Origin of the sequence: Marinitenerispora sediminis, assembly GCF_003336425.1 — a bacterium.
GTDB classification, from domain to species: Bacteria; Actinomycetota; Actinomycetes; order Streptosporangiales; family Streptosporangiaceae; genus Marinitenerispora; species Marinitenerispora sediminis.
The window spans coordinates 1-48,508 of record NZ_QEIO01000089.1 but is presented as its reverse complement, the minus strand read 5'-3'; the positions used below and the strand labels follow the sequence as shown (position 1 = coordinate 48,508).

The following is a 48,508-nucleotide window of genomic DNA, read 5'->3' as shown; positions in this document are numbered from 1 at the left end:
CCCATGCCGTCCCTTCCCCCGGCCCCCGCTCGGCCCGTCCGCCTCGCCGCCCTTGCCGCAGCGGCGCTGCTAGCGCTCACCGCCTGCGGAGGTGAACCCGCGACCGGGGACTCCGCCGGTTCCCGCGAGGCCGAGGGGTTCGCCATCAACACCAGTCCCGAGCAGGACCGGGTCCGCGCGCAGGCCGTGCCGGAGATCGCGGAACTGGTGCCCGAGGAGATCCGGGAGTCCGGCGAGCTGGTGGTCGGGGTGTCCGGCACCGGCGGGGTGCCGCTCGCGTTCTTCGCCGACGACGACGAGACCATCATCGGCAGCGAGCCCGACATCGCGCAGCTCGTCGCCGACGTGCTGGACCTCGACCTCCGGCTGGAGGTCACCTCGTGGGACAACCTGCTGCTGTCGGTGGAGAGCGGGCAGTACGACGTCGGCATCTCCAACATCACGGTGACCGAGGAGCGCAAGGAGATCTTCGACTTCGCCACCTACCGCGTGGACTCGCTGTCCTTCGAGGCCCGTGCGGACAGCGACATCACGGTCCGGGACCGCACGGACGTCGCCGGGCTCTCGATCGCGGTGGACGCGGGCACCAACCAGGAGGAGATCCTGGTCGGCTGGGACGAGGAGAACCAGGCGGACGGCCTGGAGCCGGTCGACTTCCAGTACTACACCAACCCGTCGGACTACTACCTCGCCCTGCGGTCCGGCCGCATCGACCTGCACTTCGGGCCCACGCCGATGGTGTCCTACCACGTGGCCGCCGCCCAGGAGAGCACGATCGTGGGCGAGGTGCCCGGTGGCGGCGACCTGCCCGCCGAGATCGCCGCGACCACCCAGAAGGGCAACGGCCTGGTCGAGCCGCTCAGCCAGGCGCTGAACACCGTCATCGAGAACGGCCGGTACGCCGAGGTGCTGGCGCGGTGGGGCATCGAGGCCGACACCATCCCGGAGTCGGAGATCAACCCGCCGGGGCTGCCCGCGCGGGAGGACTGACAGGCACCGCGGGAAGGGCGCGCGGCACCCGGGTCACCGGCGGCGCGGCGCTCCCCGCTTGACGAGGTCGACCTTCCGGCCGGACGCCGGGCCGGCCGTCGCCGGCCCCGCCCCCGTGCGGCCGGTCACGGCGGCGGCGACCCCCTGCGCCGGAAGGTCCGCGGCCGCCCGCGCCGCCCGCGGGGCGGTGTCCGCCGCCGCGGCCGCGGCCGCGGTGCCGCGCCCCCTGGCGGCGGCCGCGGCGGCCGCGGTGGCCGTGCGCGGGGCCTCCCGGGGCGCGGCCACCCGCTCGGGCGTCTGCGCGCGAGCCGGGCGCGGAGCGCGGCGGCGCTCGGCGCGGCGGTCGGTGATCCGGTCCTTCACCCGGAAGAACTGCTTCGCACCGTAGGCCCACCCGTAGACGCCGCCGAGCGTCGCCGCGATCGCGCCCACGGTCGCGAGCGGCTGGGTGGTGAACGCCTGGGGGAGCAACCCCACGCTCTCGATGAGGGCGAGCACGACGGGGATCCCGAACAGCCCCATGAAGGCGCCGAGCTTGACGACCCCCCTTGCGGGCGTAGGCGCGCCCCGCCCGGTCGATCGCCGCCTGGCGCTCCTCCTCGGTCGGTAGTCTCCGCGCGGCGTCCAGCGCCCTGCGCAGTACCTCATCGTCCTCGTCCGCCACGCGCGTCCCTCCGCCACCCTCGTCACCGCCGTCGCCGCCAACGATGGTAGTTCCACGCCAGATGCCCGGTAGATGGGCAACTGTTCGCATTCATGTTCGCCTCCCCTGGCATGATGGTGCCGGCGTCGGCAGGCGCCGGTCATCCGAGCGCGGCCCGACCCCCGGGGGGCTTTCCATGGCACCGACCCCGCCCGCAGGGACGCCCGACCAGGTCCGCACCTGGTGGGCGGGACTCGGCGACGAGGAGCGCAGGCACTACGTCGAGGACATGCCAGCCGCCATCGGCGGCCTCGACGGCGTCCCCTCGCTGGCCCGGCACTACGCCAACACCCGCCTGCTCGACGCCTACATCGAGCGCACGGGCGACCTCGACGCCGTCCGGCTGCGCGAGGAGTTCCGCGCCAGCGGCGGCCTGCTGCTGCTCTTCGTCCCGCCGAGCACGGTCGGCGGGACCGACACCCGTGTCGCCATCTCCTACAACGACCCCGACCACGCTGTCGCCACCTCCGTGCTCGTGCCGGGCACGGCGACCAACACCCGCAGCCCGAAGTACCTGAACCACGCGCTCGACTTCGTCCGGCGGCTGCGGGACCGGGCGGACTCCTACACGGACCTCGGCGACAACGCGGCCGTCTTCTGGCTCGGTTACAAGAGCCCCGACCTGCTGGTCCCGGACGCGATGTCGGCCCGCTACGCGCGCGATGGCCACGCCGCCCTCACCAGCTTCTTGGGGGGGCTCAGGGCGGCCAACGTCCGGGGAGAGCAGCGCGGTCCGACGACGCTCATCGGATACAGCTACGGCTCCACCGTGGTCGGCCACGCCGCCGCGGCAGCCGACCTGACCAAGGTCGTCGACACCGTCCTCATCGCCGGGAGCCCGGGGCTCGGTCGGCACATCCGCAGCGTCGAGGACCTCGGATTCACCCCCGACCGGTTCCTCGTCGCGGCATCACCGATCGACCCGGTCGTCCGCACTCCCTCGTTCGTGCACGGGACGAACCCGGCGCACCCCTCCTTCCGCGCCACCCTGGTCGAGACCGGGACCATCGGCCATCTCGGGTACGGGACGGAGGGGACCCCCGCGTTCCTCAACGCCGTCTACATCGTCACCGGCGACCTGGACCGGGTGACGAAGGTCCCGGCCGCGCGGGCCGCCGGCACCCAGGTGGCGCGGCTCGGCGACTGGTTCGGCAGCAGGGTCGGCCGCCGTTCGGACCCGGAGCAGGCAACCGCCGCCGACGCCGGGGCGCGGCCCCGCCCACCGGGACGCGGCGCGCACCGCCCGCGCGGGCGGTCGGGGCGGCCGCGACTATAGAAGCCGGGCGAGGAGGGGACGGAAGGAGTCCGATGGAGACCAGGGAGAAGGCCGCGGCGGCCCGGCAGGCCATGGAACGGGGGGCCGCCCTCGGCGGGCTGCTGCCCGCCCCGTTGGAGTTCGTGGTCGCCGACACCGCGCAGGCGGACCCGGCGGCCGCGGGCGGCACCGCCTTCACGGCCTCGGCCACCTACGTCTGCCGGCTCGGGGCCGCCGCGACGCCGGTGCTGGAGGCCCTGCACACCGCCTGGCGAGAGCGCGGCTGGGACGGCTCACTGCGCCGGTTCCCCGACGGCGGAGGGGACGCCGAGGCGAGCGACCCGGCCGACGGGTACCGCTACACCGCACTCATCCGCCGCGACGGCACGAGCCTGGCGCTGTGGGTGGAGTCGCCGCCCTACCGGGACCCCGACCCGGAGACGCGGTTCCGCCCGATCCGGCCCGCCTGACGCCGAACAGGCCGGGCGCGGCCAGCGGCGTCCGGCCGCGCCGCGCCCGGCGCCAGATCAGACCCTCGTGCCGGTCACGTGCGCGATGCCGGCCCGCTCGATCTCGTCGGCGGCCCGGCCGAGTCCGTCCCGCTCGCGGATCTCCGCACCGATCTCGCGGAGCCGCTGGCGCATCCAGGCGTTGCCGAGCAGCCGTTCGACCGCTTCGTGCAGCTCCCGGAAGGTGACCCGGTGCGGGTCCAGCCGCGCGCCGAAGCCGAGTTCCTGGACGCGCTGGGCGTTGTCGTACTGGTCCCAGAACAGCGGCATCACGACCATCGGCTTGCCGAAGTGGAACGCCTCGGTGACCGTGTTGTTGCCGCCGTGGGTGATCACCAGGTCGACCAGCGGCAGGATGGAGGTCTGCGGGACGAACTCCGCGCCCCACACGTTGCGCGGCAGCCGCAGCTCGGCGTGCCGGGGGCCCAGCGCGACGATGTAGCGGTGGACGGTGTGCTCCAGCATGTCGATCAGGCGCTGCATGAGCCGGACGTCCCCGGCACCGAGGGTGCCGAGGCTGAAGTAGATCAGCGAGCCCTCGCCGTGGGCGATCTTCTCGGGGACCTCGAACGGCTCGTCGGCGCGGCGGACCGACGACTCCAGTCGGATCCAGTTGGGGTTCATCTCCCGCCGGTCCACGTAGTCGGCGACCTCCGGGTAGAGGTAGAGGTTGACGTCGGCCTCGGGCATGAACCGCAGGTAGGGCAGCGGGGCGGCGCCCTGGCGCTGCGCCCACGCGTCGAAGTCCTCCCAGAGCCGGCGGTGGGTGCGTTCGAACTCCGCGCGGAACCGGCTCCACTGGCTGCGGTCGTTGGACGGGTACCCGGAGAAGATCGGCGGGACGTCGGTCCCGGGGACCTCCAGGGGGTTGCACGAGGCGATGCGGACGAGCGGCACGCCGGCCGTGGCCAGCGCGGGGAACAGCACCACGTTGTCCTCGACGACGATGTCCGGCCGCAGTTCCGCGACGGCCCGCCTGAGCTGCGGCTCGGCGCGCTTGACGCCCTGGATCAGGGTCGCCCACATGCGGGCGATGACCGTTTCGAGCTGCTCGTAGGTGCTCCGGCGGAATTCGGGCGCGAGCGTGTCGACGTACCCCCGCCAGAACGGGTCCGGCTCGGGGCCGCTTCCCTCGGGCGCGGACTCGATGTCGACCACGACCTCTTCGAAGCCGCGGGCGGTGAGGTGCCCGGCCCATGACCGCTCGGAGGCGAACACGACCCGGTGCCCGCGTTCGCGCAGCACGTCGCCGATGCCCACGCAGTTGCTCGTGGGACCGTAGGCGCTCTCCGGGAGGAAGAGCACTGTCAGTCTCCGCTCGTCCATGAACCGGCCTCCGCCCGCCGTCGTCAGTTGTTTCCGACGAAACGATACAAGTTGGTTCCGGATCATTAGATCGCCCCCGGAGGGACCGCCACAAAACGCAAACAGCCTCACATTACGGCCTTTTGTCACCGTCTCCGATGAGCTATCGATTTCTCCTGCAATTCGGGACTTTCGTACAATCAACCGCAGATGATCTTCGTGCCGGCGTTCCGGCCACCACGCGCCGACACACCCGCCGCCGCCGCGGCCGCTCCGGCGGTGCGGGCCCCGGGGAACCGGGGCGCCGAAGGGCCCCTGCGGTCGCGGAGCGGTCGCCCCTCGATCGGGGAGCCCGCTCCGGTCGGCGGCGCCGAGCACGAAATGATCACGTTACGGACGGAGCGCGCGCGGTCCCCCATTCCGCGGTGCCGTGATTCTGTGACAATCGCAGCGGTGCGTGCGGCGCCATGTCGATGCGGAGGCGGACGAATGCGGGTCGGGCACGGTCGGGGTCGGAATGACGACGTGCCCCGTCGGCATCACGACGAGTTCACCCACGTGGTACTGCGCGCGATCACCTTCCAGCTGGGCCACCGCTTCCTCACGCTGGCGCACGACGGGCAGCTCGCCGATGGGCTGCGCGGCGCGTGGCACCGGGCCGGCGCGAGCCTGCCCGAGGCGGACCGGCTGCCGCCGACCGGGCTGTCGGCGCTGTACGCCGAGCGCGGCTCCCTGGAGGCGGCCGTGGTGGTGCTGCCGCAGCCGATGCGCACCGGTGAGGCGTACCTGGTGTGCGGCACCCGGATCGCCGACCCGTTCCTGGGGCCCTCCGACCCGGACTTCTTCCTGCTGGAGGCCGACAGCACCGTCCGCGGTCCGCGGACCGTGCGCCGTACGCGGCTGGCGCGCTGGACGCGCGACGGCCGCCGCCTCGAACTGGGCGAGGGGCCCCTGCCCGAGGTGGGCGCGCTGCTGGACGCCATCGCGCGGGTGATGGCGATCGGCACCTGAGCCCGCGGCGCCCCGCACTGGCGCACACCCCCTACTGGGTAGTAACCTGAATTTGTTACTAGCCAGTAGATCGCGTGTGCACACACTGCGGCCAGGACACAGCGGAGCGCGCCATGACGCACTACAAGAGCAACCTCCGTGACCTCGAATTCAACCTCTTTGAAGTCTTCACGCGCCAGGACGTGCTGGGTACCGGCCCGTTCGAGGAGCTGGACGAGGACACGGCCCGCACCATTCTGGAAGAGGTCGAGCGGCTCGCCACCGGAGTGATCGCCGAGTCCTTCGAGGACTCCGACCGCCACCCCCCGGTCTTCGACCCGCAGACGAACACGGTGGCGATTCCGGAAAGCCTGAAGCGCTCCTTCCACGCGTACATGGACGCCGGCTGGTACCAGCTGGACCTCCCCCGCGAGCTGGGCGGCGTGGGCGCACCGCGCTCACTGGTCTGGGCCGCGTCCGAGCTCGTGCTCGGCGCCAACCCCGCGGTGCACATGTACGCCGGCGGCCCGGGCTTCGCCAACATTCTCTGGCAGGAGGGCAACGAGTGGCAGCGCTGGTTCGCCGAGCAGGCGATCGAGCGCGGCTGGGGCGCCACCATGGTGCTCACCGAACCCGACGCCGGATCCGACGTCGGCGCCGGCCGGACCCGCGCCGTCCAGCAGGAGGACGGCACCTGGCACATCGAGGGCGTGAAGCGCTTCATCACCTCGGGTGAGCAGGACATGACCGAGAACATCTTCCACCTCGTGCTGGCCCGCCCCGAGGGGGCCGGCCCCGGCACCAAGGGGCTGTCGCTGTTCCTGGTCCCCAAGTTCCTGGTCAACGAGGACGGGACGCTCGGCGAGCGCAACGGCGCCTACGTCACCAACGTCGAGCACAAGATGGGCCTGAAGGCGTCGACCACGTGCGAGCTCACGTTCGGCGCCCGGCACCCGGCGGTCGGCTACCTGGTCGGCGACCGGCACGACGGTATCCGCCAGATGTTCCGGGTCATCGAGTACGCACGGATGATGGTCGGCACGAAGGCCATCGCCACGCTGTCCACCGGCTACCTCAACGCCCTGGCCTACGCCAAGGAGCGCGTACAGGGCGCCGACCTCACCCGCCAGGCGGACAAGACCGCGCCCCGGGTCACCATCACGCACCACCCGGACGTCCGGCGCAGCCTGATGTACCAGAAGGCCTACGCCGAGGGCCTGCGCGCGCTCGTCGTCTACACCGCCACGCAGCAGGACGCGGTGCAGATCGCCCGGCACCGGGGCGAGGACGCCGCCGAGGCCGAGGCGCTGAACGACCTGCTGCTGCCCCTGGTCAAGGGAGTCGGCTCCGAGCGGTCCTACGCCCTGCTGGCCGAGTCGCTGCAGACCCTGGGCGGCTCCGGCTACCTGCAGGACTACCCGATCGAGCAGTACATCCGGGACGCCAAGATCGACACGCTCTACGAGGGCACGACCGCGATCCAGGCGCAGGACCTGTTCTTCCGCAAGATCGTGAAGAACAACGGGCAGGCGCTCGGCCGGCTGATGACCGAGATCGGGGCGTTCGCCGCCGGCGACGCGGGGAACGGGCAGCTGAAGTCCGAGCGCGCCGCGCTCGCCGAGGCCGCCGCCGACGTCCAGGCGATCGTGGAGAGCATGGTCGGCGACGCGCTGCGCTCGGCCGAGGAGCCGCGTGAGCTGTACAAGGTCGGCCTGAACACCACGCGGCTGCTGCTGGCACTGGGCGACCTGGTGCTGGCGTGGCTGCTGCTGCGCCAGGCCGAGGTGGCGCTGGCCCGCCTCGACGGTGCGAGCGGGGCGGACCGGGACTTCTACACCGGCAAGGTGGCGGCGGCGCGGTTCTTCACCGACCAGGTGCTGCCGCGGCTGTCCGCCGAGCGTGTCGTCGCGCAGCGCGTCACGCTGGACCTCATGGAGCTGCCCGAGTCGGCCTTCTGATTGCGGCTGAACCGGGACAGGCACCTGCTGGCGGGCGGCTTCGGCCGCCCGCCAGCAGGGGTTCCCCAAGAGAACGGCGGAATCCGGTAATGCCCGCACGCGAACGGGGTAGGAGCTAGGCAGCAATCCTTCGCCCTGGTCAACGTCGCGTCACGGAGGTAACCGATGGGCATCGGGCTCGGCATATTCCTGGTCGTCGTGGGTGCCGTGCTCAGGTTCGGCATCACCGCGGACGTCCAGGGGATCGATCTCGCGGCCATCGGGGTCATCCTCATGCTGGCGGGCATCGCCGTCGTCGTGCTGACGCTGATCCTCATGATGCTGCGCAGCGGCCGGGAGACCGAGGAGCGGCTGCCCGGCGACGACCGCCGCGTCTGACGCTGTGGCGGGCGCCCGGGCGGGCGCCCCCCACAGCGGCGCTCAGCCGCCGTCCGCGGTCCGGCGGGGGTAGCGCCGCAGCAGGACGGTCAGCACCGCCGCCGCGGTCAGCGCCATGGCCACCAGCGGCACGAAGGCGACCTGGAAGGCCGGCCCGCCGGTCGGACCCCCCTGGGCGTCCAGCAGCGCGCCAGCGGCCGTCGTGGCGAGGACCACGGTCCCGAACCCGCTCATGTTCACCAGCGCGGCGGCCACTCCCGTGCGCTGCGCGGGCATGCCGTCCCGCGCGTAGTCGAAGGAGACCGACGGCGCGATCACCGCGCCGGCGGCGCTCACCACGATGACGGTCGCGGTGGCCCACAGCGGCGGCAGCCCGCCCGGCCACGCCACCACGGCGAGCCAGCCCAGGCTGACGGTCCAGGCCAGCGTCAGGGCCAGCGGTTTGCGCAGCCCGGGGCGCGCGCCGGTCAGCCGCGCGAGGAACGGCACCAGCACCATGGGAGCGAGCGCCGCGGCGGTGAACAGCATCCCCGCCGTACCGGGGTCCAGCCCGGCTCCGCGTTCCAGCAGGGGGTAGCCCCACAGGACCGCGAGCATGGTGAAGGGGGTCATGGCCACCGCGTGGTGCGCCATGCCGACCCGGGGGCCGCGCTCTCGGAGCGCCTCGCCGATGCTCGCGCGCACCGAGATGCGCTCGGCGCGCCCGGGAGCCGGGAACCCGGCCGGGCGGTCCCGCACGAGCAGCAGCACCAGCACCACGAGCAGCGCGGTGACCCCGCTGGCGGCGAGGAAGGTCGGCGTCCAGCCAACGCCGCGCAGCAGCGCCGACAGCGGCGCGACGCTGGCCACTTGGCCGAGACCGCCCACCAGGCCGGTCAGCGCGCTGACGACCGCGTACTCGCGGCGGGGGAACCACAGGGCGCCGAGCCGGATGACGTTGAGGAAGACGAGGGCGTCACCGAACCCGATGAGGACCCGGCCCGCGATCGCCACCTGGATCGTCGGCGCCACGGCGAAGAGGGCACTGCCGCCCACCATCGCGCCGAGGCCGATCAGCAGCGAGCCGCGCGGCCCGAGCCGGTCGGCGAGCACCCCGCCGGGGATCTGGAACGCCACGTAGACGACGAGCTGGAGCACCGGGAGCATCGACAGCAGGGTGGCGCCGGCGTCGAACCGCTCCTGCGCCATGAGCGCCGCGGCGCTCATCCCGTTGCGGTGGAACATCGCCATGAAGTAGACGACGACCGCGGTGCCCCACACCGCCCAGGCGCGCGCGCCGCCCGGTGGTTCGGCCGCGGTCGGCCGCCGATCGGCCGAGGCGGTGCCGTCCCCCGGGGCGCGCGAGGCCGTGCCGGGACTCCGGCGGGCGGCCGCCCGGCCGCGGTCGGCGGGCACGGGCGCTTTCCCGGCGTCGCGCTCGGCGCGCCGGCCGGTCCGCGAGCTCATCGGCGGGCCCCCAGCAGTGCGGCGGCGGCGTCGATGTGGGAGTGCACGACCGCCCGGGCCCGGGCGGCGTCGCCGGCCTCGATGGCCGCCCGGATCGCGCCGTGGTCCTCGATGCTGCTTCGCATGCGCTCCGCGGTGCGGACCCCCTCCTCCATCATCCGCAGCTGCCGGTCGCGCAGCGACTCGTACAGGGCGGTCAGGATCTGGTTGCCCGCGGCCGTGACGATGGCGCGGTGGAACTCGCGGTCGGCGAGGACGAACTCCCGGCGGTCGGCGGGGGCCCGCTCGGTCATGCGCTCCAGCAGCGCGCCGAGCCGGGCGACGAGTTCCCGGCGGCGCTCGGTCGGCGCCGCGGCCGCGCGCTCGGCGGTGAAGCCCTCGACCAGCCGGCGGGTCTCGATGACGTCGTCGACCTCCTGCTGGGAGACGGGGACGACGAGCGCGCCCCGCTTGGGGTAGAGCCGGACGAGCCCCTCGGCCTCCAGCCGGAGCAGCGCCTCGCGGACCGGGGTGCGGGAGACGCCGACGCGGGCGGCGATGTCCCCCTCGCTGATGAGCTCCCCGCCGGCGTAGTGCCGGCTGAGGATCGCTTCCTTGGTGAACTGGTACGTACGGTCAGTGGCAGATGGCGTGGGATGCATGTTGTATCTATGCTAACCACCCATAATCCGCACATGGGATGAATGGCGGCCAAATCCACACGGATATCGAGTTGTCCAAACATGAGGGATGTGACACACCACACCCGGCAGGCGGCCGACACTCCCCCAGAGACCCGCCCAAGCCACCGGATCGGAAGCAGAGCCGGCCACCCTCCGCAAGCACCCCTTTATCCACAGGTTGTGGATAATGCTGTGAACAGCGAAAACGCACCCGAGGAGACTCCTCCCGCGCGGCCCGTCCATGTGACATGGCCGACATTTGACCGGAGCGCCCTGCCCGCGGGAATTCCTGCTACTATCCGGATTCGCAAGCATAACCGCGAGGTAACAACCGACCTCGTACCCCTCTCATCTTGGTGGAGAGATCGCTGGTCGCCGCCTGCCCGGGCAGCGGCCCTGGCACCCGCCCCCGCGGGCGTCAGCGCAGTATGAGGCCCGCGATCGGGCCGTAGCGGCACCCGTCCGCGGTGCGGAATCCCCGCCCCGCACGCCGCGACCCCCGAGCCACATGAGGAGACGTCCCTTGAGTCATCCGCGACTGAACAACCCCAGAGCGTTCCGGGTGAAGTTGGCGGAGGCCGCGCGGGTGAGGCGTCCCCCCCGGCACGCGTTCCGGGCCGACCGGGCGATCGCCGCCCTGTGGAACGAACTGGCCACCGCCGCCGCGTCCCGGCCGATGTACCAGGCCGGCAGCGCCGACGTCGCGGTCATCTCGGTCCGGCGCGGCATCAACGTGTGGTGCCGGGACGGCAAGTTCATCTGGAGCGACGTCCTCGGCGGCGGCCTCGTCACCCACCCGGCCTGCGACCCGGCCGGCGCCGCCGCCCTGCTCCGCCCCTTCCCCCGGCGCCGCGTCTCGCAGCGGGGGCGGCACCACGCCGCCAACCTCTCGGTGGCCTGAACCGGCCGCCCCGCCGTCCCCACCATGTGTAGCGGGCGCCTCTGACATTCCCGGGCCGCTCCGGCGGTCCCGGACCACGGCACCCCGGCCGCCGCGGACGGCCGTTCCAGATCCGCGCGAGGGCCCCGGCGACGTTCGTCGCCGGGGCCCTCGTGCTGCCGGCGCCCGCTACCCCCAGGCGAGGGCGGTCGCCTCCGGGTCGGTGAGCCACGCTCCGATGTCGCGCAGCGCCTTCGACCCGAGCTCGCCGTCCACCAGCCGGTGGTCGAACGACAGCCCCAGCGTCGTCACCTTGCGCACCTTGAGCTGCCCCTTGTGCACCCAGGGCATGTCCCGGATCTGGCCGACGGCCAGGATCGCCGCCTCGCCCGGGTTGAGGATCGGCGTACCGGAGTCCACCCCGAACACCCCCACGTTGGTGATCGTGATGGTCCCGCCCGCCATCGCCGCGGGCGTCGTCCGGCCGGCCCGCGCCGTCTCCGCGAGCTCCTGCAGCGCCCGCGCCAGGTCGGGCAGCGGTAGGCGGTCGGCGTCCTTGACGTTGGGCACCACCAGTCCGCGATCGGTGGCCGCCGCGATGCCGAGGTTGACGTAGTGCTTCACCACGATCTCCTGGGCGTCCTCGTCCCACGTCGCGTTGATGCCCGGGTGGCGGCGGATCGCGGTGAGCAGCGCCCGCGCCACCAGGAGCAGCGGAGAGACCTTCAGCCCGGCGAACTCCGGACGCTCGCGCAGCCGGCGCACCGCCTTCATGGTCTTGGTGACGTCGACCTGAAGGAACTCGGTGACGTGCGGCGCCGTGAACGCGCTGCCCACCATCGCCGCGGCGGTGTGCTTGCGCACGCCCCGGATGGGGATGCGCTCCTCACGGGCCGCGCGGTCCGGGGCGGCCGCCGGCACCGGCGCCGCCTCGGGGGCCGCCGCGGCCGACGGCTCCGCCGCCGCGCCATGCCTCCTCTGCACGTCCTCCCGGGTGACCGTCCCGCCCGGGCCGGTGGGCGTGACCGTGTGCAGGTCCACGCCCAGGTCCTTGGCGAGTTTGCGCACCGGCGGCTTGGCCAGCACGGTCGGCCGCCCGGCCGGGCCGCCGGAGGCGGGCCGCGGCGGCGGCGCGGCCGCTGCCTCGGCCGGTGTGGCGCGCGGTCCGGCCGCGCCGTTCGGCGCCGCGCCGCCCGGTCCGTCGGGCGCGGCACCGGGCCGGCGGCGCGGTCGGCGCCGGGTGGCACCGGCCTTCGCGCCGTAGCCGACCAGCACGGGCTGGCGGCCCTCGTCCTCGGCCTCCTCCTCGGCGGCCGGCTCCGGCCCGCCGCCGCCGGTGTCCACGCTGATGATGGGAGTGCCCACGTCCACCGTGGTGCCGGCCTCCACGAGCACCTCTCGGACGGTGCCCGCGAACGGGCTGGGCAGCTCCACGACCGCCTTGACGGTCTCGATCTCGCAGATGATCTGGTTGACGGTGATCTCGTCGCCGGGCCGGACGTTCCAGGAGAGGATCTCCGCCTCGACGAGGCCCTCTCCGACGTCGGGCAGCCGGAACTGCTGCACGCCTTGCTGCGTCATTCCCTCAGGTCACCTGGCTCTCGTCAGAAGTCGAAGGCGCGGTCGACGCCGTCGAGGACCCGGTCCAGGTCCGGAAGGTAGTGCTCCTCCAGCCGCGAGGGCGGATACGGCGTGTCGAACCCGCCGACCCGGATGACCGGGGCCTCCAGGTGGTAGAAGCAGGACTCGGTGATGCGTGCGGCGATCTCGGCTCCCAGGCCGGCGCTCACCGGCGCCTCGTGCGCGATCACGGCCCGCCCGGTGCGGCGGACGGAGGCGAAGACGGTGCCGTAGTCCACCGGGGACAGCGAGCGCAGGTCGACCACCTCGATCGAGTGCTCGGTGTCGGCCTCGGCCGCCTGCAGCGCGGTCTTCACCATCGGCCCGTAGGCGAGCAGCGTGACGTCGGTGCCGGAACGCGCCACACGGGCGGCGTCCATGCCGGTGGCCGAGTCGAGCGTGCCGGACAGGTCGGCCTCGGTCCGCTCGTGGTACCGGCGCTTCGGCTCGAAGAACACCACGGGGTCGTCGCAGCTGACGGCCTGCTGGATCATCCAGAACGCGTCCTGCGGGTTGGCCACCGTGATCACCCGCAGCCCCGCGGTGTGCGCGAAGTAGGCCTCGGGCGACTCGCTGTGGTGCTCCACGGCGCCGATGCCGCCGCCGTAGGGGATGCGCAGCACGACCGGCATCCGGATGCGTCCCCCGGAGCGCTGGTGCATCTTGGCGAGCTGGGTGAAGGTCTGGTTGGCGGCCGGGAAGAAGAACCCGTCGAACTGGATCTCGCAGACCGGCCGGTACCCCCGCAGCGCGAGGCCGATCGCGGTGCCGACGATGCCCGACTCGGCCAGCGGGGTGTCGATGACCCGGTCCGCGCCGAAGTCCTTGTACAGGCCGTCGGTGACCCGGAAGACACCGCCGAGCTTGCCGACGTCCTCCCCCATGATGAGGACCTTCGGGTCCGCCTCCATCGCGCGGCGCAGACCCTCGTTGATCGCCTTGCCGATCGTGGTCTTCTCGGCCATGGCTACCGGCCTCCTTCCGCGCCCGCGCCCTCGAAGGAGGCGAGGTAGTCGGCGAACTCCGCCCGCTGGCGGTCGATGTGGGCGTGCGGCTCCGCGTAGACCTCGTGGAAGATGTCCAAAGGCTGCGGGTCGGGCAGCGACCGGCACTCCTGGCGGACCTGCTCGCCGAGCCGCTCCGCCTCGGCGTCCACGGCGGCGAAGAACTCCTCGTCGCCCTCGCCGGTGCCGGCGAGGTGGGCGCGCAGCCGGCTGATCGGGTCCTTGAGCTTCCACTCCTCCAGTTCGGCCGCGATCCGGTACCGGGTCGGGTCGTCGGTGGTCGTGTGCGCGCCCATGCGGTAGGTGAACGCCTCGATCAGGGTCGGCCCCTGGCCCTCGCGGGCGTGCTGCAGCGCGGCCCGGGTGACGGCGAGCGAGGCGAAGACGTCGTTGCCGTCCACCCGCAGCCCGGGGAACCCGAAGCCGGACGCGCGCCGGTACAGCGGGACCCGCGTCTGCCGGTCGTTGGACTCGGAGATGGCCCACTGGTTGTTCTGGCAGAAGAAGACCACCGGAGCGTTGTTGACGGCGGCGAAGTTGAACGCCTCGTTGGTGTCGCCCTGGCTCGTGGCGCCGTCCCCGAAATAGCTGATGACGGCGCTTCCGCCGTCACCCACGGCGCCGTCGCGCTGCACACCCATGGCGTACCCGGTGGCGTGCAGCGTCTGCGCGCCGATCACGATGGTGTAGAGGTGGAAGCCGTGCTCGTCCGGCGACCACCCGCCGTTGGTCACCCCGCGGAAGAGCGCCAGCAGGCTCTTGGGCGCCACGCCGCGGCACCACGCCACGCCGTGCTCGCGGTAGGACGGGAAGGCCATGTCGTCGGCGCCGAGCGCCCGGCCGGAGCCCACCTGGGCCGCCTCCTGCCCGAGCAGGGAGGCCCACAGCCCGAGCTCGCCGTGGCGCTGCAGCGACACGGCCTCGGAGTCGAAGCGGCGCACGAGCACCATGTCGCGGTACAGGCCGCGCTTCTCGGCCGCGGTCAGGTCCAGCGGGTAGTCGGGGTGCTCTCTGAGCTCCCCGTCAGGAGTCAGGAGCTGGATGAGCTCCGGTTCCTCTTGCGCGGTGGTGATGGACACCTGTCGCTCCTCGGGTATCGGGGCCGATGCGCGGGGTACCGCTGGTCGGCCGGCTCTCCACCCGCTCACCCGGGGTAACGGGTATGCGCGGGCGGCCCTACCGTCATCGTGACAGAAGTCACCACCGAGGACGCAAGCCCCAACGACACCTTTTCGCTGAGGCCTCATGATTGCGCAGAACCGCGAAACCACCAACTACCAGGGCTTCCTAGCAAAAAGAAGGCCATCCGAGGATCTCGTCGCGCGTGCGCGGAACCCGCGGCGCCGCTGCGGACCGGGCGCGGCGCCGGCAGCCCGCCACCCAGCCATCGATTACGGAGAGTAGTCGAGCATGTCCGCTGGTCAGCCCGGCGCCCCAACGGGCGGGCGGCGGAACGGGCGACCTGCTCGGGTGGTTTCGTCACACAGGGTCGCCCGGCGGAGGACCCGGGCCTCGTCGACCGGGTCAGGCGGGCTGGAGCCCTCGCTCGCGCGCGTAGTCGGCGAGCTGGCCGCGCAGCTGGCGGCGCGCCCGGTGCAGCCGGGACATGACGGTGCCCAGCGGGGTGTCCATGCGAGAGGCGACCTCCTTGTAGGAGAAGCCCTCGATGTCGATGAGGTACACCACGAGCCGGAAGTCGGTCGGCAGCTGCGCCAGCGCGTGCCGGATCGCGGAGTCGGGAAGGTGGTCGAGCACCTCGGCCTCGGCGGAACGCGATCCGCTGGAGGCGTGGGCCTCGGCCGCGGCGAGCTGCCAGTCCTTGATCTCGTCCGTGGTCTCCTGGCGCGGCTCGCGCTGCTTCTTCCGGTAGCCGTTGATGAAGGTGTTGGTGAGGATGCGGTACAGCCACGCCCGCAGGTTGGTGCCGGCGCGGAACTGGTGGAAGTTCGCGAACGCCTTGGCGAAGGTCTCCTGGACCAGGTCCTCGGCGTCCGCGGAGTTGCGGGTCATCCGGAGGGCGACCGGGTAGAGCTGCTCGGCGAACGGCGTGACCGCCGTCTCGAAGTCCAGCTCCTCGATGTCGTCCGGTGCCCCGGGAAGGCGTTCGAGTTCGATGGTCGTCAAATTTCCCCCTAGGGACGACCGTGGTTCGCTACCACGTTGGTAGACGCTTGGAGAGCCCTTTCATGTTGACAGACACATGAGTGACGAACATCACGAGATGTCGAAAACGGCCCGTTCGGGGCGATCAACAGGTATAACCGCGCCCCAGCGCCTTCGGCCACGCGGTCCGGCGCGGGTGCCGTACGCTTCTTCGTGCTCTCCCCTACCAGCGTAGGTGGAGCCGCCCGTCCGTAGAAGTGAAGTGCGGCATATCTGTGGAGGACCTCGTGGCCCGCGTCGTGGTGGACGTCATGCTCAAGCCGGAGATCCTGGACCCCCAGGGCCAGGCCATCGTCGGGGCGTGCGACCGCCTCGGCTTCAAGGGCGTCGCCCAGGTCCGGCAGGGCAAGCGGTTCGAGGTGGAGGTCGACGGCGAGGTCGACGACGCCAAGCTGGCCGACGTCCGGCGGCTCGCCGAGACGCTGCTGGCCAACCCCGTCATCGAGGACTTCGAACTGCGCGTGGAGTAGCGCCCGCCGCACGGGGCCGCCGTTTCGCCGTCCGCGCCGCGGGAAGGCTCTCGTGTTGTACGGACCGGGCATGGGGGAGCCGATGGACGTGAGATTCGCGATCGCACTGCCCCGGAAGGCCTACACCGTCGCGGTCATGCGCGACGTGATGGACGAGGCGCTGCGGAGCACCGACGTCTGCGACGGGTGCCGTTCCGACCTCCTCCTCGCAGGGTCGGAGGCGTGCGCGAACGTGATCGACCACGGACACACCGCCGTCGGCTACAACGTCGTCACACGGGTCCTGGCCCGGTACTGCGAGATGGAGATCGCGCACACCGGGCCACGGTTCGACCCAGCGCAGGTGCCCCTGCCGGATCTGGAAGCAGAATCCGGCAGGGGCATTCTTCTGATGCGGGCGTTCGTCGACCAGGTGACGTTCGGCCACGACGGCGCGGGAACGGTGGTCCGGCTACGCAAGCGCCTCGACTGCCTGCGCCACCCGGCGCGCCGCCAGCCGCGCCGCCCGGCCGGCGTGGGCTAGCCGCCGCGGACCGGCCGCGTCCGGCGGCGCGGCCCGATGAACCGGCTCATCGCACCGGGCGGCGAGGTCAGCGGGTACGCTCGTGAGCGGTGGGGCCGCCATGAACGTCACGGCCCGCACCGGCCTTGCTCCTCACTGCGAGACACAACGGAGAGTGCCCATGGCAGCCCGTGTGGGCGTCGTCACCTTCCCCGGATCCCTTGACGACAGGGACGCGGCGCGCGCGCTGCGGATCGCCGGCGCGATCCCGGTCGCCCTGTGGCACGGCGACGCCGACCTCCGGGGCGTGGACGCGGTCGTCCTGCCGGGAGGGTTCTCCTACGGCGACTACCTGCGCTGCGGCGCCATCGCGCGCTTCGCGCCGATCATGAGCGAACTCGTGCCGGCCGCCCGCTCGGGCCGGCTGCCGGTGCTCGGCATCTGCAACGGCTTCCAGATCCTCTGCGAGAGCCACCTGCTGCCCGGCGCCCTCACCCGCAACTCCTCGCGGCACTTCATCTGCCGCGACCAGCTCCTCCGGGTGGAGTCCACCGCCACCGCGTGGACCGGGGACTACCACACCGGCCAGGAGATCCTGATCCCGCTGAAGAGCGGCGAGGGCAGCTACGTCGCCGACCCCGCCACGCTCGACGAGCTCGAGCGCGACGGGCGGGTCGTCGCGCGCTACGCCGGCGCCGCCCCGAACGGCGCGCAGCGCGACATCGCCGGCATCACCAACGAGCACGGCAACGTCGTGGGCCTCATGCCGCACCCCGAGCACGCCGTGGAGGCGCTGACCGGCCCCTCCGTCGACGGGCTCGGCTTCTTCACCTCGCTCCTGGCGCACCTGGCGGCCGGCCCCGTGCCGGCGGCGGCCACCGCCCGGTGAGCATGGGCCGGACCACCACACCACCCGGGGAGGGCGTTTCCCGATGATGGCGCTGCTGCGCTCCAGGACGGCGATGCTCGTCCTGGTCGCCGTGGTCACTGTCGGACTGGTGGCCACCTCTGCCGTCGGTCTGCTCAACGGCTGGGGGCCGGCGCCGGCGAGCCAGGGTGCCGCCGACTCGGCGGCGCCCGCCCCGGAGATGGAGGTGCTCGGCGCCGCCCCGGACGGTGTCGAGTACACCGACCTCGGCCAGCAGTGCGACACCGCCGAGTGCTACCGCCCGGTGGCCCTGACCAGCGACTCGGTCGAGGGCGAGCAGGCGGTCGAGGCGGTGTACAACCACCTGCTCGACCAGGGGTGGGGGCGGCTGCTGCCGCAGGGCGCCACCGACCCCGCCGACGTGCCGCTCGCCGACTCCGCGCTGACCGACGGCTCGGTGATCGTGCAGGGCAGCGTCCAGCCCTACACGGAGGGCTCCACGGCCGGCCTGGTCCTGGCGCACGCCAGCGCGCCGGCCTGACCGCGTCCGCTTCCCGCATCCGCCACGCCACGCCCGCATCCCGAACGGAAATCCCATGCCCGAAGCACCTCAGCTCGACACCGTCGCCAAGGCCGCCGGCTCGCCGGACTCACCCCAGCCGTTCGCCGAGCTGGGCATGAAGGACGACGAGTACGCGCGCGTGCGCGAGATCCTCGGCCGCCGCCCGACCTCCGCCGAGCTGGCGATCTACTCGGTGATGTGGAGCGAGCACTGCTCGTACAAGAGCTCCAAGGTGCACCTGCGGCAGTTCGCCGAGAAGGCGCCGCGCAACGACGCGCTGCTGGTCGGCATGGGTGAGAACGCCGGTGTCGTGGACGTCGGCGACGGGTACGCCGTCACGTTCAAGATCGAGTCGCACAACCACCCGTCCTACGTCGAGCCGCACCAGGGCGCGGCCACCGGCGTGGGCGGCATCGTGCGCGACATCCTCACCATGGGCGCCCGCCCGGTCGCGGTCATGGACGCGCTGCGGTTCGGGCCGCTCGACGCCCCCGACACCCGCCGCGTGCTGCCGGGCGTGGTCTCGGGCATCTCGTTCTACGGCAACTGCCTGGGCCTGCCCAACATCGGCGGCGAACTGGGCTTCGACTCCGGCTACATCGGCAACCCGCTGGTCAACGCCCTGTGCGTGGGCGTGCTCCGGCACGAGGACATCAAGCTGGCCCAGGCGCCGGGCCCGGGCAACAAGGTGGTGCTGTTCGGGGCCACGACCGGCCCCGACGGCATCGGCGGGGCCTCGGTGCTGGCCAGCGCCACGTTCGACGAGGAGAGCCACGCCAAGCGGCCGAGCGTCCAGGTCGGCGACCCGTTCCTGGAGAAGCTGCTCATCGAGTGCAGCCTGGAGCTGTTCGCCGCGGACCTCGTCGTGGGCATCCAGGACCTCGGCGCGGCCGGTGTCTCCTGCGCGACGACGGAGCTGGCCGCCGGCGGCACCGGCGGCATGCGCATCGAGCTGGACCGGGTTCCGCTGCGCGACTCGCGGCTCACGCCGGAGGAGATCCTCATGAGCGAGTCGCAGGAGCGGATGATGGCGATCGTGTCGCCGGACAAGCTGTCCGCGTTCATGGACGTGTGCGCCAAGTGGGACATCGTGGCCACGGTCATCGGCGAGGTCACCGACGTGACCCCCGAGGAGGCCGAACGCGGCGGCCGACTGGTCATGACGTGGCACGGCGAGACCGTGGTCGACATGCCGCCGCGGACCGCCTCCGACGAGGGGCCGGTCTACGAGCGCCCGATCGCCCGCCCGAGCGACCAGGACGCGCTCCAGGCCGACACCCCGGACCAGCTGCCGCGCCCGGCGAACGACGCGGAGCTGCGCGCCCAGCTGCTGCGGGTACTCGCCGCCCCCGGCATCGCCGACCCGAGCTGGGTCACCCGCCAGTACGACCGGTACGTGCTCGGCAACACCGTCCTGGCCACTCCGCACGACGGCGGCATGGTCCGCATCACCGACGACGGCGAGCGGGGCGTGGCACTGGCCACCGACGGCAACGGCCGCTACACCCGGCTGGACCCCTACACCGGTACCCAGCTCGCCCTCGCGGAGGCGTACCGCAACGTCGCGGCCACCGGGGCGCGCCCGCACGCGGTGACCAACTGCCTGAACTTCGGTTCCCCCGAGGACCCGGGGGTCATGTGGCAGTTCGCGGAGGCCACCCGCGGCCTGGCCGACGGCTGCCGCGAACTCGGCACCCCGGTGACCGGCGGCAACGTCAGCTTCTACAACCAGACAGGCTCCACGGCGATCAACCCCACCCCGGTGATCGGCGTGCTCGGCGTGATCGGCGACGTGCGGGACCGGCTCACCAGCGCCTTCCCCGCCGACATCGACGACGCCCGCCTCTACCTGCTCGGCACCACCCGCGACGAGCTGGGCGGGTCCGCCTGGGCCGACGTGGTCCACGGCCACCTGGGCGGCCTGCCGCCTGCGGTCGACCTCACCGCCGAGGCGGCCCTGGGCCGGGTGCTCTCGGCCGGGGCGTCCCTCAACGTACTCGCCGCCGCCCACGACCTCTCCGACGGCGGTCTCGCCATCGCGCTCGCCGAGTCCGCACTGCGCGGCGGTGTGGGCTGCACGGTCGACCTGACCGGCGACCCGTTCGTCGCCCTGTTCAGCGAGTCCGCCGCCCGGGTGATCGTCGCGGTCGCCCCGACCGCCGACGCCGCCTTCCAGGAGACCTGCGACCGCCACGCGGTGACGGCCACCCGCATCGGCTCCATCGGCGGCGACGCCCTGCGCGTCCGCCACGCCACCGGCGGCTTCGAGATCCCGCTGACCGAACTGCGCACCGCCTACGAGAGCACCCTGCCGAGCGTCCTCGACGGGGAGTGATCCGGAGGCCGTACAGCACACCGGTGGCCCGGCCCCGCTCGGGGTCGGGCCACCGGTGTTTCGCGGACCGCTAGCCGCTCCGGTCCGGGCGCTCCTCTCCGGGCTCCTCGTCCGAGGGCTCCGACATGTCGGTGACGGGTTCGGGCTCCAGCTCCTCGTGGGCCCGGGTGGGCTTGTTGCCGCGCAGGGCGCCTTCCACCTCGGTCTGCATCTGGTCGTCGAGCTTCGGTCCGTGCTTGGCGCTGCCGCGTTCCATGGCGGGGTCCTCCTCGCGGTACTCGACTGGGACCGTGCGGTCCCTCGTGCTACCCGGCGCCATGCGGCGCGAAACGGCCCTGCCGCTGCGCGGCCGAAGGTGCATGGGACGCCGCCGGCTGGGCAGCGGACGGGGACAGGAAGAACGACCGCGAGTTTCGGGTGGAGGTGAGTCGGGGCGCGCCGCCGGCGCGGACCCGGGACCATGGATCTGCGATTTCTCGATGCGCTGTACACCGGATCGGGACCGATGGCCTCGGTCTATCTGGACGCCTCTCCAACGGAGGACACCGCGAAGGAGGTCGAACTCCGCTGGCGGGGGCTGCGGGAGGAGCTGGCGGAGCAGGGAGCCGACGCGGAGACGCTGCGGGCGCTGGACGGCGCCGTCGGCGAGTCCACCGGGCTGCCGGGGCCGCAGGGGGAGGCGCTGTTCGCCCGCGGCGGCCGGGTGCTGGCCGCGCACACCCTGAGCCGGCCGCCGCGGCGCAACCATGCCTCGTGGCTACCGGTCCCCGACCCCCTGGACCTGGTGGCGGACCTTGAGGAGGCGATGCCCTACGTGGTGGTGGCCGCCGACCGGCTGGGCGCCGACGTCGCCGCCTACGGCAGGTACGGCGGACTCGCCGAGGAGCGGTCGTTCAGCGGCGGATCGCTGCACGTCCAGAAGGTCCGGGGCGGCGGTATGGCCCACCGCAGGTACCAGCGCCGCTCCGAGCAGCTGTGGGACGCCAACGCGGCCGAGGTGGCGGCGGACGTGGCGGACGCGGTGGCCGAGGTCAACGCGGTGGCGGTGTTCGTCGGCGGCGACGAGCGGGCGCTGGGCAAGCTGCGCGGCCACTTGGACGAGCGGACCCGCGGACTGCTCGTGGACCTGCCGGGCGGCGGCCGGGCGGACGCCGACGCGATGGCCAGCCTGCGCGATGCCGTCCAGCGGCGGTTGGAGGAGACGGCCGTGCTGTTCCGGGACACGGTCGTCGCGGAGTTCCGCGACGAGGTGGGCCGGGCCGGCCGGGCCGTGGAGGGGCTGGAGGCCACCATGGCCGCGCTGCGGGCCGGCCAGGTCCGCACCCTGCTGCTGCAGGCCGACCGCCCCGTCGAGAAGGAGCTGTGGGCGGCCCTCGACGACCCGCGGCAGGTCGCCGCGGACCGCGGTGCGCTCACCGACCCCGGTGAGGCGGTCGCGGGGCCGGCGAGCGCGCTGCTCATCCGGGCCGCGCACGCCCAGGGGGCGGACCTCACGCTGCTGCCGCCCGCGGACGGCGAGAGCGAGGATGTCGGCGCCCTGCTGCGTTTTACGATGGAGGCGTGAGCGATCGACCACCCCGGCGGGTCCCCCGGGACCGGAAGGGCCTGCGGCGCGGCCGGGTGAAGGGGCCGCTGGGAAGCATCGAGCGTCCGGCGAGTCCGCTGCACTTCCGGCTGGTGCTGGCGGTCTTCGGTGCCCTCGTGTGCCTGGTCGGGGCGGTGCTCGCCGTGACCTGGGCGCACTCCGCGGCACTGACCGTCGTCCTGGCGGCCGGGGTGGTCGCGACGGGGCTCAACATCTACTGGGTGAGCCAGCGCATCCGCCACGAGCGCTGAGCCCGCTCACTCCTCACCCAGCATGCCCTCGCGCAGCCGGGCCAGCGCGCTGGACAGCAGCCGGGAGACGTGCATCTGCGAGACGCCGATCTCCTCGGCTATCTGGCTCTGCGTCTTGTTGCCGAAGAAGCGCAGCAGGATGATGCGGCGCTCGCGCTCTGGCAGGGAGTTGAGCAGCGGAGGCAGCGACTCGCGGTCCACCACCGACTCCAGCGCCGTGTCGACGGAGCCGAGCGTGTCGCCGAGGTTGCCGCTGTCGTTCTCGTCCTCGCCGGCGGGGGAGTCCAGGGACAGCGCGCTGTAGGCGGCGGACGCCTCCATGAGCTCGGACAGGTCGTCCACCGACATCCGCATCTCCACCGCGAGCTCGCGGCTGGTGGGCGAGCGGCCGAGGTCCTGGGTGAGGCGGCGGATGGTCTGGTTGAGTTCCGTGCGGCGCTCCTGGTGGCGGCGCGGGACGCGGACCGCCCACGTGCGGTCGCGGAAGTGCCGCTTGACCTCACCGGTCATCATGGGCATCGCATAGGCGATGAAGTCGTGTCCGAGGTCGGGGTCGAAGCCGTTGATGGCCTTGACGAGGCCGAGGAGGGCGGCCTGCTCCAGGTGCTCCGGTTGCTCCTCCGGCACCCGGCGCAGCCGCGCGAAGAGCTCGGCGACCTCGGCGTCGCGCTCCGCGTGCGCCCGTGATGTGGGCCGCTTCTCGGTGCGGCGGCGCGCCGATCGGGTGGTGGGGACCGACGCACTGGTTCTGATGTCCGTGACGGGCATGGCCGACTCCTGGGAACGGTCCAGCGGTGTGCACCCGAAGCACCGGCCGCCCGGAGGTCCACTGGGCCGTGCACCGGCTCCGCGTCGCACGACCCGCTCCGGCCCCGGTATCTCTCCGAGTCTAGTCCTCCTGTTGTTACCTCGCTGAGACCTGCGAAACCCGGCCGGGGGCGGACCGGCCCGATCTGCCGCCCGCCCCGCAGGTCAGCGGGCCTCCTCCGGGATCCAGGGCCGCCACACGTCGGGGTGCTCGGCGACCCAGCGCGCCGCGGCGTCCTCGGGGTCGAGCCGGTCGTCGGCGATGAGCTGGGCGACGGCGTTCTGGTCGGCGTTGCTCCAGGTCCAGTCGCGGATCAGCTCGTAGGCGGCCCCGCCGTCGCGCGCGAACCCGGCGCGGAAGACCTTGTTGAGCTCGTAGCGCGGGTAGTCGCAGGAGACGTCCTCGGGGTCGGTGTCGCACCCCTGCGTCCACTCCGGGAACCGGACCCGCACCAGGTCGAGGTCGTTCTGCACCCAGCTGGGGTCCTGCGAGTAGAACAGGACGGGGTCCCCCCGCTCGTAGCGGTTGCGGACCTCGGTGAGCTGCGCGGCCTCGGAACCGGCGAAGACGATCTCGAACGGCAGGTCGAAGTGGTTGATCAGCCCCTGGTCGCTGGTGACGAAGCCGGGGGCGCCGGCCAGGAACTGCCCGCGATCGCCGCTCTCGGGCGTGCGGAACACGTCGGCGTGCTCCCGCAGGCCCTCGGGTGTGTCGATGCCGGGGTACTCCTCGACCAGGTAGCGCGGCAGGTACCAGCCGATCTGGCCGACGTTCCCGGTCGGCCCGCCGTCGACGACCGTGCCGTTGCCCTCGGGCCCGTAGGTCCGCATGAGGTCCTCATGCCCCCAGTTCTCCAGGATCACGTCGACGGCGCCCTGGTCGAGGGCCTGCCACGCCGGCTGCTCGTCGATCTGCACGAGCTGCACCTGGTAGCCCAGCTCGTGCTCCAGCAGGTACCCGACCACGGCCGCGTCGGCCTCGTAGCCCACCCACGCGTTCAGGGCGATGCGCACCGTGTCCGGGTCGCGCAGCACGGACGTGGTGCGCACGGCGCAGGAGGTGGCCAGGACGAGGACGAGGGTGAGCACCACCGTGCGGAGCAGGCCGGTGCCGCGGGGTCGGCGCGCGGCCGGCCGTGTCGGCCGGGCGGGTCGTGCGGATCGTGTTCCCATCGCTTCCTCTCTCACGTCCGGGCCGCGCTCTGGGTCATCCGGTCGAGGAGTAGGCCGAGGCAGACGATGGCGAGGCCGGAGGTCATGCCCAGCCCGAGCTGGTTCTGCGCCATCCCGAACACCACGCCGTAGCCGAGCGCCCCCGCGCCGACCAGGGCGCCGATCACCACCATCGCGAGGACCATCATGATCCCCTGGTTGACGGCGAGCAGCAGCGACGAGCGGGCCAGCGGGAGCTGCACCTTGGTGAGCAGCTGCCAGCGGCTGGACCCCTGCGACACCGCGGCCTCGACCGCACCCGCGGAGCAGCCGCGGATGCCGTCGTTCACCAGCCGGATGACCGGCGGCAGCGCGTACACCACCGCCGCGGCCAGCGCCGGGACGCGGCCGATCCCGAAGAGCGCCACCACCGGGATCAGGTAGACGAACGGCGGCAGGGTCTGCATCGCGTCCAGGAGCGGGCGCAGTACCGCGGCCAGCCGGTCGCTGCGCGCCGCGAGGACGCCGGCCACGAACCCAGCCGACACCGTCACCAGGGCCGCCACGATGACCTGCGAGAGGGTGTCCATGCCGAACTCCCACACCCCCAGCAGCCCGGTGAGCAGTATCGCCGCGCCGCCGACCAGCGCGGTCCGCACGCCGCCCAGCGCGTGCCCGATCGCCGCGGCCGCGAGCACGACCAGCCACCACGGCGAGTCCGTGAGCAGGGTGCGCAGCGGGTCGAGCACCACGGCCAGCAACGCGGCGGCGAAGCCGGCCGCCCACGTTCCGACCAGCGCCTGAACGCCGTCGTTCGCGGCGTTGACCAGGCCGGCAGCGCTCACGGTGAGCGCGTCCGGCCAGCCCGCCAGCCAGCCGACCCCGGCCAGCCGGCCGGCGGCGGCGCCCAGCGCGAGCAGCGTGCCCGCACCGAGCACCGCCCGGCGCCACCGCCGCGGCCCGGGCGGGAGCTCCCGCGCGGCCCCGCCGCTCCCGGCGGCGGCGGTCACCCGGTCCAGGGCGATCGCCATCAGCACGATCGCGACCCCGGCCTCGAACGCACGGCCCACGTCGACCTTGTTCAGGGCCTGGTAGACGGCGTCGCCCAGACCGCCGGCGCCGATGACCGAGGCGATGACGACCATGGACGTCGCGAGCATGATCGTCTGGTTGACCCCGAGCAGAATGGTGCGCCGGGCGAGCGGCAGCCGCACCTTGGTGAGCAGCTGCCAGGGGGTGGACCCCAGCGACGTGGTGGCCTCCACCGCCCCGGCATCCACGTCGCGGACCGCCATGGCGGTGATGCGCACGGCGGGCGGAACCGCGTAGACGGCCGTGGCGACCGCCGCCGCCGGGTTGCCGATGCCGAACAGCAGCAGCATCGGCATGAGGTAGGCGAACGCCGGCATGATCTGCATGAAGTCGAGGACCGGGCGCGTCAGCCGCTCGACCCGCTCGCTGCGCCCGGCGGCGATGCCGATCGGGATGCCGACGAGCAGTGCGATCAGCACGGAGGTGGTGATGAGCGCCAGCGTCGTCATCGCCTCGTTCCACAGCCCGGTCAGGCCGAAGACGGCGAAGGCGGCGAGGACGAGCAGCGCGACCCGCCCGCCGGCGACCCGCCACGCGGCGAGCACGCCGAGCAGCACGACACCGGGCCAGGCGAGCAGGGTGAGCGCCTGGTTGATGAGGACGACGGCCGATCCCAGGCCGACGGAGAGGTAGTTGAAGCCGTACAGGAACAGCGGGCTGGTGTTGCGGTTGGCGACCACCCACGCGTACGCGCGGTCGAACAGCGCGGCCGGTTCCACCCAGGCGTAGCGGTCGGGAAGTGCGGCGTAGACGTCCGGGAAGGGGAAGCGGCCGTGCAGGGCCGCGTAGCCGGTGAGCAGGACGGCGAGGACGCCGAGCCCCCAGGCGAGCCGTCCGACGACGCGGCCCGCCGGGCCGCCGGCCGCCGCGGGCGCGGTGCCGGGATATGCGGTGGCCATGTCACGCCTCCACGGGCCGCTCGGCACCCGGCGGGCCGGAGGCGCCGGCGGTCGGGACCGGTCCGGTCCTGCCGACCTCGTCGGCCTGGTCCTCGGCGATGACCCGCAGCACATCAGCGCCGCCGACCACGCCGAGCAGCCTCTCCCCGGCGACGACCCGCACCGGGGCGCCCCCCGAGGCGAGCATCGGGACGATCTCGCGGACCACGGTGCCGGGCGCGGCCACCGGTCCGTCCAGCGGCTCGTCCGGGCGGGGCGGGCGCATGAGCCAGCCCGCGGTGAGCACGTCGGTGCGCGCGACGTCGCGCACGAAGTCGCGGACGTAGTCGTCGGCCGGCCGGCCGACGAGCTCCTCGGCGGTACCGGCCTGCACCAGCTCGCCGTCGCGCATGATGGCGATCCGGTCGCCCAGCCGCAGCGCCTCGGACAGGTCATGGGTGATGAAGACGGCGGTCTTGCGCAGCTCGCGCTGCAGCCTGAGCACCTCCTGCTGCATGTCCCGCCGGATGAGCGGGTCGAGCGCGCTGAACGGCTCGTCGAACAGCAGCACCTCGGGGTCGACGGCGAGCGCCCGGGCGAGGCCGACCCGCTGCTGCATGCCGCCGCTGAGCTGCCCGGGGCGGGAGTCCTCGTAGCCGGCCAGCCCGACCATCTCGATCATCTCCCGGGCCCGTTCGTAGCGCCGCGGCCGGGGCATGCCGCGGACCTCCAGGCCGTAGGCGACGTTGTCGATGACCCTGCGGTGGGCCAGCAGACCGAAGTGCTGGAAGACCATGGCCAGCTTGTGCCGGCGCAGCTCGCGCAGCTCTTTGGGCCCCGCGGCGCCGATGTCCGCGCCGTCCAGCAGGACCTGCCCGGAGGTGGGCTCGATCAGGCGGGTCACGCACCGGACGAGGGTCGACTTTCCGGAGCCGGACAGCCCCATCACCACGAAGATCTCACCGGGGAGCACGTCGAAGGAGACATCGCGCACCGCCACGGTGCAGCCGGTGCGCGCGCGGATGGTGTCGCGGTCCAGCCCCGCGGTCTCGGAGCCGACGACCGCGTCGGCACCGCGACCGAAGACCTTCCAGAGGTGGCGGACGGCGATCTTCGGCCGACCGGTGGGCGGTCGGTCGGCCAGGCCGGCGGTGGGTAACGTCATGCTGCTCTCCTCTGGGCCGCTGCGGGTGCGGGTGAAGCCTGCGTGGCGGTGAACGGGAAACCGGCTGCGTGGCGGTGAACGGGAAATTGGCTGCGTGGCAGTGAACGGGTGATTCCCTGGGGAACAGTGAGCGGGGAGGCCTCTGCGTTGCGGGTGGATCGGGGGAACGCGGGAGCTGGCCGTGGAGTATGCGGGCGGCCGTCGGGCTCTCCGTTCACGCCACGAGGGCCGCTTATCCGTTCACGCCACGGAGGCCGCTCGTCCGTTCACGCCACGGAGGCCGCTTATCCGTTCACGCCACGGAGGCTGTCTCTCCCCTCCGCCTCACCCCGCTCGGATCAGGTCGGCCGCGCGCTCGCCGATCGCGAGTACGGTGACCATGGGGTTCGGCGACGGCATGGTCGGGAAGACCGACGCGTCGGCGACGCGGAGGCCGCGCAGACCGCGCACCCGGAGTTCTGGATCGACCACCGCGGTCGGATCGTCGGCGGCGCCCATCTTGCAGGTGCCGGCGGGGTGGTAGACGGTGTGCGCGGCGCGGCGGCCGTACTCCGACAGCGCCTCGTCGCCGGTGACCGCCGGCCCGGGGGCCACCTCGCGCTTCAGCCAGGAGCGGAACGGCTCGGTGGCCGCGATCTCCCGCGCGATCTTCAACCCGTCCACGATGGTCCGGGCGTCGTAGCCGTCGGGGTCGGTGAAGTAGCGGAAGTCCAGCGCCGGCTTGACCGCGGGGTCGGAGCTCGTCAGCCACAGGCGGCCGCGCGAGCGGGACCGGGGGATGTTCGGCGTCATGCAGATGGCGTGTTCGGGCACGTCGTAGCCGAGCCGGGCCGTGTTGTCGGCGAAGGGGATCTGGTAGATGTGGAACATCAGGTCCGGGCGCGGATCCCGGGTGTCACGGCGGACGAACAGGGCGGCGTCGGAGTCCATGACGGTGTTCTCGGGCACCGGGCCGTGCGTCTCCCACATGATGATCGACTCGGGGTGGTCGAGCAGGTGCTCCCCCACGCCCGGCAGGTCGTGCCGGACACCGACGCCGACGGCGCGCAGGTCGGCCGCGGGGCCGATCCCGGAGTGCAGCAGCAGCCGCGGCGTGTCGATCGCTCCGGCGCAGAGCACCACCTCCCGCTCGGCGGCCACCACCTTGCGTTCACCGGACGGGGTGCGCACCTCCACCCCGGTGGCGCGGTCGCCGGTGAGGACGAGCCGGCCGGCCCACGTCTCCGTGAGCAGGGTGAGGTTGGCGCGGCGGCCGATGACGGGGTGCAGGTAGGCGACCGACGCCGACGAGCGGTGGCCGCTGTAGGGGTCGTAGGCGACAGACAGGAAGCCGACCCCGTCGTGGAACCCGCCGCCGTGCGAGGTGAGCGCGTTGAAGTCCTCGACGATCGGGACGCCGGTGGCCTTCGCGGACGCGGTGATCCAGTCCTTGACCAGGTCGTTGCGGTCCTTCGGCGCGACGGGGACGATGTTGCACCGGATGCGGTCGGCGTAGGACTGCACGGTGGCGTTGTCCCAGCCGGCCGCGCCGGCGGCGACCCACTCGTCGAGGTCGCGCGCGAACGGCCGGAAGCTGATCAGCGTGTTGTGCGAGGAGCAGCCGCCCAGCACACGCGCGCGGGAGTGCCGGATATGGGAGTTGCCGCGCGGCTGCTCGACGGTGGGGTAGTCGTAGTCGAGGTCGCCGCCCAGCAGGTCCAGCCAGTTCCGCAGCCGGAGCACCCGCTCCAGCCCGACGTCGGAGGGGCCGCCCTCGATCACGCAGACGGTGGTGCCCGGGTCCTCGGTCAGCCGGTTGGCGAGCACGGAGCCGGCGGTGCCTCCGCCGACGATCACGTAGTCGAACGTCTCCGCTGCGGACACGCAGCTCTCCTTTCGGGTGGGGGCGGCGGCGCGGCGGTCAGGCGCGGGCGGGCCGCGGCGCGGTCGCCCGGAGCGGGCGGGCGGTCTGGGAGGGGACGGGTCAGGAGAACCAGCCCTGGGGCCGCGGCTCGAAGTTGCGGTAGATGTGCTTGGCCTCCCGGTACTCGTCCAGCCCCGCCTGGCCGAGTTCGCGGCCGACGCCGGAGCGCTTGAAGCCGCCCCATTCGGCCCCGGGGAAGTAGGGGCCGTAGTCGTTGATCCAGACCGTGCCGTGCCGCAGCGCCGCGGCGACGCGTTCGCCGCGCGCGGGGTCGTTCGTCCACACGCCGCCGGACAGCCCGTACTCGGTGTCGTTGCCGAGTTCGACCGCCTCGGCCTCGGTGCGGAACCTCTCGACGGTGACGACCGGGCCGAAGACCTCCTGGCGCACGATGTCCATGCCGCGGTCGCAGTCGACGAAGACGGTGGGGCGGAAGAAGTACCCGTCGGCGAGTTCCGGCTCCGCCGGCCGGACACCGCCCGCGAGCAGCCGGGCCCCCTCCTCGACGCCGCGGGCCACGGCGGCCTCGACCTTGGCGCGGTGCTCGGCCGACACCAGCGGGCCGGCTTGGACGCCCTTCTCCTGGCCGCATCCGATGCGGATCCGGTCGGCCCGCCGGGCGAGTTCCGCGGTGAACGCGTCGTGGACGGACTCGTGCACGATGAGCCGGGCGCCGGCGGAGCACACCTGGCCGGAGTGGAAGAACGCGGCGCTGAGCGCGTAGTCGACCGCCGTGTCGAGGTCGACGTCGTCGAACACGATGTTGGGGTTCTTGCCGCCCAGCTCCAGCGCCACCTTCTTGACGGTCGCGGCGGCGCTCGCCATGATGCGCCGGCCGGTGGCGAGTCCGCCGGTGAAGGAGACGAGGTCGACGCCGGGGCTCTCCACGAGCGCGGCACCGACGGTCCCGCCCGCGCCGAGCACGAGGTTGACGACTCCGGGCGGCACCCCGGCCTCGGTGGCGAGGTCGACGAGCTTCGCCGTGGTGACGGGGGTGACCTCGCTCGGCTTGACCACCATGGTGTTGCCGGCGGCGAGGGCGGGCGCCATCTTCCAGGCCAATTGGAGCAGGGGGTAGTTCCAGGGCGTGATCATGGCGCAGACGCCCACGGGCTCGTAGACCACCCGGCTGAGGATGCCCTCGGGGGCCGGGACGACCCGGCCAGCGTCCTTGTCGGCGAGGCCGGCGTAGTACCGGAAGACGGCGGTGACGTCGTCGACGTCGATCTCGCCCTCGGGCAGGGTCTTGCCGGTGTCCAGGGACTCCATGAGCGCGATCTCGGCGCGGTCGCGCTGCAGCAGGTCGGCGATGCGGGTGAGGACCTCACCGCGCTCGGCGGCGGGCCGGCGCCGCCAGTCGCCCCCGTCGAACGCGGCGCGGGCGGCCGCGACGGCCGCGGCGGCGTCCTCGGTGTCCGCCTCGCTCACCACGGTGAGGACCGAGGCGTCGTAGGGGTTGCGGATCTCCCGCAACCCGCCGGCGGCCGCGCCGCGCCAGGCGCCGTCGACGTACAGGCTCGCGGCCTGCGCCGCCCCGGGCGGTGACAGGTACGGCCGAGCGGGAAGCGTTACGTACGGTTGCGTCACGGAACGGGTCTGCCCGTGGAAAGTCACAACAAACGAAAGCCTACTTTCTTTTACATTTCCGACATCTTTCACAACTTGCCCGATGACCTGCACGAACGCCAATAAGCCGCATATAGGGTGATGGTCGGCTTCCCACCCGCTCGCCGGAGGCGGCTACCCAACGTGGCCATCGCCGGGACGGAATCCGGCCGCCGTGCGCCCGATGCCCACCGTCGCGGGGAGCAGTGCCCGGCCGAGCGCATCCGTCGTCGGATCCGACTGGACGAACCCCCGCCCTGCCGGGTTACCGTGGGCAGGCGAGCCTAACCTGACCGAGCCCTGACCCGCCCGGCGACCGTTCGAGGGATCATGTTGCTGGAGCAAGAACGCAGGGATGTCTGCCTGACCGCGCGCCGCCTGGTCGACGCCGGCATCGCGGGTGGCGGGGCCGGCACGGTCAGCACCCGGGCCGGGGACCTCGTCGTGCTCACCCCCGCCGGGGTGGCCCTCGACCGGCTGGACCCCGGGGACTGCCCGGTGCTCGCCCTCGACGGCCGGCTGCTGGAGGGCCGGCGGGAGCCCGCCGCCGAGACCACGCTGCACATGGGGATCTACCGCACCACCGACGCCGGCGCCGTGGTGCACGCGCACGGCGAGAACACCGCCGCCGTGTCGGCCGTGCTGGCCGAACTGCCGCCCGTCCACCACCGCGCCGCCGCGCTCGGCGGCGCGGTCCCGGTCGCCCCGTACGCCACCTACGGGACGGCGGAGCTGTCCGACCAGGTGTGCAAGGCGCTCAAGGCCAAGCGCGCGGCGCTGCTCGCCAACCACGGCGGGGTCGCGATCGGCCGCGACCTCGGTGAGGCGCTGGAGCACGCCCGGCTGCTGGAGTGGCTGTGCGGCGTGTACGTCCGCGCCCGGGCCATCGGCGAGCCCCGGGTGCTGTCGGAGGACGAACTGGCCGAGGTCCGGCGGCGCGACGGCTACGGCTGGGGCGGGCCGGACATCTGGCCGTAGTGCTGCTCACGGACGGTCGGGCAGACTCCCCTGCACGGCGCTGCTCCCGTGCCCGGTCCGGCACCGGGCACGGGAGCAGCGGCGGGCCGGCTGCGTCCGCCCGGCTACGCGCTGCCGATCCGGGGGAACGGAGCGGTCGAGAACACCACCTCGACCGGCACCTCGAAGTACGCCGCGATCCGCAGCGCCAGGTGCAGGCTCGGACTGTACTCGCCCCGCTCCAGGTAGCCCACGGTCTGGTAGTGCACACCGAGCGCCTCGGCGAGCTGCCGGCGGGAGATCCCGCGCTCCGTGCGCAGCACGGCGATCCGGTTGTAGATCGTCTCGCTCGCCACCCCGGCCTTCGACCTCCGCTGCGTGCCCGGCTCCCGTGTGTCCACCACGGCGCTCCATCCTAGATTTCCGGCCCGCCCACCGGACACCGCCGCAGGCGGCAGCGTCCGGCCACGGGATGGGTCGGCGGCCCGCGGGATCAGCCGACGCGCTGCATCGCACGGTGCCGGCGCCGCTCCAGCGCGGTCCCGGACTCCCGGCGCGCCATCCGGCGCAGCACGGCCGGCGCGATGAGCAGCCCCACGACCGCCCACAGACCCAGCACCCCCGCGGTCTCCAGGTGCCGCCACGACTCGCCGATCTCGGCCGGCAGCGCGGTGTCCGGCAGGAACGCGGACCGCAGGCCCAGCCCCAGCCAGTACAGCGGGAAAACCTGGGCGGTCCACTGCACCGGCTCCGGCAGGACGCTGATCGGGAAGAAGATGCCCGAGATGACGATGAGCCCCATCAGGGGCAGCATGACCGCGGCGACCGCCGCCCGCGGGCTGCCGAACAGCGAACCGAGGATCGCTCCGTAGGGCAGCGTGGCGAGCAGGCCCAGCAGCGTCACCCACACCAGCGTGGGAATCCCGGACAGCCCGCGCTCCATCAGCCCGTCGAGGACGAACAGGCCGGGCAGCAGCACGATGGCCATGCTCGCGATCGTCATCAGCGACACGTGCAGCAGCTTGCCGACGAGGTAGCCGCCCATGCCGTGCGGCATCGCCTTGGCCCGCAGCAGCGTGCCGTCCTCCCGCTCGGTCGTGAGGAGCTGCATCGTCGCCAGCACGCCGCCGAAGAGGAGCAGCATGCCGAGCACGCCCGGCATCGACATCGCGGCCACCGAGATCGGCGTCCCCTCGACCGTGCCGCCGCGCAAGAAGACCAGGACCGCGAGGAAGACCACGCTGTTGCCCAGGTAGGACCACAGGTCCTGCGCGCTGGTGAACGTCTGCCGGAACTCGATCCAGCCGCGGGCCAGTCCGAGCCGGATGGTGAACAGCGTGTTCATCGGGCCGCCTCCTCGAAACCGCCGGTAGCCGCGTCGGCGTGCCCGCTCTCGTGCCGCCGCACCATGTCCATGTAGACGTCCTCCAGGCTGGCCCGCCGCACCTCCAGGTCCGCGACGTCGTCGCCGTGCTGGGCGAACAGCTCCCGGACGAAGCGGGTGGCGTCGGGGGTCGCGTGGACGAAACGCTGGCCGTCGCGCGTCCACCGCACCTCGGCCTCCCGCCGCACCTGCCGGGCGAGCTCGTCCGCGCTGCCGTCGGCCACGATGCGGCCGCCGGCGAGGATCAGGATGCGGTCGGCGAGCTTCTCGGCCTCGTCCAGGTCGTGTGTGGTGAGCAGGATGGTGGTGTCGTCCTCGTCGGAGAGGCGGTGCACCAGGTCGTGGAAGTCCCGGCGCGCCTGGGGGTCGAATCCTGCGGTGGGCTCGTCGAGGAACAGCAGCTCGGGACGGCCGATGATGCCGATGGCGACATCCAGCCGGCGGCGCTGGCCGCCCGACAGGGTGGAGACGCGCTTGTCGGCATGCTCGGTCAGGCCGACCGTCTCGATGAGTTCGTCGAGGTCGCGCGGCCGGCGCCGCTCGGGGGTGCTGTAGGGCGCGTAGTAGCGGCCCATGTGCCCGAGCAGCTCGCGCACCCGCCACTTGCCGTGGTCCCGCCAGGACTGCAGCACCACCCCGAGGCGCGAACGCCACCGCTCGTCGCCGCGTGCCGGGTCGACTCCCAGCACCTCGATCTCGCCGGCCGAGGGCGTCCGGAACCCCTCCAGGATCTCGATGGTCGTGGTCTTGCCCGCACCGTTGGGACCGAGCAGGGTCAGCACCTCGCCCTTCCGGGCGGTGAATCCGACGCCCTTCAGGACGTCCCGCTGCCCGTAGCGCATGCGCATGTCGTGGACCCGCAGCACGTTGTCGTGCTCGGGGGGCGGAGCCGGCGGGGACACGGCGCTCACCTCTTTCGCCACCGTCATAGAACTTCCTCGTTTCAACCGCGTTCTACAACCATTGATAGCACATGTACTACATTCCGCACAGCACGTACTACCGCCAGGATGGCGGTGGTTCCGGTTCCGCACCGAGCGGGGGGCGGCGCCGGTCAGCCGGTGAGCGCCTGGGCGACGGCCAGCCCCACGTACGCGGCACCGAGACCGGCGCTCAGGCTGCCCATCACGTTGGCGTAGGCGAGGAACCATCCGCCCTCGCGGGCCAGCCGCACCGTCTCGTAACCGAACGTCGAATAGGTGGTGAGCGTGCCGAGCAGCCCCGTGCCCAGCAGCGCGGCCGCCCATCCGGGCGGTGCCAGCCCGGCGAGCAGGCCGAGCAGCAGGCTGCCCGTGGCGTTCACGGCGAAGGTGCCCCACGGGAAGACCGAGTCGTGCCGCGCCTGGACGAACCGGTCAGCGAGGTAGCGCAACGGCGCCCCCACCGCGCCGCCGAGGGCGACGAGCAGGAGCGCGGTCACGTCGTCCGCCGACCGCGGAGCAGCCCGGCGAGCCGGGCGGTGAGCGCGGCGCCGGCGGCGACGGCGGTCAGCCCGCAGGCGAGCGTGGCACCCAGGTACCCCAGGGCGGTCGCGGCGTTCCCCGCGGCCAGCATCGACTGCGCGTCGACGATGTGCGTGGCGAAGGTGGTGTACCCGCCCAGGATGCCCACCCCGACGAACGGCCGGAGCAGCCGGCGGTCGGGCCAGACGTCGGTGACGAGGACCATCAGGGCGCCGATGAGGAGGCAGCCGGTGACGTTGACGGTGAAGGTGGACCAGGCGAACCCGCCGGGCGGATCCGGCACGGCCAGGGCCAGGGCATGGCGCGCGCCCGCACCGATGGCGCCGCCGAGGGAGATCGCGCCGAGCACCGCCCACGGCGCGTCGCGGAGCTCCCGGCGCTGTCCGGCGACGTGCAGGTCGACGTCGGGGTCGACCGGCTCGGGAGGCGGGCCCTCCGGGACTTCGGGCGGGTGCGACATGGCTGTCTCCTACCAGCGGCGGTGCCGGCGTCTCGCGCGACTCGACTGACTGGCAGGGACCGTCGGCGGCGACGTCGCCGCGGTTCGCGCGCCGGCGTCCGCAGGTACGGCATTCGGGGAGACCGGCGCGCTGGCGGGCCCCACCGCCACCGGTGATGCTACCGGCCGGCCCGGTGGTGGGGCCGCCCGGCGCAGGTCAGATGCCGAGATGCTCGACGAGGAGCTCGTTCACCCGGTCGGCGCGCTCGATGTTGACCAGGTGGGCGGCTCCGGCGACGGTCTCGAACCGGGCTCCGGGGATGCCCGCCGCGATCCGCTGCCCGTAGCCGGGAGGCGTCTCGGGGTCGTGCACCGCGGAGACCACCATCGTGGGCGCCCGGACCCGGGCGAGCAGGGCGCGCTGGTCGACGGTGGCGACGGCATCGCAGCATCCGGCGTATCCGGTGGCGCCGACCTCCTCCAGCTCGTCGGCGAGCCGGGAGACGATGTCGGGGCGCTGGTCGGCGAAGCCGGGAGTGAACCAGCTCCGGGTGTACTCGCTGACCACCGAGACCGTCCCGCTGGAGCGGGCGAGCGCCGCGAGCCGCTGCCAGCGGGCCGCGGGGGGCAGCTGCGCCGCGGTGGACAGCAGCGCCAGCCGGCTCACACGCTCGGGCTCGCGGGCGGCGAGCCAGGTCGCCGTCATGCCGCCGAGTCCGACTCCCACCACCGCGCACCGGTCCACCTCGCAGCGGTCCAGCAGCGCGAGCACGTCGCCGCCGAGTTCGGCGATTGTGTAGGCGCCCTCGGGGGCGGGCGACTCGCCGTGCCCCCGGTGGTTGACGCGCAGCACCCGCGCCTCGCGCGTGAGTTCGGGCATCTGCGGTTCCCAGATCGACCACTTCGTGCCGAGCGCGGGCAGCAGCAGCACCACCGGCGCGTGCCTCGGCCCGTCAAACCGGTATTGAAGGGGAACGACGGCCATGTGGGACCTCCTGGGACAGCAGGCCAAAAGCGTACCCGGATGTCCGAGAATCCAGCAGGAATTCTCGCGATCCCAGCTCCGCGGTGGCCCGATACCGCGGTTTCTCCCCTCCATGATCCCGCATCACCGCTGTGGCCTCGCGTGCTCCGTCCCGGACCGGCCGGGCCGCGGCCAGCGGGCGCCCTCCCACCCCGGACTAGCGGGTCACGCGGTCAGTGCGCGGGGTGCAGGAGCTCCAGCCCCAGCGGCGTGAGGTGGTGCCGGACACTGTTCCCGCGGCGCTCGCTGGACACCAGCCCGGCGGCGCGCAGCAGGGAGGTGTGCTCGCTCGCGGACGGCAGGGAGATGTCGAGGGTCCGCGCCAGTTCGCCGGTGGTGTGGGCGCTGGTCAGGGTCCGGAGCACGGCCGCGCGGGTGCGGCCGAGCAGCCGGGCCAGGACGTCCCCCGAGGGCCGGCCGGACTCGGTGGCCCGCGCCAGGAAGGACACCGGCGGGTGGTCGACCGGGTACATCACCACCGGCGGCAGCGAGGGGTCGTAGAAGGTCACCGGGTTGGTGGCGCAGAAGAACGCCGGGATCAGGAGCAGCCCGCGCCCGCCGAGGTGCAGGTCCTGGTCGGCCCCGAAGGCGAGCTCCACCGTGGTGAGGCGCGGGCCGCGGGTGGCCGCCTGGGCGATGGCGGCCGCCGGCCCGGTGCCGCCCTCGGCGACGGACCGGGAGGTGCGCTGCGCCAGGTGGGAGATGTAGCCCCAGTACGGCCGGAGGGCGACGTCGAAGTAGTCACGCAGGGCATGGCCCAGCGCGCGCACGGACGCGCTCTCCTTGCGGAGCAGGCCCATGGTCCACGCGGGGCGCCGGGCGTCGCCGAAGCGCAGCCCGAGTTCGTCACCGATGCGCGCGCGGGGCGTGCCGAGGACGCCGTCGATCCCGTCCGACAGGTCGTGGCCCGCCAGGATCGGGCTGAGGAAGTCCGGAGAGTAGCCCACCGCGGGCACGAGGTCGAGGAGCATGCGGGCGTTGGGCGGCAACTGGGACAGCACGCGCTGCCGCCACTGCCCGAAGACGAGCTCGTCGGAGGCCTCGGCCAGCATGTAGAGGCTGAGCACGATCTCCCACATGGGTTCCGGTCGAGAGATGACCCGCACCTTTCCCCAGTCCCAGGGAGAAAAGTGGATACGCAGCATCGTGCATTCCGTTCCGCTGTGTCGTGGAACATGCAGAAAGGCGGGCCGCTGGAGCGGGGGGTCACGATCTGGTGGCGGCAGCGGAGGAGATGGGTGGGTTTCCTCCGGCAGCATCCCGATCGTGCGCTGTTGGATACCAAGCAGTCCGCATCGCCCACTTTCGATCGAATTCGCGCCACATGTCAATCTGCTGACCGGGCCCGGCCATCCCGGTGCGCGCGGGCGCGCCTTCCTTTGACGTACAAGCGCTCCCGGCGGATCCTGCCCAGCGGGTGGTCCGCATCCGCCCCGCGCACCCTCCCGGGCGAATCGCTCGCGCCCTCCCGCCCGAGCCGTTCCGGCGGAGCCGGGACCTGCGTTTTTCGGGCACCGCCGAAACAGCGCCCCACCCCCTTTCCTTTCCCGGAACACCGATCTACGTTTCCCTGGAGGGCTTCGGCGGGACGCTCGGCCACCGGGCATCCCTGGGACGCGGCCGGCCGGCGCACGGGGAGGATCCCCGGCGGTCGGCCCGGCTCCCCGAGCACGCACCCGCCGAGCCGGGCCCGCCACCGCGACCCGGGCATGTCCGGCGTACAGGGGCCGCCGGACCACACCGGGAAGCGAGCCCCCCAGAAGGGCCCGCCCCGACCACGCGCCGCCGGGGCCGCGGGCAGCACACCGCGCCGCCGCCGGCCTTGGCGGGATGACCGCGACGGCGCCCTGGTCCTCGCCGCCCAGCGACGCACACGTATCAGAAACGTGTGAGCAGGGCCCTTGCGAGCGACTCACCGGGCAGCGACACGGCGTCCACCAGCGGCGATGCCCATAACAAGGAAAACGCGAGGGCCGCCTCCGTGTCCCCCCTCAAAAATCACGGAGACGGCCCTCGCCTTGGGAACGGCCTGCGACTCCTCCCCCCTGGAGTCGCGGCCTCTGAAAGCTCGCGAAGCGCGTTTTCCTCTCGCGCTGGTACATAGATTACCCACACCCACCTGGCGAAACAACCGTCCGTCACGGCGAATTACTTAAAGTAATCACCACCTGCGCCTCTACTCCTGACCAAGTACGCGGTGGCGACGCCAACGGGGGGTCAGCTACGCGGGTCGGCGAGGCGGACATAGCCTGGACCGCGTGCGCTTCCCGCTTCTGCAACCCCGCTGGCTGGGTATCCACCTGCTGGCCGTCGTCGTCGTGCTCGGGTGTTTCGGTCTGGGCTACTGGCAGTTCATCCGTGCGCAGGAACCCTCGCGCGAGGTGATCACCAACCCGGTGGAGGAGCTCGCCAGCGCGGTGGACCTGGCGACGGTACTCGGCCCGGGCGACTACGTGGGGCAGGACCTGGCCAACGAGGCGGTGCGGGTCAGCGGGACGTTCGACGCCGAGGGGCAGGTGGTCGTCCCGGCGCTGTCGCCCGAGGGCGAGGAGGGGTACAACGTCGTGGCGCCGCTGGTGACGGCGGACGGCGCGGCGGTCGCCGTGGACCGCGGGTGGCTGCCCGAGGAGCAGGTGGGGCCCGACCGGGCGGCGCCGGCGCCGCCGGAGGGGGCGGTGACGGTCACGGGATGGCTGCGCCCCCCGCAGGCCGAGAACACCAAGGGGTACAGCGCGATGTCGGTGCCGGACGGCGAGGTGGAGCGGATCGCGCCCGCCGTGCTGGTGAACGCCTGGCCGTACCGGCTCTACGACGGCTACGTGGTGCTGGGCGAGCAGGCCGCCGCCGACGGTGCGGCCGGTGTGGAGGCGGCGGCTGACGCCGGGCTGCGGATCGTTCCGCCGCCGGAACCCCCGGCCGGTATCCAGTGGAACTTCCGCAACGTCAGCTACGCGGCCCAGTGGGCGGTGTTCGGCGTCGCCGCGATCGTGTTCTGGGTCTCGCTCGTGCGTCGGGAGCTCGCCGAGCTGCGCGCCACCGGGGAGTCCGGCGGCGCGCGGAACGGGACCGACGGGGCTCAGCCCTCGGCGGTGGGCGCCGACTGAGCGGGGGCGGCGGCCGCCTCCGCGTCCATGGCCGCCTTCTCCTGCTTGGCCACCCGGTGCTCGAGGACGAATCCCACGAACGGGATCGTGCCGGCGATCATGACGCCGAGCGTCTTGCCCGCGGCCCACTTGCGGTCCAGCGACAGCCACAGCACGGCGAGCACGTACACCATGTAGATGTAGCCGTGCGGGATGGCGATGGCCGGCATCACCCAGGTGTCGGGGTCGACGAAGTACTTCATCGGCATCGCGACGAAGGCGAGCAGCAGCAGCCAGACACCGGTCACGTAGGCGAGCACACGGTACAGCGTGAACGGGAGACGCTTCTTATCCACAGAGGGCACCCTCGGACGAAGACGGACGCGCCGGCCTCCGGACCGACGTGCGCCGACCCCGGGGACCGATCTTTCGTTTCCGAGCCTAAGCGCTGTTCCGCGCGACCGCCCGGCGGGGCGGCGCCACGCGCCGGGCGGGTGCCCAGGTGGCGCCGGACACGCCTAGAGCGGCCGGCCGCTGCGCTCGGGGCTGCGCCAGCGGCCGTCTGAGGCCGCGGTCCACGCCTGCGGGATGGTCCGCAGGGTCAGGTAGGCGTCGACCAGCCGCATCGGCAGGAAGAACAGGCCGTAGACGAGGTAGCCCGGCCGGCGCCGGATCAGCGCCATCAGGCAGGTGAGCGCGTAGTCCGGGACGAAGACGCCGACGGCGATCGTGGCGAGCGGCAGCACCGCGCCCACCGCCGCGTAGCCGTCGGCGTAGGCGGCCACGGCGAGGACCGCGCCACCGGTCAGCGGGGGCAGCAGCAGGAAGAGCCCGAGCGCCGCGACGACCAGCAGCAGCGCCGCGACCAGCACGATCTCGACGATGTAGCCGAACAGCGCCACCCAGAACAGGCTCGGCCAGGCGCCGTGGCGGCGCACCGTCTGCCAGAAGCCCAGCGTCCAGCGCCGCACCTGCCGCGCGTAGTCGCCGAGGGTGAAGGGGTCCTGGCACAACGCCCGGGTGTCGGGGCTCATGCTGATCCGGCCGAGCCGCTTGTGGTGCACCTCGAAGGTCATGTTGAAGTCCTCGATCACCAGCCCCGGCGGGTTGACGTCGATGTGCCGCAGCGCGCTGGTGCGGTAGGCGCTCGCGAACCCCGGCACGATGAACGTGACGCTGGTGCGCCGCCAGGTCTGGCCGTAGCGGACGAGGTACTGCAGCATCCAGTACAGCCGGTCGCGGTAGGCGGCGATGAGCCGTCCGACGACGGTCCGCTCCCGCGGCTTCCACTCCGCCACCACGAACCCCGCGACGGCGGCCACGCCAGGATCGGCGAACTGGCGCCGGACACCCGCCACGTAGCCGGGGTCGAGTTCGGTGTCGGCGTCGAGGATGACCACGGCGTCGTAGCGGCCGACCAGGTCGAACTCCTGGATCACCGTCTCGATCGCCCCCGCCTTGCCGCGGTTGCTGAGCAGCTCCAGGACGTTGACACCGGTGCGCGCCGCGATCTCCGCGGTGGCGTCGTTGGAGCTGTCCGAGACGACGTAGACGTCCCAGCGGTCGAACAGCCGCAGCGCCGACGTGATGGCCGCCCCGATGACCGGCTCCTCGTTGTGGGCGGGAATGACGACCGCGATCCGGAAGGCGCCGGCGTCCCCGGACCCGGCCCCCACGGTCCGCGGCCGGAGGCGGGCCGCGGCGGTGCCGGGCGGGGCCACCGCGGGCGCCGCTTCGGCACCGCCGGCGGCGTCCCCGCCCACGCGCGGAGGGACCAGGACGCGGTCCACCGGCGCCTCGACGAGGTCGACGGTCTCGGCGCGTGCCCGCCGCACGGCTGCGGCGGCGCGGGCCTCGGCGCGCCGCCGTGCGGCGCGGACCGTGTCGTCGGCGAGCCGGACCAGGCCGACGGCGCTCCACACCAGGAGGTTGACGCCGAACGCCGACCACAGCAGCAGCGGCGCCGGAATGCCCGCCGCCGGAGCGTCCAGGACGTAGCGGACCCACCACGTGAACAGCGCCACGGCGAGGGTGAGGGCGATCAGGCCGGTCAGCCAGCTTCCGATGAGACGCGCCGTGCGCACCGAGCAGCCTCCGAACGTGTGGGTCCCAGACCAGCGGCAGTCGACAGAACAGCACAGGACAGCGATGTGTTGACGTTCCACCCGGGAAGCGAGTTCACGCCGTCGAGCGACCTGATGAGGTCACTCCGAATCACCGCAACGCGCTTGCTGACCAGTGTGCCGTGTTGGTGCAATACCCGAAGGGGCTTTCACGACCACCGCGCATTCTCCGCCGATTTTCCGATCACCCGCGCGCGGAATCGTCGAAGAATGTCCTGGCGGATTCAGGAATCGACCACGAAACCGGCCCTACGCAGCCGAACAGCCGCGGGTGATCGAATCCCACATATCGGCAGCCGCGGAGCGCCCGGACAGCGCCTCGGGAAGGAGCACCGTGCGTGTCGCCATGCACCAGCCGCACTACCTGCCGTGGCTGGGCCTCATCGACAAGATCGACCGCTGCGATCTCTTCGTCGTTCTGGACAATGTGCAGTACGACCGAAAAGGGTGGCAGAACCGGAACTACGTGGCGTCGAGAAACGGCCCGGTGCTTCTCACCGTCCCGGTCCGCCAGCGGAGCCGGGACGAACTGGTCGCCGACAAGTCGATCGACGAATCGCGTCCGTGGCGCGAGAAACACCGGCGGACCATCGCCGAGCACTGCTATCGCGGAGCGCCGTTCTGGCCGGACTTCGGTCCGGAAATTCTGCGGCTCTACCAGACCCGCTGGGACCGGCTGGCCGACCTCGCGATGGCCACCACCCGGCTGCTGCTCGACCGCTTCGGCGTCCGCACTCCCGTGGTGCGCGCCGGCGCGCTCGGCGAGTTCCCCGGACGCAAGAGCGAACTCCTCGCGCAGGTGGCCGCCAAGGTCGGCGCCGACACGCTGCTGTCGGGTGACGGCGCCCGCGACTACCTCGACCACGACGTGCTCCGCCGCTACGGGGTGCGGGTCGAGTGGCAGGGCTTCCGGCATCCGGAGTACCGGCAGCACGGCCGCGCGGGCCTGCCCTTCCTCCCCCGCATGTCGGCGCTCGACCTGCTGATGAACGCGGGTCCCGGGGGCATCGACCTGGTGCGCGCCGGGCGGACCGGGGGCGCCGGATAGCGGTTGGCCGCGGCACCGCACGGCAATCATCCCGAAGGTCCCGCAGCCCCCGCGGACCACGCCGTGCGGCGGCCCCGCGCCCCGCTCCGTATCGCTCCCGGTGAGGACATGCCATGACGATCGACTGGTCCCAGCAGCGCATTCTCATCCTGGCGCCGCATCCCGACGACGAGACGCTGGGCTGCGGCGGCCTGATGAGCAAGGCCAAGGCCGCCGGCGCCGAGGTGTACGTGCAGTTCATGACGGTGGGCGACACCGCTGACAGCTCACCGAAGGGCGTCTCCACGGCCGCCGAGCGCTACGGCGAGATCAAGCGGGTGGCGGAGTTCTACCGGTGGGACGGCTGGGAGGTCGCCTTCCCCGGTGACGAGTTCCATCTCAAGCTCGACCGGCTGCCCCGCTTCCAGCTGGCCAACATGATCGAGCGCCACAGCGCCCTGTCCATCGCCGAACTGCGGCCGACCACGCTGATCGCTCCGCACCGCACCAGCTACAACCAGGACCACCAGGTCACCGCGGAGGCGGCCCACACGGCGCTGCGCCCGTCCAACGCCGCACTGCGGCACCACCCCGCCCTCGTGCTCGCCTACGAGGAGGCCGCGGACCAGTGGCGCCTCGAACCGGCCCCCGCGCCCAACCTGCTGGTGCGGCTCGCGGAGAGCCACGTGGACGACAAGGTGGCCGCCATGCGGCTGTACGGGACGCAGATCCACGACCATCCGCACACCCGGTCCGAGCTGACCCTGCGCAGCCTGGCCGCGCTGCGCGGGATGCAGGGCGGGTTCTCCTTCGCCGAGGGCTTCCACGTGCTGCGCTGGTCTGCCTGAGCGGGGGACGGCCCCGGCGTCCGTCCGGGACGCCGGAGTTCACCACCACCCTTGGAGGGGGAGGCGACGTTGAAGGCGGTAGTCACCGGCGGTGCCGGTTTCATAGGTTCGCATCTGTGCGACCACCTGATCGCGCACGGCCACCAGGTGGTCGCGCTGGACGACCTGTCGACCGGGTCCGAGGCCAACCTCGCGCAGCTGCGGGGGAATCCGGCGTTCACCCTGGTCAGAGGGTCGATCCTGGACGCCGGCTTGGTCGGCGACCTGGTCAGCCGGTGCGACACGGTCTTCCACCTCGCGGCGGCGGTCGGCGTCCACACCATCGTGGACGACCCGCTGCGCTCGCTGCGGACCAACCTGCACGGCACCGAGAACGTCGTCGAGGCCGCCGCCGCGCACGGAGCCCGGTTCCTGATCGCCTCCACCAGCGAGGTGTACGGCAAGAACGACGCCGACGGCCTCACCGAGGACGCCGACCGGGTCTACGGCTCCCCCTTGAAGAGCCGCTGGTCCTACGCCGCCGCGAAGGGGCTGGACGAGCTGGTCGCCTACGTCCACAGCGTGCACACCGGCCTGCCCTGCGTCATCACCCGCTTCTTCAACATCGTCGGACCGCGCCAGACCGGGCGGTACGGCATGGTGGTGCCCCGCTTCGTGGACCAGGCGCTGGCCGGTGAGCCGATCACGGTCTACGGCTCCGGCGACCAGCGGCGCTGCTTCGGCTCGGTGTTCGACGTCGTCCCCGCGGCGGTCCGGTTGCTGGACACCCCGGAGGCCCACCGCCGGGCGGTCAACCTCGGCGGCACAGAGGAGGTCACGATCCGCGAGCTGGCCGACCGCGTGGTCGCGCTGACGGGTTCGTCGAGCGAGATCCGCTACGTGTCCTACGAGGACGCCTACGGAGCCGGATACGAGGACATGCGGCGCCGCATGCCCGACATCACGCTGGCGCACCGGCTCACCGGGTTCCGGCCGCGGCGGCGGCTGGACGACATCATCGCCTCCATCGTGCAGCACCGCCGCACGGCCGCGGCGCCGCGGGCAGCGGTCGCCTGACGGCTGCCGGGCCGCCGCCGCTCCGGCGGCCCGGACCGCCGCGCGGGGCGTCCCGCCCGGCTCACAACGCCGTGACCACGACCGCGACGGCCAGCACGACCACGGAGGCGCTGAGCAGGGCCATCGCCCAGAACCGGGCGAGCGGCGCGCCGACCGCGCCGGTGCCCCGCCGGCCGTGGACCCGCCGCCAGCGGCGGCGGACGTGCACCGTGACGACGAGGAGGGGCAGCGTCGTGGCGAGCACCGGGAGCAGCCGGTCGGCCGACGCGACCGGCGCGCCGGTGGCGGCCACGGTGCCGACGAAGGGGTCGCGCAGGAACAGCAGGGCCACGCCCAGGACGAGGACGACCGTGCGCTGCCAGGAGAGCAGGGTGCGTTCGGGCTGCAGCCCGGGGTCCCGGTCGGTCGCGGCGCGGCGGTTCACGGCCAGTAGTACCCGACCAGCAGGGCCACGCAGACCACCGTGATCCCGATCGTGGTGACGAGCGGCAGTGCGCTCAGCGGGAGCGGCTGGTCATGCCGCATCGCCCGCTGGACCCGCAGCCAGCGCAGCGGCGCGTACACGGCGATGATCACCGCGAGCGTGGTGAGCGCCACCCCGACCGTGACGCGGGCGCCCGTGCTCCACTGGAGCGGGACGAGGTGCAGCACCGCCGCGGCGCCCGCGACCAGTGCCAGCGCGGTGCGGATCCAGGCGAGGAAGGTGCGCTCGTTGGCGAGCGTGAACCGGTAGTCGGGCTCCCGGCCGCCGGCGCCCGCCGCCCGGTCCGGCGCCCCGCCCGCCGAGGGCCGCCCTCCTGCCATCGAACCGCCGCCTCCCCCCGTTCCGACCTGGAGCATCGAGGTTAGCCGGGATCCGGTTTTCCGCCCAAGCCGGTAGACACCGGGCGTTTTGTCGGGTTCCGTGGCACCGGCCGCCACTTTGACCGCCCCCGGGAGGCTTGCGGAACAAATCAGCGGGCAGGACCGCTCTACGAGAGGCAAGGCATCGATCCGCTCCCGGGAGACTTCGTGGCAACCATCGAACTGACCAAGGACAACTTCAACGACACGCTCACCGAGAACGACTTCGTCCTCATCGACTTCTGGGCGTCGTGGTGCGGTCCCTGCAAGATGTTCGGCCCGGTCTTCGAAAAGGCGTCGGACCGGCACTCCGACCTCACCTTCGCGAAGGTCGACACGGAGGCTCAGCAGGAACTCGCCGCCAGCTTCGACATCCAGTCCATCCCCACGCTCATGGTGGTCCGCGACAAGACGGTCATCTACGCCCAGCCGGGAGCGCTGCCCGAGGAGGCGCTGGAGGACCTGATCAAGCAGGCGCGCGACCTCGACATGGAGGAGGTCCGCCGGGAGATCGCCAAGCAGCAGGCCAACGGCGGGCCCGAGGAGGGCTGACCCCGCCGCGGACGTCCGGTCCGCGGCGGGCGGTTCCCCGGGGCACCGCATGCGGGGGCCGTGCCGGCCGGCACGGCCCCCGCGCGGTGTCCGGGTGCGGGGCGGCACGCCCCGGTACGGGGAGCGGCAGGCGCCCGTCAGGGGGCGGTGTGCGCCAGGTACACGACGTCCGGCCCACCGCGCCGGGCCGGGACCTCGACGGTCCGCACCCGGCCGAACCGGCGGGCCAGCAGATCGGCGAAGCCCGGGGCCGGCATCGCGCTCCAGAAGGCCACCGCCCCACCCGGCCGCAGCACCCGCCGGATGTGGCCGAGGGCCTCCGGCAGGTACAGCCGCCCGTTCCCCTCGACCACGGTCCAGTCGGGGCCGTTGTCGACGTCCAGGCAGACCGCGTCGAACGTCTCGGCGGTGGCGGCGAGCCAGTCCACGACGTCGGCGCAGTCGATCTGGCAGCGCGGGTCCTCCGCCAGCCGCCCCGCGACCGGGGCGAGCGGCCCCGAGTGCCACTCGACGACCCGGGGCTCCAGTTCGACGACGCGGACCCGAGCGACGCGGGGGTCGTCCAGCGCCTCCCGCGCGGAGAACCCGACCCCCAGGCCGCCGATGAGGACCGCGGCGTCGCGCCGCCCGACCGCGACCCCGGCCAGGGCGGCCCGCACCATCTCCCGCTCGGAGGCGCCGTCGCGGGTGTCCATGAGGAACACGCCGTTGCTGACGACCTCCCAGTGGCTCCCGGCCCGGCGCAGGACCAGCTCACCGCCGGTGCGTCCGACCGTGCGGTCCACCACCCGCACCTCGTCCGGACTCTCCCAGGGCAGCAGGGCCGGTGCGCCGGGACCGGACTGCTCGTCGACCATCGCCCACCCATCGTTCCCGCGTAGCCGTCGCGCACAGCGTATCCCCGCCGCCCGCGGCCGGCCGCGGACCGGGTGGGCGGTCACCGGGACACGCCGGCGTCCTCCACGGTGGTCAGGTCGCGGTCGCGGGTCTCGGGCGCCATCCGCGTGGCGACCAGGCTCACGGCCATGACGAGCATCATGTACACCGCGACCGGCACCCACGACTCGGAGAACGCCGTGAGCAGTGCCGTGCAGATCAGCGGCGCGACGCCGCCGCCGACGACGGAGGAGAACTCGCGCCCCAGCGTGACGCCGGCGTAGCGGTACCGCGTTCCGAACATCTCCGGGAAGTAGCTCATCTGCACGCCGACGGCCCCCTGGCCGGCCAGCACGAAGCCGAGGATGATCACGACCACGATCGCGAGCGTCGATCCCGTGTTCAGGGCGACGAACGACGGCGCCGGCAGCACCACGAGGGCGCTCAGGATGAGGGTGTAGACGGGACGGCGGCCGAACCGGTCGGACAGCGCCCCGAACCCGAACGCGGCGACCCCGCCGCACAGCGCGCCGATGAGCAGCACCTTGGGCACCAGGTCGGGGTCGGTGCCGACCACGGTGATCAGGTAGGAGGCCATGAACACCTGGTAGGTGTAGGACTGCGCGCTGATCCCCACGTTCATGAACAGCACCAGGAGCATGGGGCGGCGGCCGTGCCGGAAGACGTCGCGCACCGGCGTCGCCGGCGCCCTGCGCTGCTCCTTGAGCTCCTCGAACACCGGGCTCTCGTTGAGCTTGCGGCGGATGACCATCGCGGCGACCGTCACCAGGATGCTGCTGAGGAAGACGAGCCGCCATCCCCACGACATGACCTGCTCGTCCGGCAGCAGCTGCACGAGGATCCAGGCGACGGCGCCGAGCGCGGTGCCCAGCGCGGCTCCGATCATCACCACGGAGGCGAGCCGGCCCCGGCGGCCCGTGCGCGCCGTCTCCGTGAGCAGTGTCGCGCCGCCGGACTGCTCGGCCCCGGCGCCGAACCCCTGGAGGAAGCGGCAGGCGACCAGCAGCACCGGCGCGGCGATGCCGATCTGCTGGTAGGTGGGCAGCAGCCCGATGAGCAGCGTCGACCCGCCCATGAGCATGAGCGTGGCGACGAGGATCCACTTGCGTCCCAGCCGGTCGCCGTAGCGCGAGAAGAACAGCCCGCCGAGCGGCCGGGCGGCGAAGCCGACGGCGTAGGCGCTGAAGCTCGCCAGGATCCCGGCGGCCGGGGAGACGTTGGGGAAGAAGAGCTGGCTGAAGACAAGCGCCGAGGCGGTGCCGTAGATGACGAAGTCGTACTGTTCGAGCGTGGTGCCGACGAAGCCGGCCCAGGCCGCGCGCCGGATGGCGCGCGGGTCGGCCTCCGGCTGCGCCGGCGGCGCGGGCGGTTCGGTCCCCGGCGCCGGGTGAGCGGTGTCGTGACTCATGGGTCCCTCCACGGGATCGGGCCCGGCGAAGGCCGGGAGGACGGGGCGGACGCTCAGAGGGCGTCGCGGGGGCGGACCAGGACCTTGAGGTGGGCGGGGTCGCCCGCCGCGGCGCGGAGGGCCTCGGCCGTGCGGTCCACCGGGAACCGCCCGGTGACCAGGGCGGCGACGTCGACGCGGCCGGAGTCCACCAGAGAGATCGCGGTGGGGAAGGCGTGCGCGTAGCGGAAGGAGGTCACCAGGTCGATCTCCCAGCGCTGCAGGTGGGCCAGCGGCAGCCCGTCCACGCTGGGCGGCGCCTGGCCGACGACGACCGCGCGTGCACGGGGGCGCAGTACCCGCAGTGCCTGCCACAGGGCGGGCGGG

At 72.8% G+C, this 48,508-nt stretch carries 48 protein-coding genes and 1 pseudogene; 20 read left to right on the top strand and 29 right to left on the bottom strand.

Going from position 1 to position 48,508, the window contains the following annotated elements; translation table 11 throughout:
* On the top strand, positions 1-990 hold a 990-nt coding region (locus tag DEF28_RS17280; RefSeq protein ID WP_309485824.1), incomplete at its 5' end, for an ABC transporter substrate-binding protein.
* A 33-nt stretch (positions 991-1,023) separates the two neighbouring features.
* On the opposite strand, the gene DEF28_RS17275 is transcribed toward DEF28_RS17280, so the two are convergent.
* Positions 1,024-1,512, bottom strand: coding sequence for a hypothetical protein (locus DEF28_RS17275; protein ID WP_114398760.1), 489 nt, complete (start codon positions 1,510-1,512; stop codon positions 1,024-1,026).
* A gap of 317 nt (positions 1,513-1,829) precedes the next feature.
* Between DEF28_RS17275 and DEF28_RS17270 the strand changes: the two genes are divergently transcribed.
* Together DEF28_RS17270 and DEF28_RS17265 are read left to right on the top strand one after the other, a co-directional pair.
* Positions 1,830-2,969 (top strand): alpha/beta hydrolase, encoded by a 1,140-nt coding sequence (locus tag DEF28_RS17270; protein ID WP_158562864.1) that lies wholly within the window; start codon positions 1,830-1,832, stop codon positions 2,967-2,969.
* 32 nt (positions 2,970-3,001) lie between these two features.
* The gene (locus DEF28_RS17265; RefSeq protein WP_114398762.1) at positions 3,002-3,418 is read left to right on the top strand and encodes a hypothetical protein; all 417 of its coding nucleotides are present in this window, start codon (positions 3,002-3,004) and stop codon (positions 3,416-3,418) included.
* A gap of 57 nt (positions 3,419-3,475) precedes the next feature.
* Here the strand turns inward: DEF28_RS17265 and DEF28_RS17260 are convergent, their stop codons facing one another.
* Complete coding sequence (locus DEF28_RS17260; protein WP_114398763.1) at positions 3,476-4,783, bottom strand: glycosyltransferase; 1,308 nt, start codon at positions 4,781-4,783, stop codon at positions 3,476-3,478.
* 504 nt (positions 4,784-5,287) lie between these two features.
* Here DEF28_RS17260 and DEF28_RS17255 point away from each other — a divergent pair.
* The 3 genes from DEF28_RS17255 (at position 5,288) to DEF28_RS17245 (ending at position 8,088) form a co-directional block, all read left to right on the top strand.
* Positions 5,288-5,773, top strand: coding sequence for a hypothetical protein (locus DEF28_RS17255; protein ID WP_233515363.1), 486 nt, complete (start codon positions 5,288-5,290; stop codon positions 5,771-5,773).
* 113 nt (positions 5,774-5,886) lie between these two features.
* Complete coding sequence (locus tag DEF28_RS17250) at positions 5,887-7,710, top strand: acyl-CoA dehydrogenase (RefSeq protein WP_114398765.1); 1,824 nt, start codon at positions 5,887-5,889, stop codon at positions 7,708-7,710.
* Positions 7,711-7,875: 165 nt separating this feature from the next.
* On the top strand, positions 7,876-8,088 hold the full coding sequence (locus tag DEF28_RS17245; RefSeq protein ID WP_114398766.1) for a DUF6458 family protein: 213 nt from the start codon (positions 7,876-7,878) through the stop codon (positions 8,086-8,088).
* A gap of 42 nt (positions 8,089-8,130) precedes the next feature.
* On the opposite strand, the gene DEF28_RS17240 is transcribed toward DEF28_RS17245, so the two are convergent.
* Both DEF28_RS17240 and DEF28_RS17235 read right to left on the bottom strand, forming a co-directional pair.
* Complete coding sequence (locus tag DEF28_RS17240) at positions 8,131-9,483, bottom strand: MFS transporter (RefSeq protein WP_374058412.1); 1,353 nt, start codon at positions 9,481-9,483, stop codon at positions 8,131-8,133.
* 47 nt (positions 9,484-9,530) lie between these two features.
* Positions 9,531-10,175, bottom strand: coding sequence for a GntR family transcriptional regulator (locus DEF28_RS17235; protein WP_114398767.1), 645 nt, complete (start codon positions 10,173-10,175; stop codon positions 9,531-9,533).
* 544 nt (positions 10,176-10,719) lie between these two features.
* Here DEF28_RS17235 and DEF28_RS17230 point away from each other — a divergent pair.
* Complete coding sequence (locus tag DEF28_RS17230; protein WP_114398768.1) at positions 10,720-11,097, top strand: hypothetical protein; 378 nt, start codon at positions 10,720-10,722, stop codon at positions 11,095-11,097.
* Positions 11,098-11,265: 168 nt separating this feature from the next.
* Here DEF28_RS17230 and DEF28_RS17225 read toward each other — a convergent pair whose 3' ends face one another.
* From DEF28_RS17225 to DEF28_RS17210, 4 genes are all read right to left on the bottom strand, one after another.
* Entirely contained in the window at positions 11,266-12,657 is a 1,392-nt protein-coding gene (locus tag DEF28_RS17225) for a dihydrolipoamide acetyltransferase family protein (RefSeq protein ID WP_114398769.1), read from the bottom strand.
* A gap of 23 nt (positions 12,658-12,680) precedes the next feature.
* The gene (locus DEF28_RS17220; protein ID WP_114398770.1) at positions 12,681-13,661 is read right to left on the bottom strand and encodes an alpha-ketoacid dehydrogenase subunit beta; all 981 of its coding nucleotides are present in this window, start codon (positions 13,659-13,661) and stop codon (positions 12,681-12,683) included.
* A 2-nt stretch (positions 13,662-13,663) separates the two neighbouring features.
* On the bottom strand, positions 13,664-14,779 hold the full coding sequence (pdhA, locus tag DEF28_RS17215; protein ID WP_114398771.1) for a pyruvate dehydrogenase (acetyl-transferring) E1 component subunit alpha: 1,116 nt from the start codon (positions 14,777-14,779) through the stop codon (positions 13,664-13,666).
* 445 nt (positions 14,780-15,224) lie between these two features.
* The gene (locus DEF28_RS17210) at positions 15,225-15,824 is read right to left on the bottom strand and encodes a sigma-70 family RNA polymerase sigma factor (protein ID WP_114398772.1); all 600 of its coding nucleotides are present in this window, start codon (positions 15,822-15,824) and stop codon (positions 15,225-15,227) included.
* Between the two features lie 266 nt (positions 15,825-16,090).
* Here DEF28_RS17210 and purS point away from each other — a divergent pair, with 266 nt between their 5' ends.
* The 5 genes from purS to purL all read left to right on the top strand — a co-directional run bounded on the left by purS (position 16,091) and on the right by purL (position 20,600).
* On the top strand, positions 16,091-16,333 hold the full coding sequence (gene purS, locus DEF28_RS17205) for a phosphoribosylformylglycinamidine synthase subunit PurS (protein WP_114398784.1): 243 nt from the start codon (positions 16,091-16,093) through the stop codon (positions 16,331-16,333).
* A gap of 82 nt (positions 16,334-16,415) precedes the next feature.
* Positions 16,416-16,856, top strand: coding sequence for an ATP-binding protein (locus DEF28_RS17200; RefSeq protein WP_374058189.1), 441 nt, complete (start codon positions 16,416-16,418; stop codon positions 16,854-16,856).
* Between the two features lie 160 nt (positions 16,857-17,016).
* Positions 17,017-17,724, top strand: coding sequence for a phosphoribosylformylglycinamidine synthase subunit PurQ (gene purQ, locus DEF28_RS17195; protein WP_114398774.1), 708 nt, complete (start codon positions 17,017-17,019; stop codon positions 17,722-17,724).
* A gap of 43 nt (positions 17,725-17,767) precedes the next feature.
* On the top strand, positions 17,768-18,244 hold the full coding sequence (locus DEF28_RS17190; RefSeq protein WP_114398775.1) for a hypothetical protein: 477 nt from the start codon (positions 17,768-17,770) through the stop codon (positions 18,242-18,244).
* A gap of 55 nt (positions 18,245-18,299) precedes the next feature.
* Entirely contained in the window at positions 18,300-20,600 is a 2,301-nt protein-coding gene (gene purL, locus DEF28_RS17185) for a phosphoribosylformylglycinamidine synthase subunit PurL (RefSeq protein ID WP_114398776.1), read from the top strand.
* Positions 20,601-20,670: 70 nt separating this feature from the next.
* Here the strand turns inward: purL and DEF28_RS17180 are convergent, their stop codons facing one another.
* Complete coding sequence (locus tag DEF28_RS17180) at positions 20,671-20,856, bottom strand: hypothetical protein (protein WP_114398777.1); 186 nt, start codon at positions 20,854-20,856, stop codon at positions 20,671-20,673.
* A gap of 204 nt (positions 20,857-21,060) precedes the next feature.
* On the opposite strand from DEF28_RS17180, the gene DEF28_RS17175 reads away from it, so the two are divergent.
* Together DEF28_RS17175 and DEF28_RS17170 are read left to right on the top strand one after the other, a co-directional pair.
* Entirely contained in the window at positions 21,061-22,164 is a 1,104-nt protein-coding gene (locus DEF28_RS17175) for a baeRF2 domain-containing protein (protein ID WP_114398778.1), read from the top strand.
* Positions 22,161-22,436 (top strand): hypothetical protein, encoded by a 276-nt coding sequence (locus DEF28_RS17170; protein WP_233515362.1) that lies wholly within the window; start codon positions 22,161-22,163, stop codon positions 22,434-22,436. The genes DEF28_RS17175 and DEF28_RS17170 overlap by 4 nt, the downstream gene beginning before the upstream one ends.
* 6 nt (positions 22,437-22,442) lie before the next feature.
* Here the strand turns inward: DEF28_RS17170 and DEF28_RS17165 are convergent, their stop codons facing one another.
* From DEF28_RS17165 to DEF28_RS17140, 6 genes are all read right to left on the bottom strand, one after another.
* Positions 22,443-23,204, bottom strand: coding sequence for a SigB/SigF/SigG family RNA polymerase sigma factor (locus tag DEF28_RS17165; RefSeq protein ID WP_114446173.1), 762 nt, complete (start codon positions 23,202-23,204; stop codon positions 22,443-22,445).
* Positions 23,205-23,408: 204 nt separating this feature from the next.
* The gene (locus tag DEF28_RS17160; protein WP_114398780.1) at positions 23,409-24,416 is read right to left on the bottom strand and encodes an ABC transporter substrate-binding protein; all 1,008 of its coding nucleotides are present in this window, start codon (positions 24,414-24,416) and stop codon (positions 23,409-23,411) included.
* Between the two features lie 11 nt (positions 24,417-24,427).
* Complete coding sequence (locus DEF28_RS17155) at positions 24,428-26,386, bottom strand: ABC transporter permease (RefSeq protein WP_114398781.1); 1,959 nt, start codon at positions 26,384-26,386, stop codon at positions 24,428-24,430.
* 1 nt (position 26,387) lies between these two features.
* Positions 26,388-27,530 (bottom strand): quaternary amine ABC transporter ATP-binding protein, encoded by a 1,143-nt coding sequence (locus DEF28_RS17150; protein WP_114398782.1) that lies wholly within the window; start codon positions 27,528-27,530, stop codon positions 26,388-26,390.
* A 324-nt stretch (positions 27,531-27,854) separates the two neighbouring features.
* Positions 27,855-29,393 carry a GMC family oxidoreductase gene (locus tag DEF28_RS17145; RefSeq protein ID WP_114398783.1) on the bottom strand — a complete coding sequence of 513 codons (1,539 nt, stop codon included), beginning with the start codon at positions 29,391-29,393 and terminating at the stop codon, positions 27,855-27,857.
* A 100-nt stretch (positions 29,394-29,493) separates the two neighbouring features.
* Positions 29,494-31,020 carry an aldehyde dehydrogenase family protein gene (locus DEF28_RS17140; protein WP_114399454.1) on the bottom strand — a complete coding sequence of 509 codons (1,527 nt, stop codon included), beginning with the start codon at positions 31,018-31,020 and terminating at the stop codon, positions 29,494-29,496.
* A 348-nt stretch (positions 31,021-31,368) separates the two neighbouring features.
* Here DEF28_RS17140 and DEF28_RS17135 point away from each other — a divergent pair, with 348 nt between their 5' ends.
* Positions 31,369-32,016 carry a class II aldolase/adducin family protein gene (locus tag DEF28_RS17135; protein ID WP_114399455.1) on the top strand — a complete coding sequence of 216 codons (648 nt, stop codon included), beginning with the start codon at positions 31,369-31,371 and terminating at the stop codon, positions 32,014-32,016.
* A 104-nt stretch (positions 32,017-32,120) separates the two neighbouring features.
* On the opposite strand, the gene DEF28_RS17130 is transcribed toward DEF28_RS17135, so the two are convergent.
* The 7 genes from DEF28_RS17130 to DEF28_RS17100 form a co-directional block, all read right to left on the bottom strand.
* Positions 32,121-32,399, bottom strand: coding sequence for a helix-turn-helix transcriptional regulator (locus DEF28_RS17130; protein ID WP_181874383.1), 279 nt, complete (start codon positions 32,397-32,399; stop codon positions 32,121-32,123).
* A gap of 89 nt (positions 32,400-32,488) precedes the next feature.
* Positions 32,489-33,340 (bottom strand): ABC transporter permease, encoded by an 852-nt coding sequence (locus DEF28_RS17125; protein WP_114399456.1) that lies wholly within the window; start codon positions 33,338-33,340, stop codon positions 32,489-32,491.
* Positions 33,337-34,308: an ABC transporter ATP-binding protein gene (locus tag DEF28_RS17120; RefSeq protein WP_114399457.1), complete on the bottom strand. Its 972-nt coding sequence runs from the start codon at positions 34,306-34,308 to the stop codon at positions 33,337-33,339. Before DEF28_RS17120 ends, DEF28_RS17125 begins: the two co-directional genes overlap by 4 nt.
* Positions 34,309-34,433: 125 nt before the next feature.
* Positions 34,434-34,799, bottom strand: a complete 366-nt coding sequence (locus tag DEF28_RS17115; protein WP_114399458.1) for a fluoride efflux transporter FluC — start codon at positions 34,797-34,799, stop codon at positions 34,434-34,436.
* Positions 34,796-35,302, bottom strand: coding sequence for a FluC/FEX family fluoride channel (locus DEF28_RS17110; protein ID WP_114399459.1), 507 nt, complete (start codon positions 35,300-35,302; stop codon positions 34,796-34,798). The genes DEF28_RS17115 and DEF28_RS17110 overlap by 4 nt, the downstream gene beginning before the upstream one ends.
* Before the next feature lie 196 nt (positions 35,303-35,498).
* On the bottom strand, positions 35,499-36,266 hold the full coding sequence (locus DEF28_RS17105) for an alpha/beta fold hydrolase (protein ID WP_114399460.1): 768 nt from the start codon (positions 36,264-36,266) through the stop codon (positions 35,499-35,501).
* A 212-nt stretch (positions 36,267-36,478) separates the two neighbouring features.
* Positions 36,479-37,450: an ArsR/SmtB family transcription factor gene (locus tag DEF28_RS17100; protein ID WP_147280201.1), complete on the bottom strand. Its 972-nt coding sequence runs from the start codon at positions 37,448-37,450 to the stop codon at positions 36,479-36,481.
* 1,113 nt (positions 37,451-38,563) lie between these two features.
* Between DEF28_RS17100 and DEF28_RS17095 the strand changes: the two genes are divergently transcribed.
* Positions 38,564-39,409, top strand: coding sequence for an SURF1 family protein (locus tag DEF28_RS17095; RefSeq protein WP_114399462.1), 846 nt, complete (start codon positions 38,564-38,566; stop codon positions 39,407-39,409).
* Here the strand turns inward: DEF28_RS17095 and DEF28_RS17090 are convergent.
* Together DEF28_RS17090 and DEF28_RS17085 are read right to left on the bottom strand one after the other, a co-directional pair.
* A complete protein-coding gene (locus tag DEF28_RS17090; protein ID WP_114399463.1) occupies positions 39,382-39,744 on the bottom strand; it encodes a DUF3817 domain-containing protein in 363 nt (120 codons plus the stop codon). The two genes, DEF28_RS17095 and DEF28_RS17090, sit on opposite strands and share 28 nt — an antisense overlap.
* Before the next feature lie 162 nt (positions 39,745-39,906).
* Positions 39,907-41,472 (bottom strand): glycosyltransferase family 2 protein, encoded by a 1,566-nt coding sequence (locus DEF28_RS17085; protein WP_114399464.1) that lies wholly within the window; start codon positions 41,470-41,472, stop codon positions 39,907-39,909.
* 373 nt (positions 41,473-41,845) lie between these two features.
* On the opposite strand from DEF28_RS17085, the gene DEF28_RS17080 reads away from it, so the two are divergent.
* The 3 genes from DEF28_RS17080 to DEF28_RS17070 all read left to right on the top strand — a co-directional run bounded on the left by DEF28_RS17080 (position 41,846) and on the right by DEF28_RS17070 (position 44,442).
* Positions 41,846-42,559 carry a WbqC family protein gene (locus DEF28_RS17080; RefSeq protein ID WP_114399465.1) on the top strand — a complete coding sequence of 238 codons (714 nt, stop codon included), beginning with the start codon at positions 41,846-41,848 and terminating at the stop codon, positions 42,557-42,559.
* A gap of 113 nt (positions 42,560-42,672) precedes the next feature.
* The gene (locus DEF28_RS17075; RefSeq protein WP_114399466.1) at positions 42,673-43,386 is read left to right on the top strand and encodes a PIG-L deacetylase family protein; all 714 of its coding nucleotides are present in this window, start codon (positions 42,673-42,675) and stop codon (positions 43,384-43,386) included.
* Between the two features lie 69 nt (positions 43,387-43,455).
* The gene (locus tag DEF28_RS17070; RefSeq protein ID WP_114399467.1) at positions 43,456-44,442 is read left to right on the top strand and encodes an NAD-dependent epimerase/dehydratase family protein; all 987 of its coding nucleotides are present in this window, start codon (positions 43,456-43,458) and stop codon (positions 44,440-44,442) included.
* A gap of 61 nt (positions 44,443-44,503) precedes the next feature.
* On the opposite strand, the gene DEF28_RS17065 is transcribed toward DEF28_RS17070, so the two are convergent.
* Together DEF28_RS17065 and DEF28_RS17060 are read right to left on the bottom strand one after the other, a co-directional pair.
* Entirely contained in the window at positions 44,504-44,866 is a 363-nt protein-coding gene (locus tag DEF28_RS17065; RefSeq protein ID WP_114399468.1) for a DUF202 domain-containing protein, read from the bottom strand.
* Positions 44,863-45,246, bottom strand: a complete 384-nt coding sequence (locus tag DEF28_RS17060) for a YidH family protein (RefSeq protein ID WP_114433423.1) — start codon at positions 45,244-45,246, stop codon at positions 44,863-44,865. Before DEF28_RS17060 ends, DEF28_RS17065 begins: the two co-directional genes overlap by 4 nt.
* A gap of 207 nt (positions 45,247-45,453) precedes the next feature.
* Between DEF28_RS17060 and trxA the strand changes: the two genes are divergently transcribed.
* Positions 45,454-45,837, top strand: coding sequence for a thioredoxin (gene trxA, locus DEF28_RS17055; RefSeq protein WP_114400839.1), 384 nt, complete (start codon positions 45,454-45,456; stop codon positions 45,835-45,837).
* Positions 45,838-45,974: 137 nt separating this feature from the next.
* On the opposite strand, the gene DEF28_RS17050 is transcribed toward trxA, so the two are convergent.
* The 3 genes and pseudogenes from DEF28_RS17050 to DEF28_RS27600 form a co-directional block, all read right to left on the bottom strand.
* Positions 45,975-46,694: a spermidine synthase gene (locus DEF28_RS17050; RefSeq protein ID WP_114400838.1), complete on the bottom strand. Its 720-nt coding sequence runs from the start codon at positions 46,692-46,694 to the stop codon at positions 45,975-45,977.
* Between the two features lie 80 nt (positions 46,695-46,774).
* Positions 46,775-48,142, bottom strand: a complete 1,368-nt coding sequence (locus tag DEF28_RS17045) for an MFS transporter (protein ID WP_114400837.1) — start codon at positions 48,140-48,142, stop codon at positions 46,775-46,777.
* Positions 48,143-48,195: 53 nt separating this feature from the next.
* Positions 48,196-48,508 (bottom strand): annotated as a pseudogene (locus DEF28_RS27600) (hypothetical protein); the annotation flags it as partial.

What these genes read in the sequence shown, in the direction of transcription:
- DEF28_RS17275 (WP_114398760.1), bottom strand. Translation starts at nt 1,512, where the DNA reads ATGGGGCTGTTCGGGATCCCCGTCGTGCTCGCCCTCATCGAGAGCGTG.
- DEF28_RS17270 (WP_158562864.1), top strand. Translation starts at nt 1,830, where the DNA reads ATGGCACCGACCCCGCCCGCAGGGACGCCCGACCAGGTCCGCACCTGG.
- DEF28_RS17265 (WP_114398762.1), top strand. Translation starts at nt 3,002, where the DNA reads ATGGAGACCAGGGAGAAGGCCGCGGCGGCCCGGCAGGCCATGGAACGG.
- DEF28_RS17260 (WP_114398763.1), bottom strand. Translation starts at nt 4,783, where the DNA reads ATGGACGAGCGGAGACTGACAGTGCTCTTCCTCCCGGAGAGCGCCTAC.
- DEF28_RS17250 (WP_114398765.1), top strand. Translation starts at nt 5,887, where the DNA reads ATGACGCACTACAAGAGCAACCTCCGTGACCTCGAATTCAACCTCTTT.
- DEF28_RS17245 (WP_114398766.1), top strand. Translation starts at nt 7,876, where the DNA reads ATGGGCATCGGGCTCGGCATATTCCTGGTCGTCGTGGGTGCCGTGCTC.
- DEF28_RS17235 (WP_114398767.1), bottom strand. Translation starts at nt 10,175, where the DNA reads ATGCATCCCACGCCATCTGCCACTGACCGTACGTACCAGTTCACCAAG.
- DEF28_RS17225 (WP_114398769.1), bottom strand. Translation starts at nt 12,657, where the DNA reads ATGACGCAGCAAGGCGTGCAGCAGTTCCGGCTGCCCGACGTCGGAGAG.
- DEF28_RS17220 (WP_114398770.1), bottom strand. Translation starts at nt 13,661, where the DNA reads ATGGCCGAGAAGACCACGATCGGCAAGGCGATCAACGAGGGTCTGCGC.
- DEF28_RS17200 (WP_374058189.1), top strand. Translation starts at nt 16,416, where the DNA reads ATGGACGTGAGATTCGCGATCGCACTGCCCCGGAAGGCCTACACCGTC.
- purQ (WP_114398774.1), top strand. Translation starts at nt 17,017, where the DNA reads ATGGCAGCCCGTGTGGGCGTCGTCACCTTCCCCGGATCCCTTGACGAC.
- DEF28_RS17190 (WP_114398775.1), top strand. Translation starts at nt 17,768, where the DNA reads ATGATGGCGCTGCTGCGCTCCAGGACGGCGATGCTCGTCCTGGTCGCC.
- purL (WP_114398776.1), top strand. Translation starts at nt 18,300, where the DNA reads ATGCCCGAAGCACCTCAGCTCGACACCGTCGCCAAGGCCGCCGGCTCG.
- DEF28_RS17180 (WP_114398777.1), bottom strand. Translation starts at nt 20,856, where the DNA reads ATGGAACGCGGCAGCGCCAAGCACGGACCGAAGCTCGACGACCAGATG.
- DEF28_RS17175 (WP_114398778.1), top strand. Translation starts at nt 21,061, where the DNA reads ATGGATCTGCGATTTCTCGATGCGCTGTACACCGGATCGGGACCGATG.
- DEF28_RS17165 (WP_114446173.1), bottom strand. Translation starts at nt 23,204, where the DNA reads ATGCCCGTCACGGACATCAGAACCAGTGCGTCGGTCCCCACCACCCGA.
- DEF28_RS17160 (WP_114398780.1), bottom strand. Translation starts at nt 24,416, where the DNA reads ATGGGAACACGATCCGCACGACCCGCCCGGCCGACACGGCCGGCCGCG.
- DEF28_RS17155 (WP_114398781.1), bottom strand. Translation starts at nt 26,386, where the DNA reads ATGGCCACCGCATATCCCGGCACCGCGCCCGCGGCGGCCGGCGGCCCG.
- DEF28_RS17150 (WP_114398782.1), bottom strand. Translation starts at nt 27,530, where the DNA reads ATGACGTTACCCACCGCCGGCCTGGCCGACCGACCGCCCACCGGTCGG.
- DEF28_RS17135 (WP_114399455.1), top strand. Translation starts at nt 31,369, where the DNA reads ATGTTGCTGGAGCAAGAACGCAGGGATGTCTGCCTGACCGCGCGCCGC.
- DEF28_RS17125 (WP_114399456.1), bottom strand. Translation starts at nt 33,340, where the DNA reads ATGAACACGCTGTTCACCATCCGGCTCGGACTGGCCCGCGGCTGGATC.
- DEF28_RS17120 (WP_114399457.1), bottom strand. Translation starts at nt 34,308, where the DNA reads ATGACGGTGGCGAAAGAGGTGAGCGCCGTGTCCCCGCCGGCTCCGCCC.
- DEF28_RS17110 (WP_114399459.1), bottom strand. Translation starts at nt 35,302, where the DNA reads ATGTCGCACCCGCCCGAAGTCCCGGAGGGCCCGCCTCCCGAGCCGGTC.
- DEF28_RS17105 (WP_114399460.1), bottom strand. Translation starts at nt 36,266, where the DNA reads ATGGCCGTCGTTCCCCTTCAATACCGGTTTGACGGGCCGAGGCACGCG.
- DEF28_RS17100 (WP_147280201.1), bottom strand. Translation starts at nt 37,450, where the DNA reads ATGCTGCGTATCCACTTTTCTCCCTGGGACTGGGGAAAGGTGCGGGTC.
- DEF28_RS17075 (WP_114399466.1), top strand. Translation starts at nt 42,673, where the DNA reads ATGACGATCGACTGGTCCCAGCAGCGCATTCTCATCCTGGCGCCGCAT.
- DEF28_RS17060 (WP_114433423.1), bottom strand. Translation starts at nt 45,246, where the DNA reads ATGGCAGGAGGGCGGCCCTCGGCGGGCGGGGCGCCGGACCGGGCGGCG.
- DEF28_RS17050 (WP_114400838.1), bottom strand. Translation starts at nt 46,694, where the DNA reads ATGGTCGACGAGCAGTCCGGTCCCGGCGCACCGGCCCTGCTGCCCTGG.
- DEF28_RS17045 (WP_114400837.1), bottom strand. Translation starts at nt 48,142, where the DNA reads ATGAGTCACGACACCGCTCACCCGGCGCCGGGGACCGAACCGCCCGCG.